Origin of the sequence: Haliscomenobacter sp., assembly GCF_041740695.1 — a bacterium.
Classification (GTDB): domain Bacteria; phylum Bacteroidota; class Bacteroidia; order Chitinophagales; family Saprospiraceae; genus Haliscomenobacter.
Genome location: NZ_JBGSLK010000057.1, coordinates 1 through 57,671, shown reverse-complemented (window position 1 = coordinate 57,671; position 57,671 = coordinate 1). Strand labels below are relative to the sequence as shown.

The window sequence follows — 57,671 nt, the reverse complement described above, 5'->3', positions numbered from 1 at the left end:
AGAAATAAAATGTGCGGGCAATTCGGAGATGTCTTTGATGTGGCTTACACTTGGGTCACCTGCCGCTACCGCAATGATTTTATCGTCGGCCTCACCGTTGTCGAGCATGCGCATGACCCCGATTATTTTGGCAGGAACAATACACATGGGCACCACATCAATTTGGGATAGGATCAATATATCCAAGGGATCCTTGTCGTCACAGTAACTCTGAGGAATGAACCCGTAATTTGCCGGATAATACACCGAAGAATAAAGTACCCGATCCAATATCAAAAGGCCACTTTCTTTGTCGAGTTCGTATTTGGCGCGGGTGCCTTTGGGTATTTCAATGATGCCGTTGACAATGTCTGGCAAATTGTCGCCAGGTGAAACATGATGCCAGGGGTTGAAGGTATTTTTCATTTGATATTGGTTTTATTGTTGATCAAAGTTACTCAAAAGAAAAACCTCGGGTTCTCATAAATCACATCCCCCGAATTCCTTCCATTGATGAAGTAGCGCAGCACCACCTCCAAGCTACCATTGTTGTACCGCCGCAATTCCGATAAGGTCGCATCGTAGGACATGCCAATGAGCAAGTTTTTGCCCATTTGTACACTAAATAGGCCTGATACCGATTCACCCACCCCCGATGCACTGGAACCACCCAAACGGTAGGATGCCCCAAAAGTGTAACGTTCGTTAAAAATCAGGCTGAGGTTGGCATCGGCATCAAAAGGTGCACCTTTGACATATTTGAGTAAGGTTTGTGGTTGCAATTTGATCTTCTCACCCAGCGGAATCATCACCCCGGTCATCAGGAAAAAATGCGGCGTTTCGCGCGAAATGGTGCCACTGCCGTCGGCCAGATCGATGCTCACGTTCAACAAGCGTGGGGAAGATACACCAATGTAAAAATTCTGCGCATCGTAATAAATGCCCGCGCCAAAATTGGGCACGTATTTGCTTTGTAAACCCGCCGGAATCGCCCCATCAATCGAGGTCGGCTGCGAGCCTTCTAACTCCGAAAAATTCATTTGAAAATTGCGGATCGAGGTCATCAAACCCAGATTGAGGTGCCCCCGAGGCACAGGTATGCGGTAGGCATAAGCCAACTCCGCTGTGTATTGCTTGGTTACCCCAATGGAGGCCAGCGCAAAATTGGCCCCAATGCCCACCCGGTTGTTGAGCACTGGCATGTTTAGGGACAAGAGTTGTACCATCGGCGCACCTTTGATGCCCAGCCATTGCTGTCGTACCAAGGCCGCGATGGAGATGCCTTCGGCGTTGCCCGCGTAGGCTGGATTAAAGCCCAGTTTGTAATGCTGAAATTGGGTGAACTGGTTTTCTTGTTGAGCCTGCACCCCGCAGCCCAAGCCCAGAATGATGAATAGGAGGTAGATTTTTCTCATAGCCTGTGTTTATCGCTGGATGACTAAAAATCCGTTTTTAGGCTTTTGTCCTTTGCCAAAATCAAGGATGTAGAAATAGGTGTCCGCTGGTAAATCTTCGCCATTGTAGGTGCCCGACCAGGTGTTTTTGTAGGGTTTGCCCGATCGGAATACTTCATCGCCCCAGCGATTGAAGATGATGACCTGGCTTTCAGGGTACTCGGTATCGTCCAACAAACAAGGGATCGTAAAGACATCGTTGATCAAGTCATTGTTGGGCGTGATCACCGAAGGGATCTTGCAATCCGCATCCGAACCGATCTCAATGGTCACTTCCGCTTGGGAACAGTCGCAACCCGCGCTACAGATTTGATACAAAAACTTGTCTTCGCCCACAAAATTGGTGCGCGGTGTGTACGTAAAGATGCCATTTCCGGTGGCAAGCAAGCTCCCATTAAAAGGCTGCCTAATGATGCTCACCTGGGTATTGGCGGGTACCGTATCGTTGAGGAGTACGTTGATCGGGATGTCCAAACCAAAACCTCCACTCACGAGGTCGTTCAGGGCTTTGGGTGAACGTTTGTAGGTGATCACCACCGTATCGCGGGAATCTTTGCCACAAATACCATTGTCGACCTCCCAAACAAAGGTATTGTCCCCGATCCGCAAATTGCGCACCTGCGCTTTCGGGTCTTCGGGGTTGGGTATGTTTATGCCTTGCGTAATGGCGGTCCAACGCCCCCGGCTGCCATCCGTAGGATTATCGGCATCCAGCAGGATCACGGCTTCGTTGTTGCAGATGGATTGATCCCCTCCCGCATACGGCCCGGGGTCAGAAATCAATACCAAAACCTCGTCGATAATGTTCCCACAGCCACCCGCCTTAAGCGTCCAGGTGAAGGCATAAAGGTTGCCCGGTTGCATGCCCGTCACCCCGCTTTGAGGGTTAGTAGGATCTAGAATCAGTACTCCCAGCAATCCCTGAACTTCCGATTGACTCCAAACCCCTGGGGCACTGGTGGAAGGCCGCGCATTGAGTTTGATCTCACGGGAAAAACAAGCCAAAATATCCGTGCCGGCAAAGGCCGTATCGGGTTTGTTTACAGTGAGTTTTATCTCATCACTGGAATAATCACTACAAGCACCACTGGAAAGCGTCCAGCGGAAAGTATAATTTTGACCCCCTTTCAGGCCATCGACCAAGGTTCTAGCCAAACTGGGATCAACGATGCGCACACCCGTTGTATCCCCATTCACCAGGCTCCAGGTTCCCGTTCCAATCGCGGGTGCTTGTGCACTGAGGGTAATCGGAGATTTTTCACAACCCAAAAGGTCTGCGCCAGCAAAGGCTTGCCCAGCGGGGATTTTACTAAACGAAATAGGGAAAGGTTCCGATACCCTGGAATTACAAACCCCCAATTTGGCCTGCACCGTAAAATTGTTGATGCCTTCGGCAAAACTGCTCAAATCCAAAATGTCAAAATCAGTGGTGGTACTCGTACCCAGGGCCCCGTTTGGCCCACTCCAAGTGTATACCGCTCCTGCCGTGGCAGTGCCAGGCCTTAACGACAAGCGCAAGCGCGCATCAGCCCCACTGATGCACAAGGGACTATTGCCAACTAAAGATGGGCGGCGGGCACCCGCTAGCACCTCCACTTTGGTTGTTACGATGTCCGATTTACAACCATTGAGGGTAGCAAAAACGGAATAGGTACCCGCGTGCTGAGTAGAGTCTGCTTCGGCAATAATTGGACTGGCCAAAGAAGAACTAAAATTCGGCCCGCTCCAATTGTAGGTAGCACCAGGCACAAACGTAGATTTCAACTCGATGGGCAAACCCTGGCATACTGGACCACTCGCAGAGGCCGTGAGAATGGGTTTGGGTGTAACCTGTAATATGACTTCGCCAGACTCACGCGAATTACATCCATCAATGCTCACAAATACTGAATAGATACCCGAATCATCAGCTACTGATTGAGGGATACTGAAGCAAGGAGTCGTAGTCAAGAATACCCCCTTGTTGGGCGTAATCCAATTGTATGTCACAGTAGTTCCTTGATACGAATTGGTACAAAGGGTAATCGCACCACCTACACAAAGGGGTTGTATGGTTGTTTCTGAAAGTTTTGGTACCGTGGGTATCGCGGGTGGGTCGCTCATGTTGACGAGAGTGCTCACTGCTTCCGAGGTGCAGCCCCCCGCTGTAGTGATGACCACCGAATAATTGCCATTGTTGGCCTGGGTGGCATTGGGAATGGTTGCCTGGGCGGTATTGGCCGCAAACCCATTCGGGCCGGCCCAACTGTAGCGGAAATTGCCATCGTCGGCTGGGAAAAAATTGGCCGATAAAATGATGTCCGTCGGGCCCGTCAAACATTTGGGCGCGTTGTTGGTCACGTTAAAAATACGAATGCTGGTGATGACTTCAACCGTTACAGAGTCCATTCCCACGCAGCCTTCTGCGCTGGTCACCTTTATCACATACCGCCCGGAGTTGATCTGGCGAACATTGTCGATGGCCACAGTACTACCTACGGAGTTAAAATTGTTTGGGCCAGTCCACTGGAAAGCCGCATTGGGCGTGGCCGGGGTAACCTTTAGTTCCAGGCGACTGCTTTCACAAATGGTAGCTGAGCTGGCCGAGGCTTTGGGTTTGGGTTTGTCATTGACGACGACTTCCAATGCTTGTGAGAGGATTGAACTACATTCCTGATTGGTCAGGTACAAACGCCATGGGCCCTCCTGGGCATTGGTAACGTTGTTGAGGTCAAAACTACTTACGCTGGTGCGGAACTCTTCCAAAGCTGGGCTTACCCAGGTATAAAATGAAGCGCTGGCATTGGTGCGCAGGGTGATTTTTCCTCCTTCACAGGCCGCGCCTGAAGAGGTCAACTGTGGTTGCGCCGGACGCATCAATACGCTGACTGGGATAAAGGTTTGATCCGAAGCGCAACCAAAGCGTGAAACCACCAGGGTGTACACTCCCGCACTTGCCATGGTAGCGGCGGTGATGGCAGGGGGAGATTGACTGGTGGAACTGTAGCCGTTAGGCCCCATCCATTGATAGGTGATGCCGGGGCCTGCCACCTCGGTGCCAAATACGATGGGTTCCCCTTCACAAACTGAAAAACTGGCTTTTTTAGGAATGGCCTGGGGCTTTTGGTAAATGCGGATCACTTTAGGCGCAGAAGGCAGTGATTCACAACCGCCCGATTCGATGGTCAGGTAGTAGTTGTCCTGGCTTTCCGCATGGGGTGCCCGGATCGTCAGGCTGGGTACAATGGTTTGACCGATTACCGTACCATTGGGGGCTTCTCCTTTGTACCAGCGGAAAAACACATTGGAGCCCGATGGCGCAATCGATGAAGTCAAAACGATGTCTTCAGCGGAGCAGTAGTTTTCTTTGGTCAACAATAAAGTGGGCGTCACTGGCAAGTCCTCAATCGAAACCTCCACCACACCCGTCGACTTGCAGCCCGTGATCCCGGTGATTTCTACTGAATAAGACCCCGCGTTGCGCGAACTCACTTTGGGGATTTTGGGATTTTGCAAGTTGGACGCGAAACCATTAGGGCCCGTCCAGCGGAAGGTGAAAACCGTGCCACCATTGGCCAAGGGTGGATTGGCAAACAAAGACAAGGTGTCGTTGCCACACAAACCAGAGTTGGCAGCAGGAGCTGGGCGCTCGTTTTCGATGCGCACGATGGTCGAGCAACGGGCAATATTCCCGGCGCGGTCGGTAACAGTTAATGTCACATTTTGTACCGTTCCAGCCTGAGCACAGGTGAAGGTATTGGGGCTGAGGCTCAGGGTGGGTGCACCGCAGTTGTCCGAACTTCCGGCATCAATCTCGGTAGCATTGATTTGTTCCGTTTCCAGTCCCGAAGGATTGACGAACAAAGTGGTGGCCTGACATTTGGCCACCGGCAATTCATTGTCCTTAACCGTCACTTTAAAAGTACAGGTATCGGCATTGCCCCCGGCATCCTGAATGACGTAGGATACCCGGGTTTCACCCAATGCAAACTGCACCCTCACACTATCTGGCGGTACGGGCATCCGAGCAGCAGTTATAGGTGTAGCACCTTGCGCAAAATACAAGGGCAATACACTTGGGTAAGCCAGGTTGGCAAAAATGTAACCTTGCCGATCGGTATCCCCGTCGTTCACAATCGCGGATGGGATACAAGGATTGACCCCCTCTCCGGGTTGCCCGGAAGGTGTACTGATGCGGCGTGGCGCTACCCGCAGTACAATCACGCCATCGGCTGCCCAACGGTTAAAGGTATCACGGGGAATGCTGAGGTTCAACTGCCCAGCCTGATTACAGGTGGCATCGCCCAGGTTGGAATTGCCTAAAAAGCGACCGTTTTCTCCAAAAACTTCCAAAATGGCATTGGGGGAATTGAAGTCACCTTTGTAATTGACTACAATGCTGGCATCGCCCGTTGCATTGGGTGCCACGTTGGTAAAATTCAGCACTTTTCCTCCGGCGATGTAGCTGTTCAAAGCCGCATTGAAGGAGTAGGTCAAAAATGCGCTGCTGCTATCCAGGGGTAAAGTTCGGTTGTAACTACCGGCCAGGCTACAATTGTCGGTTGCTATAGGGCGCGGCAAAGTCAGAGCAGCTGTACAAGCTCCGGTAGCCAGAATCAGTTCAATATCCGGCGGGCAAATAATTTCGGGGCGCTCCCGATCCCGCACGGTGATGGTATAACTACAGGAGTCGGTATTGCCCGCACAGTCTTGTACGTAATAAGTGATGCGGTTGGCACCAATGTTTAAACTCACTTGAACAGGTACAAACCCTGGTATGGTTTTTACAGCTCCATTGTTGATGCGGTAGCGATACAGAATGTCTTCGTTATTGGGTGCCGCAAAAGTACAGATCTCGTTTACCGTTGGAGGCAGTAAGTTATAATTGGCGGTACATTGGCCCTGGTCAGCATTGATTTCGGCATCACTGGGGCAATTGCTCAGTTCCGGGGCCTGATCATCAATGACTTGAAAAACGGCGATGGCCGTATCCCGATTGCCACATTCATCTTCCACAATAAAACGCACCCGCCGCTCCAGAATAATACTGTCTCCGGTAGAACAACGCAGGGTAGGGAAACTCACCGCCCCGCCGCTTTGGGCGTCCTGCAAAATCCATCGCAGGGCAGAAGCTGGGGTGGTACAATTGTCTACTGCGAGTGCGTTGCCCAGGCTGCCGATCCAGGCATTGAATCGTGCTTCGGCATCCAAATTGGCATCACAATTCAAAATCAGGTTGATGGGTGCACGGGTGATCTCTGGTGCCGTGCGGTCGATCACCTCAATGCGCTGTTGGGCCGTAATGAAATTGCCACAACTATCCGTCAGCCGCCAGGTGCGCAGCACGATGTAATTGTTGTCGCAACTTCCACCTTGTAGTACGTCATTGAAGCTCAAATTGGCTTCCGTAAGGGCGCTACAGTTGTCGCTCAGGTTTTTAGGTTTGCCCGAAAAGGCTGGGTCATCCCCAAAGCGGCAATCGATGATGGTATCGCGGGCTGGTGTAAAACTGGGCTTGACATTGTCAATTACGGTGATGATTTGGCGTTGTACGGCGCTGTTGCCACACACGTCTTCACTTTTCCAGAGACGCCGCAGCTCGTAGGTGTTTTTGCAATTGGGGTCAGTACCATAAACAATTTCATCCGTAAAACTGAGGATTGGATCGGGGTCACAATTGTCTCTTAAAATGGGGATTCCTAAAATTTCAGGAATTGTGGCCACATTACAGGTGATGCTGGTATCAAGGGGGAATTGTCCAAAGGAAGGTGCATCAACATCCGTGATCACAATCACCTGTCTGTAATCGCTGCGGTTGCCACATTTGTCGAAGGCCCGCCAGGTACGCACAATTTTGCGGCGGTAAATACAGTTGCCACTGCCCACATCACTTTGGTTGTACACGACATTGGCCAGGGCACAGTTGTCCGTGATTTTTACCGTAGAAGTGTCTGGGATGGGATCTTTACAACCCAAAATCAGCGAGTCGGCAATGGAAGAAATGATCTTGGGCGCTTCATTGTCGCCGACGATGAATACATAGGTATCGTTGGAGACGGGTTGACCGCCCTGGTTCGTCACGGTAAAAGTCAGCCGCAAGGTGTCAACGCATGGCCCTTTAAAAACAAAGGCCTCCGGCGGAGTGGGGGTAATGGTTACGGTATGGCCGCTTTGCTGCGCGGGCAGCGTCACCTGTAGTTGTAAGGTATTGAACCAGGTGCTGTAGGCAGTATCGGCGTCTTCACAGGCCACAAGTGTCGTATCTTCCACCAAGCGGGTCAAAGGGAAAAAACGATCGGGCTGCTTGGCCTTTCCCGACAAAGCAGTGTCAAAAAGCAGGCATGTGGCCAGTATGGCGAGGGAGTAAACCAAATGCTTCATACCAAAACGGAAGTTTTGCGTTTTACGGATACATTTAGCATCTTAAACACAGTGACTACAATATCGAAATAAATAAGGGATTCCTTCCGGATCAGGGTAGAACAAATAGCATACTGTTGGACAATGTACAATTGGTCCATGGGATGTGATCGGTTTTTGGTCAATGCCCTTTAGGCTGCTCTAAAGTAGCAAAATATTTTGAAAGTTAAGGAGTGATGAGTGATAAGTAATGAATGATGAGTGATATAGCAGTTGCCTTTCACTGCTTAGCTTAGGAGCAACACACTAAATAATTCATCATTCATCACTTTTCACTCATCACTTTTTAACTTACTTGATCGAACAAATCAAAGGCTCTTTCCATCCGCCGCCGACACTCAGCTTTGCCCAACAAAGCCATCATGTCGAATACTGCTGGACCTTTCATGGTGCCCGTAAGTCCTACCCGTAAAATGGGCAAAACGTCGCCAAATTTTAGTCCTGCAGCGTTGGTAAACCCTTCTACACAAGCCTGCACAGCGGCGGCATTGTAATCACTCAGGGCGTCAAGCTGCTCAAGTAGCGGCGTAAAAACCGCCCGGCTACCATCAGCTTTCCACTTCTTACGAATGGTTGCTTCATCAAAAACGGCAAAATCTTCAAAGAAGTACGCGCCATTTGTCCAGAAATCTGGAAACAATACTACGCGCTCTTTCATCATCCCGACAAAACTACGCAAATAGGCCTCTGTAGGCTGATGCCCTTGAGCTTCAACGATGGGGCGAACGGTTTTGGCCAGTTCTTCTTCGCTGCTGGCCATGATGTATTGTTGGTTGAACCACCTGGCTTTTTCAATGTCAAAACGTGCGCCAGATTTGCCGATTTTTTCCACCGAAAAAGCTTCGGCCAGTTCGTCCATGCTGAAAATTTCTTGCTCGGTGCCGGGGTTCCAACCCATGAAGGCCATAAAATTGACCATGGCCCGGGGATCAAAACCTGCTTCGCGGAAACCCACAAAAGAATCTTCGGGGTTTTCCCCTATCCAGGACAATGGAAACACGGGAATACCCAGACGGGTGCCATCACGTTTGCTGAGTTTACCCTTGCCGTCTGGTTTGAGGATTAGGGGCAAGTGGGCAAAACGAGGCATTTCGGCTTCCCAACCAAACGCGCGGTACAACAAGACGTGGTGCGCAGTACTCGGCAACCACTCTTCGCCCCGAATCACGTGGGTGATTTTCATCAAACGATCGTCCACCACGTTGGCAAGGTGGTAAGTGGGCATGCCATCGCCTTTGAGCATCACTTTGTCGTCGAGCTCATTGCTTTGGAAATTCACATCGCCCCGAACCAAATCCTGAATATGGACGGTTTCACCTTCGGGTACTTTGAGGCGGATAACGTAGGGCGCACCAGAGTCCAGGCGTTGTTGCACTTCAGCGGCACTTAGGGTCAGGCTATTGTTGAGGCGCGCACGGCTTTTGTAGTCGTATTTAAAGGTATCATCGGCCTGGCGGGCGGCGTCCAGCTCTTCGGGCGTGTCGAAAGCGTAATAGCCGTGGCCATTTTCAACCAGCTTTTTGGCGTAGTCGTGGTAGATGGCTTTGCGGTCGGATTGCCGGTAGGGGCCGTATTCGCCGCCAAAACTCTGGCCTTCCGTTGGAACGATCCCCGCCCAATGCAAGGCTTCGATGATGTAATCTTCGGCGCCAGGTACAAAGCGGGTTTGATCCGTATCCTCGATGCGCAGGATAAAGGTTCCGCCGTATTTTTTGGCCAAAAGGTAGTTGTACAATGCCGTACGGATGCCGCCAATGTGCAGGGCGCCGGTAGGACTTGGGGCAAATCGAACACGAATATTTTCCATGAAAAAAGAGCGATAGAATTATTTTTCAAAAAATTCTGAAAAAAAATGCGCTATAGAGCAGCCCATTTTTAATTTTTTGCGTTATAGCATAAACAGCACTTGCGCAATTTTGATCCACAAAAGTAAAAATTTAAGTGGCTCTATGCTGTAAAACCAGTGGAATTCCTTTTCTGACTGGACTTAAGTACTTTTAATGATTTGTTTTTTTATCCCGTGAACATTGGTATTGTTGCTTTTTAATGCAGCGATCCTAAAAAATTATGCTTATGTATTTGATCAAGACACCCCACTTTATTCAAAATCTATTCCCCCATTTCACCTGGAGGATTCCTACTGAGGAAAAACAAATTTTCCTCACTTTTGATGATGGCCCCGTGCCCGAAGTTACGCCGTGGGTATTGGAACAACTGAAACAATACAATGCCAAGGCCACTTTCTTTTGTGTGGGCGACAACATCAGCAAACACCCCGAAGTATTCCAACAAGTAGTGGATGCGGGCCACGTTGTCGGCAACCATACGATGAATCACCTCAATGGTTGGGTGACTGAAAACATCACTTATTTTCACAACATCCGCCAAGGTGCCAGCCAATCCAAATCCGTGCTGTTTCGCCCACCTTATGGTCGGGTGACCCCCAAACAAACCCAGTTTTTGCTGCGGCATTACCGGATTGTGATGTGGGATGTGTTGAGTGGTGATTTTGATACCAACATCACGCCGGAACAAGTACTCAAAAATGTGGTTCAAAATGCTGGCCCAGGCTCCATTGTGGTATTCCACGACAGCATCAAATCGAAAGAGCGCCTGGAGTACGCCTTACCACGGGTCTTGGAGCATTTTGCAGCCGAAGGTTATTCTTTTGATGCCCTACATCCGCAGGAAATGTTTGAAACGGAATTGGTGCACCAACGTGCTTAGAGCATGTCTAAATCCCTAGTTAAAATCGATTTACTTTGGCAATGCTTGATTTATTACTATAGAAAAGCCGCGGGGTTAGCTCTGCGGCTTTATGTTTTTAGGGCTTTCTAAACAAAATGACTTTAGTGGAATTTCTTGCTACTAAGATTGAATTCAATACCATTTTTTCCACCCGGGGTTGCTTTCCTTTTTTTTCCACCAAATCAAACAGGATAGCTGCCGCTTCGCGACCCATTTCATATGCAGGCTGGGTGATGGTGCTTAAGGAAGGATTCAAAAAGGCGGCGGTTTGCATGTTCGAAAAACAGATCACCTTCAGATCTTCGGGAATATTCAAATTCAATTCCGCACAAATGGCATAGGTCGAAATCGCCAACTTTTCTACTGAAGCAAATACGCCGTCGGGTCGTTTGGAGTTACCCAACAATTGTAGGATCAGCTCGTTGTTTTTGGCATCGTCGCCAGTACAAGACAAGATCAGACGCTCGTCTGGCTCAATATTGTGCTTTTTTAAGGCATCCAGGTAACCATTCATCCGTTTGTTGCTGATCGACAAGTTGGGGGCTATGGTCAAAAAGGCGATGCGTTTGCAGCCATTTTCAAGCAGGTGCTCGGTAGCCTTGATGCCGCAGTTGTAATCATCCGTGGTTACTTTAGGCGCATTGATGTCTTCTGCAATGCGGTCAAAAAAAACCAGGGGTATCCCCTTTTCTTGTAAGGCTTTCAGATGAGTTGTAGTAGAAGTTTGTTCCGATAAGGACATCATGATCCCGTCCACCCGTCCGTTTTGCAACAGTTTCGTGATCGCCACTTCCTTTTGCATGTCCTCGTGGGTCAGGTAAATCAACACATGGTACTCTTTTTCCTGGGCAATGGACTCAATGCCATTGATCACTGGGCCAAAAAAATCATTGACTACCTCCGGAATGACCACGGCAATGGTTTTGCTTTTTTGTTTGCGCAAACTGCTGGCGAGCGGATTCACCTGGTAGTTCAATGCTTTGGCTTTGGCCAGCACCCTGTTTTTGGTCTCAATGCTGATTTCATGGCTATCCCGCAGTGCTTTTGACACCGTTGAAAAAGACAAGTTCAGCTCTTTGGCAAGTTGTTTGAGGGTCATGATGTAGGATTGATGCACTATTCCAAAGATAGGCAAGATTTGGGGTAATTTGTTGGATAGTTCCTACAACGTTGTCGCAAATAAATCCCAGCCAAAATGCGGGGAGCAGGCCTTTTTTCTTGAATTTTACAGCAGCAGAAATGCCAAACTTAAACAAGCGCTCAATCGCAAGTCATGGATAAAATCATCAATCAATTGTTTACGGCAATCGAAACACTGATTCCCCAATACATGGAAATCCCCGAAGATGAATGTATTTCCCACGGGAATTTGGCGGTCTGCATCATTGATGACCAAGGACTCGTACACGGAAAAATGATCGGAACCAATCGCCCCAGGCTCCGGCAATCCTACAAAGTGGCCTGGACCAAAGCCAGCCAAGTTTGGCTCACTGGGGTAAAAACTGGTGCATACGAAAAGATGGTCTTCAACAAAGAAGTTGATGAAAATGCCAATGGCATTGAAGCACCCGACCTGATTGGTTGGGAAGGCGGCCAACCCTTGAGCTTGCAAGATGGAACCATCCTCGCGGTTGGTTTCAGTGGTTTCAGAGGCGTGACCGACCTGGAAATAATGGTAAAAGCGCTGGCGATGGTTGAACAAGTTTAGCCAATTTTAAAGCGCTTTTTGAATTCTAAAATTTTAAAAACGATTTAACTATGCAATATTTGCCAAGTGCCCAACGGTATCAATCCATGGAATACCGCCGCTGTGGCAACAGTGGATTAAAATTGCCAGCCATTTCCCTTGGCTTATGGCACAACTTTGGCCACATCGATGTATTGGACAATGCCCGCAATATTTTAAAGGTTGCTTTTGACAATGGCATTACCCATTTTGATTTGGCCAACAACTACGGTCCTCCTGCGGGCTCGGCAGAAGAGAATTTTGGCAAAATTTTCAAAGATAATTTTGTTCCATACCGGGATGAATTGATCATTTCCAGCAAGGCTGGCTGGGGCATGTGGCCGGGGCCTTATGGCGATTGGGGCTCCAAAAAATACCTGGTGGCCAGTCTGGATCAGAGTTTAAAAAGAATGGGCCTGGATTATGTCGATATTTTTTATCACCACCGTCCCGACCCAGAAACGCCGCTGGAAGAAACCATGGCTACCCTTGACTTGATGGTTCGCCAGGGCAAAGCTTTGTATGTGGGCATCTCGAGTTATCAGCCAGCGGAAGCGGCCCAAGCCTTTAAAATTTTGAAAGAGCTGGGTACCCCTTGTTTGATTCATCAGCCCAAATATTCCATGTTCGATCGCTGGGTGGAAGGTGGCTTGTTGGATGTGCTGGAGGAAAATGGCGTAGGCTGCATCCCCTTTTCACCACTGGCACAAGGGATCTTGACCAATAAATATTTGAAAGGTATCCCCGCCGATTCCAGAGCGTCCAGCCACCGGGGCAATGGGGCCATTGAAGAAGACTACGTTTCTGAGGACAAAATCAATAAGGTTCGCGAGCTCAATGTGCTGGCCGAAGCACGTGGGCAAAATTTGGCTCAAATGGCCCTGGCCTGGATCATGAAAGACCCCCGCATCACTTCGGTGCTGATTGGGGCCAGCAAACCTGCACAGGTACTGGATTCTATTGGCTGTCTCGCCAATTATTCCTTTAGCGAAGAAGAGCTGAACCGGATCAATACCATTTTGCAATAACCTTTTTCATCAGATCAATCCAGCGCAACCATGCACCACTACAAAAAAACAAGTCGCGTCAAATTCCTACGGGTATTTGTTTTTGCTACTGCTTTAATCACCTTATGGGGTAGCCATGCAGCGCTTGCGCAAAATGTAAAAGGAGTAAGCACAAAGTCGCCAGTAATCTTGGCGCTGAATGCTTACTCTTTTAATGACCTGCTTTTGGCTAAAGACCCCAGGGACAAACAGACCTTGTACAGCCTGTTCAATTTAATGGATTGGTGTGCCGTGCAAAAAATTGCGGCAGTAGACCTTACCGGCTATTATTTTCCCAATTTTCCCGCAGTTCCCTCCGATGAATACATTGCTAGGGTGCGCGACAAGTCAAAACAACTGGGCATAGTCATCAGTGGAACGGGTATCCGCAACAATTTTGCCTCGCCTGATCCGGCAGTTAGGGCTGCTGATGTGGCCTTGGCAAAAAAATGGATTGAAGTGGCTGCCAAGTTGGGCGCACCAGTTTTGAGGTTGTTTGCGGGTGAAATTCCCAAAGGCTATGAAAACAAATGGGACGAAGTAGCGGCTTGGATGATTGAGTGTTACAAGGAGTGTGCAGCGCATGGGGAGAAGTACGGGGTTAAAATCGGCATTCAAAACCACGGCGACATGCTACAAACCGCCGAGCAATGTATCAAAGTGCTAAAAGCGGTAGATAGCAAATGGGCCGGTCTAATCGTGGACACCGGTAATTTTAAAACCCCGGACCCTTATGTGGACATTGAAGCGGTAGTTCCGTATGCGGTCAACTGGCAGGTGAAAGAGAGTGCTTTTGGCATCGGCAATGCCCTCCGGACAGATTTTGTCCGCCTCATGAGTATTTTAAAAAAGACCGGATACCGCGGCTATTTACCCGTTGAAACCCTTTTGGTGAGGGGTAAACCTTATGATCCTTTTGCCTTGGTGCCGGAAATATTGAACGATTTGACCTTGGCAATGCAGGAGGTATATCAGGGATCGAAAGCATATCAAGGCAAACCCTGGAACCAGCAGGCCCAACAAATTCCTGGTAAAATTCAATGTGAATGGTACGACCTAGGCGGTGAAGGTATTGCTTACCACGACCAGGACAGCATCAACAATGGCAGTGGAAAACTGAACCCGGCCAACGGCACGGCGCTCAATGAATTCAGGATGTCTGAAGGGGTAGATATTTCGTACACCAAAGCGCGGGACATCGACAACTCTCCTTTTAACCTGGTTGAACCCACAATGGGAGAATTGTACACCGGGTGGACCAGCCCAGGAGAATGGATCAACTACACCGTCAACGTGAACCAATCTGGAAAGTACACCCTGGGATTGATGTATACCGCCAGTGGGGATGGGAAAATAGCATTGCTGTTGGACGGAAAACCATTGACCGCCGATCTCTTGGTCCCTTCAACCAAAAATGACCAGGAAACCATCGCCTGGCGACAGTGGCACCACTGGAACCGTCTGAGCGCCATGACTACATTTAAACTCAAAAAAGGTGTACATGTTTTGACCTTGAAGACGGTTGCAAATGGCAATATGAATTACGATTATTTGGAGTTTACTTTGAATGCGCGTTGATCGCTAGGCTATTTTATTTGGCTATGCCTTTTGCCGTTTTTGCACCAACAAATGTTCACATACCTTGCGAGACAAGGTTTCTTCCCGGTTATTTTCCAGGCGGACCTTCATCGACTCATCGTACTCGTGCAAATCCAGTACCTCTAGTTCTGCGCCCAATCCCAAATGCAAGCGATCCAGGTATTGCAAAAAAGCCGGGGCATGATCTTGGACACCTACCACGATCACGTTATCGCCCATTTTTGATTCCGACAGTGGTGCTTGTTTGCGAAAAGTAAAATTGCCCTCTGCATCGGGGATAGGATCGCCGTGGGGGTCAAATTTTGGGTATGCCAGGTAGGTATCCAATCGTTTGATCAATTCATCCGATTTGATGTGTTCCAGTTGCTCGGCAATATCGTGTACCTCATCCCAGGAAAATCGTAACTTATCTACCAAAAAAACCTCCCAGAGCCGGTGTTTGCGGATCAGCTCGGTGGCAATTCGGGCACCTTCATCGGTAAGGCTTACGCCACGGCGACTTTCGTAGAGAACCAGCCCTTTTTCATTCAGGCGTTTGATCATATCGGTAACCGAGGCGGCGCTGGTGTTCATATCTGCAGCGATAGCATTCGTGCTGGCTTTGGCACCACTGTTTTCCGAAACTTTATAAATGGCTTTCAGGTAGTTCTCTTCGGTTTGCGAGATATTGTCCATGATCATAAAAAGTTGAGCCGATTGAGTAGGGCCTGTTTGTGGCTGCGGCTAATGGGAATAACGGTTTCGGCGATGACCAAAGTGTTTTCCTCAATGTCTTTGATTTTGTCCAGGTTGATGATGTACGAACGGTGAACCTTGACAAAGCGTGGATCCTTCATTTTGGAATCGATTCCCTTCATCGTGCCGTGAATGATGTGTCGTTTGCCGTTGGCAATTCGGATGGTCACGTAATCGCCCAAGTTTTCGAAAAAAAGGATATCGTCCAAGCTGATGCGTACCAATTTCCCTTCTTCCCGAATGTACAAGTCTTTGGCTTCTTCTTTGTACTTCTGAATGCGGCGCTCAGCATCCAGCACTTTTTCCAAAGCCCGTTGAAAACGCAAAAAAGTAATTGGCTTTTTTAAATAATCAATCACTTGATATTCAAAAGCTTCAAAGGCATATTCCGTTTTAGATGAAGTAATGATGATGTGGGGAAAACTAGAGAGGCGGTCCATAAATTCGATACCACTCAGGCCGGGCATCTCGATGTCTAAAAAAATAAGGTTGACTTGCTCTGTATTCAAAAACAGTAAGGCTTCTTCGGCAGATGTAAAGCTGGCTGCAATTTCAAGGTTCTCGGCGCGTTTGCACAAGTTTTCCATTGCAGTACGGGACATCAGATCATCATCTACGATTATACATTTGAGCATGGGAACAAACTTAGGTGTAATGTAGGAATACAATCAACCGCAGAATATCAAAGGTAGCATTAAAGGCTGGAAGATGTTAGTGGAAAGAACAATAATGCAAAAAGGAATGCCCTAAAAAAAAGTTGCCCACTTTAGAACCGTCTCACCGGCCTGAAGTGGGGCAACCAAACTTCCTATTCCCAAAACCCTTGACAATACACACCTAAGTGTGTAAGTTGCCAAGAATGTCTTATAAAAATCAACTGCTATTTGAGCAGGTTGATGATCAGTGTCTATTGTCAACGTCACAACTTCATTGCGATAGGACAAATATAGTGGTAGACTCTGAAACTGCGCTATTTTTTTAGGTTTTTGGTTGTTTTTTCACGGCTTTTGGCGGGAATTTTTATTTTTTTGGAATTGTAAAAGTAATACTTTAATTGTTAATAGCAAAATTATCAGGCTTCCTGATAAGTTTTCAGGGCTTGTTCAAGTAATATCCCAGAAAGAACGAGGTCTTCGCAACACCACCATCGCCATGTAAATGGTGTGGGAAAAATAAGCGATGGCCAGCACAATTAAACACAGCCAAGCCAGGGGATTGAAAAAATGTAAACCAATGGGCAGTACCACTCCCATTCCCAAAAAGAACCACAAATAAGTTTTGGCGGGCCGATATCGGTGCCACCACCACAACTGTGCAGCACTGGTAATTTGGATACAGGCCAGGATCAGGAGCGCAACAATGACAACTGTTCGCCAGGGTTCCAAGGAAGTAGCTAAAGCAAGTATTGCCAATAAAATGCCCTGTAACAACAGGTCAAGCTTTATGCGTAAGCGGGACACCATAGTTTTAGCAGAATTGATTGGGACAAAAATAGCCCAAATAAATGATACTTTCAATATTTTTTGAAAATACTGAAAATTTATTTTTCAACTAAGGAATGAAATATTGCGTTAATTTAGTTGAGCGCTTAGTAAATTGTTATTAATTCGTTAAATGTTTGGATCAAAGCCCATGGAGCAGCACCAATTCGTTAAAAAAACATACTTTCAATCGTTTAAAACGATGATTATGAAGTTTAGAGGACCAATATTTTTGTCGGTAGTAGTAGCCGGTTTTTTACTGGTAGCATTTTACCCACGCAAGGCAGCAGAGAGTGCCGAAAAAGACGCGGTATTGATGAAGTTGCTCGTATCATTTTTGAACGAGTTGCATTTCGATCCCAAGACCATGGACGATAACTTCTCTGAAAAATTTTACACGCTGTATTTGGAATCGTTAGACCCCAGCAAACGCTTCTTGACTCAGGAAGATACCAAAAAGCTGGAAGCTTATCGCCTGAAATTGGATGACGCCATCAATAGCGGCAGCTCTGAGTTTTTTGATCTTTCAGTGAGTATGACGGAAGCCGCATTGCAAAAAACGCAGGGTTATTACCGCGACATCTTGGCTCAGTCTTTTGATTTCAACGTCAATGATGTTTATGAGACTGATCCAGAAAAGCGGCCATTCGCCAAAAACGATGCTGAATTGAAAGAAATGTGGCGCAAGATGCTCAAATACGAGACCTTGGCCCGCATTATGGATAAGGAAGAAGGGCTAAAATCGGCAAAATCGGGTGAAGAAGCAGCTCCAAGTACGCCTGAAGCCATCGAAGCAGAAGCTCGTAAGGCACTCTTAAAAAGTTATGATGACTGGTTCAATCGTTTGATCAAAACCAAACGTTCGGATCGTTTGAGCCTTTACCTCAATAGTTTTACCCATCTTTACGACCCACATACCGATTTCCTGGAGCCTGCCGACAAGCAGGATTTTGACCTGAACATCTCCGGTCGACTGGAAGGGATTGGTGCCCGGCTCCAAACAGTAGGCGATTATACCAAAGTATCTGAAGTAGTAGTAGGTGGCCCGGCCTGGAAAGGAAAAGAACTACAGGAAAATGACCTCATCCTCAAAGCCGCCCAAGGCGACAATGGCGAATGGTTGGATTTCACTGGGATGCTGAGCAACGAGGTCGTATCCCATATCCGGGGTAAAAAAGGTACCAAAGTACGCCTGCTGGTCAAAAAAGTAGATGGTAGTACCAAAGAAATCACCATCATCCGCGATGTGGTAGAATTTGAGGAAAGTTATGTGAAGTCTTTGATTTTGGAAGGAACAAATCCGGAAGAAAAAATCGGCTACGTGTACTTGCCCAAGTTTTACGCCGACTTCCAACGCGCCGATGGTCGCTTTAGTGCCCCCGACGTAGCCAAGGAGTTGGAAAAACTCAAAACAGAAAATGTCAGCGGAGTAATCATCGACCTGCGCAACAATGGAGGTGGTTCTTTGAACGATGTGGTAAAAATGTCGGGCTTTTTTATCGAGAGTGGCCCGATTGTACAAGTCAAAAGCCGCACTGCCCAACCCGAAGTCAACTATGACCGCAATCCTTCCGTGCAATACGGTGGCCCACTGGTCATCATGGTGAATTCCTTCTCAGCTTCGGCTTCCGAAATCCTGGCTGCTGCCCTGCAAGATTATGGCCGCGCGGTGATTGTAGGGAGTAAATCAACCTACGGCAAAGGCACCGTACAACGGGTATTCAGCCTGGATCAAGCCATCAGTGGCTATGAAGAATTCAAACCATTGGGCGACATCAAAATCACCCTCCAGAAGTTTTACCGCATCAATGGCGGCTCCACCCAATTGCGTGGGGTAACTCCGGATATTGTCCTGCCAGATTCTTACCATTACCTGCCCGTAGGGGAGCGGGAGGAAGATTATCCGCTCAACTGGACCGAAATTCCAGCGGTTTCTTATAGCCAGAATGCCTATAAAATCAAAAACCTGGAAGAAATCAAACGCCGCAGTAAGACGCGGATTGAACAAGACCCAGGTTTCCAAAAGGTGTTGAGCCAGGCCAAATACATCGAGGTCGAGCGCAAAAACTCTGCGGTAATGCTCAATATTGATCAGTTCCGCAAAGATGAAGCCGCCGAGGAAAAAATGGCCAACGACTTCCGCAGTGCTTTCAAAGATGTAGTGAACAAGGGCGTGCGCAACATCAGTTTGGACGACCAAAAAATGAAAGCCAGCCCAGACAATGAAAAAGCCCTGGCCCGCAATAAAGACTTCATGGAAGGGGTTTCCAAAGATATCTATATTCGGGAAACGCTGCGCATTATGCATGATATGATTGCGCAGAAGTAGATGGTTTGATTAAGTTGAGGAGGTTGAGAAGGTTTAGGCTGCCGCAGGCGACTCAGTGAAGTATGCGGTACCCTAAACCTTCTTAACCTCCTAAACCTTCTCAACTTTTTCCCTACCTTTGCCTTGTCGACAACCCGAAAACGCATGCAGCACCTGCTCCTATGCCTCTTTAGCTGTTTAAGCTGGCATTTTATTCAAGCCCAAATTTTTGTTCCTACATCTTTGATGCCCAGGGCGGGTGATACCTTATTGACCGCAGTAGACAATCTTCCCTCTTACATCAAAAGCATTGGCTCCGGCCGCAACCAGCGTTGGGATTTTGCCATGCTGGAAGCACCCTACACCCGTAGCTCGGTGTGGAAACCTGCCGCCAAGGGAAGTGCTCCATCCCTCTTCAAAAACGCTGAATATACTGCTCCGGTAGACGAACAAACCGAAGGCTATTACCGTACCCAGGGGAACGACCTGCTCTTGTTGGGAGCCGTTGGGCCAGATCCGCTGAATTTGAGCCGCAAATCCGTATTGCGCTACAGTCCAGGTCTGGTCGAGCGCCGGTATGGCTTGCGGTATGGAGATGCATTCCAGGCGGATGCCAATCTGGTGCTGACCTTGGGGGAGGATGAAATCCCGAGTTGGTTTCGCAAAAAACTACCCGTTAGCCCCGATTCTTTGCGCCTACGGGTGAGTTATGACCGCCAATACGATGTGGATAGCTACGGACGAATGATTGTGCCCGGCGGAATTTTTGAAGTGATCCGGGAACGCCGCATCGAAATCATCGAAATGCGCCTTGAAGTAAAAGTAGGCCGCAGACGTTGGCAGGAGGTAACCAAATCGATCAAAGACAAGGAACTCCTGCGCACCCAAAAGAAAATTTCCTACCACTTTTATGCCAGCAGTTCCAAAGAACCCGTAGCGCGGGTCTGGATGAGCAGCAATGAAAAAAAGGTGCTGAAAATTGAGTTCAAACCCCGAGAACGAGAAAATACCGTACAAAACATCGCCAGCGTACGCTCCGACATTTATGTGTCCCCGAATCCAGCCATCTCCAGCGTGCGCTTTGAGTTTTATAACCTCCCTCCCGGCACCTATAAATTATCGATCTTCAACATCATTGGCCAGGAGGAGTGGAGTAAAATGTACACCATCACCGGGAATTATGCAGAATTGGTCGACATTTCGCAACTCAAAAAAGGGGCTTATTTGTATAGTTTGAAGGACGAGCGAGGGCGGACTTTGAGTACAAAAAGGTTGATGGTGATTCGGCCTTAGGAAGCGGATATTCGTACACAGCCAACTAGTGCATTAACTCCAATATCCGCACCTCAAAATCATCCACCCAGCCCTCCTTTTTATCCTCATTCCACAAATAAACCTTCAAGCGAGAGTTGGGCTTCAGCGCCGTTTGTGCTAATTCCACCTCATAATTCACCGGCCACCAATTGTCATACACTTTGATGAATTTAACCACATCCAGCGCCTGCCAGAAGTAGGCCCCTTCTGGATTTTCAATCGAAATAACCAGTTTGCTTTGGGCGGCACTTGGTATATTGAGAAGGGCTTTGGCGGTAATGCGGATACCTGTTGCTTGTACTTGGCCTAAGGAATCCAGTGGATAATTAAAGGTAGCTGAGAATTCAGTAAACCGATAGGCTTGTTTTCCCCCATGTTTTAAGTTCCCTGCGCTCTGCTCCCAATAGGTAGCACTTCCTTCAAAATTATTTAAACTTTGCAACAAAGTCGCACCCACCTTGTAGGTCTTGGGCTTTGCTTTTAGTTCATAAATCGCCAGGTTCAAGGCCTTGTTTTGGTAAATTGCTGGATTGGCTAGCGTATCCAGGTTGCGCACATAATCCGGCAAATCTGGGCTGTTTAGACCACTCAAATACTGCGTGTGCCAGTTTAAGTACAAGTACTGTTTACGCCCATCCAGGGTGTCAAAATTAACCTGATCGAAACTCAAGAATTGATCCTTGCGATTCGGACTAAACCCACTGTAATACTCCCCCAATCTTTGCTGCACGGGATCGGTGATGATGTAGCAAGGTTCATTTTTATCAATAAACTGCTGATAAGTAATGGCCCGTTGGGTGCGGTATTGCACTTTGCGGGCGTACTGCATTTGTTGAATCGGGCCAATCAACAAGACGCCTAAAAACAACAGCGTGAAGAGCAATTTGAAAACTGGCGCTTTTGCGGGTAACCCATAAAAAACTGCGACCAAAATCAAACAAGGCAAATAGGGTTTGTCGAAAAGCTGCCCATTGATACGGTACAAAAATAGTGCCGCCAGAGCAAGGGTTATCAATATTTGCAATCCGTATTTTTTTCCTTCCAAAAATTCACCCATGATCCTAGCCGCAGGTATCGCCGCCACCGGAATCAAAAACAAATAATGCCGGGGGTCCAAACACATCGGCACATAAGCCTTGAGCGAAATGCTCATAAAGTTGGAGGCTAAAAAAAGCAAAAGCGCCGAACTCGCATAAAAACGCAGGGAGTCGGCTTGTCTAAACAGTTTTAGGCCCTGTTTGCGAAACAGGTAAGCCATTATAAATACAAAGCTGAACAAAATTCCTTCCGTACTCGTGAGGGCGAAAAAATCGTAGTACAAACGTTTGAGCAATACCTGGGTGGATTGTTGATCGTAGCTACAAGCATTCAAATAACTGTTGCGGGCAATGGCATCCAGGCGTTCTAAGAAGTTGCCGGTCAATGCCCATATCAGGGTAAAATATGCCCCTAGAAAAAGAAATCCATAAAGAGTAGTATACACCCAAAATCTGAGGTGCCGCCGTTGGATCACATCCACCAGCACCCAGGCCAGGAGCATTGGTAAGGTCAATACAATGGTCTCTTTGGCCAGCCACCCGAACCCCAAAGCTGCGACCAAACCCAGGGCATAGCGTCGAGGTTTGGAGTGATCACTTTGGTATTTGTACCGATCTACGATGAATACCGCCAGCATTACCGCCAAGGCCACATAGATGTCAGGCATCAGTTTGTCCGAATAGTACAAGAGCCAATTGGAACAGGCCGTAAGTCCCAGCCCAAGCGCAAGGGTATAATTGGATTGTTGCTGCAGTGCTGCAAAGACCGGGTACAAAATCAAAAAAGTGCAAAGCAGCGGCGGCAAGGCCGAGGCAAAATCGTTCACTCCAAAAAAAGCGTAAGCGATGGCGGTCGGTATCAAAATCGCAAAGCGATAGCTGTAATGATCACTATAATCTACTTCTCCCTGTAAAAATGCATTGGCCAAACGTGCATAATGCACATCGTCAAAACCATAATGGCCAAAAAAAGCATACCCGTGGTGGGCAATTGTGAAAAGAGTAAAAGCAGCAAGGATAAAATACGGGGTGAGTATATTCTTTCTCATTCTCTATTTTTTCTCATTTACTTTTGCAGCTAATTGGGTTAAATTTAGAACGTTTGCCGCTGGTTTTGTATACATTTAGCCAAGGAATTACTTTTTATGAAACGATACTTCATAGAACTGGCCTACAAAGGCACCCATTACTTCGGCTGGCAACGCCAACCCGGCAAGATTTCGGTGCAACAAAGCCTGGAAGAATCTATGGGCACCATTTTGGGTGCCGAACTGGAAATTACTGGCTGTGGCCGTACCGATACCGGGGTGCACGCCAAGCAATACTTTGCGCATTTTGATTATGAGGGGGAATTCCCTGCCGAGTTCCTGCGGCGACTCAATAAGTTTTTACCCAAAGACATTGCCGTATTTCGCATTTTTGAGGTGCAGCTTGATGTACACGCCCGTTTCAACGCCTACCAGCGCAGTTATGAGTACCACCTGAGTTTTCGCAAAGATCCTTTTGTCGAGCATTTGGCCTATTTCTACCCTTATACCCAACAGCCTGATCCGGTCTTGATGCAAGCCGCTGCTGAGCTTTTGCTGCAATACCAGGAATTCGCCCCCTTCTGCAAAAGCAACCACGATGCCAAAACGATGATCTGTAATCTGACCCGTTCGGAATGGGTGTTTTATCCCGAGGAGCAGCGTGCAGTATTCCACATTACTTCCAACCGCTTTTTGCGCGGCATGGTGCGCCTGATTGTTGGCATGTGCCTGGGCGTTGGAACGGGGCAAATTTCGATGGAGGAGGTCAAAGCAGCGATGGAGGAACAATCCCGTTTGCGAAAGGCCACCAGTGCGCCCCCTGAAGGGCTTTACCTTGGGGGGATTTTGTACAAAACCGGGGATGAGAATTAGAAAACTCCAGGAATTTTTTTGAACCACCTAAAACATCAGATTGCCATGAAATCAAGCATTACTATCTTGTTGTTAGCCCTATCGGTATTTGTGGAAAGTTGGCATAAACCTGCGGCCAAGGAAAAACTCCCCAATATCGTGATCATTTTTATGGATGACTTGGGTTATGGCGACCTGAGTTGTTATGGCGCACTGGATTATAAAACGCCCAACCTGGATCAATTGGCCGCGCAAGGGATACGTTTCACCAATTTCCTCTCGGCCCAACCCGTGTGCTCCGCTTCCCGGGCAGGGCTGCTGACTGGCTGTTACCCAAACCGCTTGAACATCTCTGGCGCTTTGTTCCCCAATGCCAAGGTGGGCATCAGTGCCGAAGAAACCACCCTGGCTGAGTTGCTCAAGCAAAAAAATTATGTTACAGGTATTTTCGGCAAATGGCACCTGGGCGATCACCAACAATTTTTACCACTCCAGCACGGCTTCGATGAGTACTTCGGCATTCCCTTTTCCAACGACATGTGGCCAGTGTGGTACGATGGCAAACCAGCTACACCAGAACAGAAAGGCAAATTTCAGTTTCCCACCCTAGCACTAATCGAAGGCAACAACAAAGTGGGTGAGCTCAAAACCCTGGAAGATCAGGGCTTGCTGACCAAACGACTGACCGAACGCGCAGTTTCTTTTATCCAAAAAAACAAAAGTAGGCCCTTCTTCTTGTACTTACCCCATCCCATGCCGCACGTACCGATTGCAGCGTCTCCCGCTTTTAAGGGCAAAAGTAAGCAGGGTGAGTACGGTGATGTGCTAATGGAAATAGACTGGTCGGTCGGGCAAATTTTACAGACCCTGGCCGCGAATGGACTGGATAAAAACACCCTGGTCATTTTTACGAGCGACAATGGTCCCTGGTACAATTTTGGCAGCCATGCTGGTTCAAATGGTGGTTTGCGCGAAGGCAAAGGCACTTCATTCGAGGGCGGTCTACGCGTACCCTGTATCATGCGTTGGAAAGGGCGACTGCCTGAAGGAGTGGTGTGCAATCAGTTGAGTTCGACCATTGATGTATTGCCAACCATTGCAGATTTGTGCAAAATTCCTCAACCTGCGAAAAGGATCGATGGGCGAAGCATGTTGCCAATATTGGAAGGCAATCTGGAATACGAGGTCCGCAAAAACTTTTACTACTATTACCGACGCAATGACTTGCATGCGGTACGCAGCGGGCATTGGAAATTGGTTTTGCCACACAAGGGCCGCTCTTACCTTAATCAAATGCCCGGCGAAAATGGTTTTCCTGGCCCCTCACCTGAAGATGTTACTTTTCCCATGGCACTTTACGATTTGCGGCGCGATCCGGGCGAGGCTTACGATGTGCAAAACAAATACCCTGAAGTGCTGAAGGCACTGCTGCAAGTCGCTGAAGAAGCAAGAGCTGATCTGGGGGACGACATCACTCAACGCCCACGGACGAATGCACGGCCTAGTGGGACTGTTGAGTAAGCTTACTTTTATAAATTCTACCCCTTAGAGCGCAGTCCCAGCCGATTCCCTTCCGTATCCAACAACACCGCCATGTACCCTTGTTCAGGCGAAATTTGCCGTTTTTCAATTAAAATTTCACCCCCAGCAGGGGTAACTTTTTCCAAAATACTGCTCAAGTCTGGATTGGCATTCAGGTAGACCAAAACGCCATCCGTACTGGGTTTGTACACGCCTGGATACTGACAAAGGGCAAAACCACCAGTGGTGAAAATGGCCATTTTGAACTCGCCCATGTCGAGCAATTGCGTTTTTTCCTCAAATACCGTTTCATAGAAAGTTTGCGCCCGCTGGATATCGGTAGCCGGAATTTCAATCCAGGTTGGTTTCATGGTTGTTGGTTTTTTATGCTACGGTGAAAATAAAAAAAAAGCCCAAGTTGCGCTAGGATCGGCAACTTGGGCTTTAAGAGCATGTCTAAATATAATGAGTGGTTATTTACACAAAATCTTCACCTTCTTTTTCCTCATCCGAGTCTTGAGAAGCAGGTGCACCTGGATCAATCTTTTTGCGAATGATCATGTAGATATAACCGAATGCAATGGCCGAAGCGACAAAACCTATTATCAAACCCACAACTGGTAAGTGAGATACCAAACGCAAGCCGAGGAACAAGCCAACTGCAACCATGGTAATGCCCCCACGGGTCCAGTTTTGATCTTTCAGTTTACGCCATTCGTATGCGGCAATGACGGCTGGCAGCGCTACCGAAGTACTCATCATGGCACCATATACCCCCATCCCGATTACCCCAATCGGGATACCAATAACGGTGATAAAAGCTACACTGGCCAAAAACGGAATCCCAATCAGCAACATCGTACCCAGTCCCAAAGCTGGCCCCACATTGCGGGAAGCTTGTCCGGCATAACGGCTGAACATTTTATCCCCAAAAGCAATCAGCAGCAGGGTCATCAGCAAACCGCTGAACACCTGGAAGAAACCAATGCCACGTTTTACTTTGTGGGATACGTCGCCCAGTTTGTACTCCCAATCGGCCCAGTCGGGCTTTAGGGAAGTATTATACGATGCTTTGACCCCGTCGGCGAGTTTGCCACTAAAACTTGGGCTGTGGCGTCCGGTCCAATATTTTACATTCCCACCAAAAAAGGCAGAAGAACCTAAGATTAGTTTTTTTGCAGCGATTTCACTTTCGCCATTGATGTGGCCATTGATTTCAATGAACTCGGCTTTGGCTTCGATTCCGCCTTCCACATTGCCATTAAGGTACAATTTACCACCAGCGATGTGAACTTTGCCGAGCACATTACCATTGAGTCTGACTTCGCCGCCAGCAACGATCAAATCGCCGCCAATAGTCACTCCCTCGTCAATGGTGATTTCACCGCCCGTTACGGTAAGGTCGCCTTTTACGTTTTCGGTCACCCGTACCTCGCCACCCAGGATGCGTACATCGCCTTCACTTTGGGCGTTCAGTCGAATTTCGCCACCCACCAGCAATACATCCTGCTGGGTAGCACCATTGACGCGGATTTTTCCACCCGCGCTGACCAAATCGCCATTGATCTTGGCATTGATATTCACATCGCCTGCGGCGACGTATACGTTATTGGGTGCATCTTTGGAAATGGTAACTGTTTTACCCGTTTTTACATCTGATGCTCCGGCGATTCCTACATTGAGCAGCAGGAAGCTAATGAGTAAGGTGCCCGTTTTTTTCATTCTTCAAAAATTGTGTCGGTGATGACTTACAAGTCGGTTATATGCCGGGCAAGTTGTTACCAAATCGTTAAGAAGTCCAGTTTTTTCTCTGAAGGTGGGGATTTTATCGACGGTGGGATCATTCGTCCACCTGTGGCAAAGGAAATCTATCCTTAATGAGTTCCAAATCTTTGGCGATCATGAAGATTAGTTGCTCAGCTAGCTTCCAGACTTGAGTGCTCCCAGCATTAGGCAAATACCCAACTTCTCCATAATTGTTTTTTGCATTTACAGTTGCAGTCGTGATTTCTACGGGATGAAAATCAGGGTTGAATCCTCCCTTAATCAGTTCATGAACCTTTGGCTTCCAACTTTTGCACTTGTCCAACTGATCAAAACTCGGCATTGAGGCTTTGACATGATAATAAAGCCAAACTTCAAAACAAGGATTACTTTGGGCTACTTGCCAATTTGGATGTTGCTGGCACTCCATACGCAATTCATGAATTTGCTCTTTCCACTTGTCGGTATCTATTACAAACCAGACTTGATCTTTATCTGACCGGTCATCCAATTCGGCTTCTTTGGCATTGGCATTGGTAATCAGCTGAATAGGTGAGCTTTGACCTTCAATACTTTCTATGGGCACTACTTTTACTCGAGAAGAAATGCCATCAAAAAATCGAAAGTAATCTGGTTCTCGGTTTTGCCCTTCACATACAATTATGAAATAAAATGCATCGCGAAAAGCCTCCTTTTTTTCGTAACTGAATTTATTGGGCTTCGGCATACTTGTCCCATTTTAAATCTTGAAGATTGCTCAAAAACGGTATTGCTCCATATCTGCCATTTAGGTAGCCTTTGCGAATATCTTTAGTATGGTGTTCTTTGAATTCACTCAACACGTAAAGCTCGGTCGATCCATTAGGTTTTTTCTCTGCAAACCAAATTTCATCTGGACGGAAAATATCCTGATCGAGCAAGTTTGATTCATGAGTAGTAAAAATTAATTGCCCTTTAGTTATCTCATCCTGTGAAAATTTTCGAATCAATTCCTTAATGAGCAAAGGATGAATGCTGCGCTCGATTTCATCAATAATGTATACTTTTCTGCTATTGACAATGGAATACATGGCAGGGATATAATCTAGAAGTCTTCTTGTTCCATCTGACTCTTCTTTGGCCGAAAAATGCGTAATACCACCATCTTCATCATGTAAAAAATACAAACGTTTTGCTACGACTTGTCTGTCTTTTAATGCAACTAATACAATTTCTTTATCATTGCCAATAATTTTTATCGTCTCTGGGTTTGCTTTTAATTCAGCGCTTATCCGGTCTATTTCCTCTTTGTCATCCTCTCCAAAAAAATCTTCTATAGGTAAGGTTTCCACTTTGATTTCCTTCACACCAGTTTTAAAAGATTTCATAATATCCAAAGCAAACTTGCAAAAGTTTTCATCCGTTTCTATCAAAAGAATAAGGTTTTTCAGTCTTGTGGAAGGGGAAAGTATAACTAAGTCTCGATCGAACCAGTCAAAGACCTTCATAAAGGGATCAAAAACTGGATTATTCCGATTTCGGAGATAATATAGAACAGGTTTATCTCGCTCTAAGACTTCATTTTGTAAAAATTGAGGAAAAAGAGCAGCCTCTTTATCTTGCATTACTTGCTCACTAAATGAAATTGACAACTGCTTATTGTCTACATTGTCGGTGCGCAAAAATAAAGTTTTGTCTTCCTTTTTTCCTAAACCGGATATTTGAAGTTCCTCCTCAACAACAATGCCTTGATTGATTGTGATGCCATAATAATAAGGGACATCATCTTTTATAAACTCTACACCCAAATAGATGTCTTTTTTTCGACCATCACTATCAAATTTAAATGTTTCCGTAATGAGTTCAATTGGGAGCTTTCCTTCAGTCAGAAATTTTTTTAACACCCATAATAATTTAATAAAGTTGCTTTTTCCAGCTCCATTTGCACCATACATGGCATTTAACTTAAGCACGGATAATCCTGCGGTATTGTACAAATGATGTGGCATTCGAATGCTTCGTCCTGGAAGCATATTAAATTCTGTGTAATCCTTGAAGGAGAATAAGTTTTTGACAATGACCCGGATCAGCATCTCGTGAAATTTTCACGTAAAATAAACTAAATCGCTATATAATACAATCTTTTACTAATTTTTTCTGGTTGTATCGTGAAAAAATAACGATACATGCTTTTTTACCCCCCCGTCTCCACAATCGACGTCTTCACCCCCAAATGAATGATCCGGCTCCCCGTCGGATTTATCGGATCTACACTTTTGCCGATGATGATGCCGTCTTCGGGCGCATGGTATTCCCGGTTGAGTTTGCCAAAAATGCTGCGGACTTCGGCGACCAGTTGTCCTTTTTTGACTTCTTCACATACGCGAGGGATCACCTGCAAAATTCCACCCTCATCGGTGTGCATCCAGTAGGAACGTTGGCAGAGCACAATCGGGGCGCTAGACACTATGATTTCCCCTTTCAGCATGTTGAGGTAATAGATGACGTTGTTGATGCCTTGCAGCGCATCTTCGATGACTTCGAATTGGAAAACGTGGGGATCTCGCAATTCCAGGGTGATGGCCTGAATACCTAGTGAACTGGCGGCGCCACGAAAGGTGCCATCGTTGGGTTTGTTGTGTAGAATGATCTCCGGGTTTTGCAGCCGTGCCATCCAGGCGGTGATCTCCGAATTCATATCGGCGCGAATGTACCAGGAGTTGACCCGCCCGAAACTGGCAGTGTGTAAATCGATCAGGTAGTCAAAATTTTTGAGGATACGCTCTACGATGCGGTTAATATATACCTCACTTACATTGCCATCGGGTTTGCCTGGAGCAATGCGGTTCAGGTCAGTGCCGTCGTTAAAGCGCCGTTGCTCTTTCAACAAGCCAGGAACGTTTACCACCAACACCCCAACGATTGTTCCATGCAATTTTTTGACATCGATGGTGCGAAACAAACGTTGAATCACCGGAATCCCATTGAGCTCATTGCCGTGAATGGCGGCAGTAAGTCCCAGTACTGGCCCATCGTGTTGACCCCGTGCTACCACAATGGGCAGCAACACGGGTTCACCAATGCCGTTGTCGCTGAGGTGCAGCCAATATTCGCCGATGGTACCTGGAGCGGTGGTGCCCAAATCCAATTGGGTGATGCCTTGACCAGCCAAACCCTTCAATTGCAGCATAGGGTAAATCGTTGTAAAAAATAAAAATGTTCTAAAGTGAATGGTAAGTATAACAAAAAAAAATGACCTCCCAAATGGAAGGTCACGAATTACACTCACTAGTTTATGAAACTTAAGCCGACTAAAATCATATTGTATGAAAGAATAACATCCGAAGTCTGGAAAAATTGCCTGTATAATACTTAAATTTTTCCTAAAATTCTAGCACAAGTGCTAAGAAAATGCAAAATCGGCAGTATTTCTCTCAAAAAATTAAAAACTTACAACTTATTAGACTCCATTTAGGTCAATTTGGTTGTTTGGATTTGAAAATTTAGCTTTTTTTTAACCACATCTTAATCCAAAACCAGGGTTTGACCAATTTTTCGCGCAAATCGAAGTCGGTGTACATCGCCGAAAAATACTCCAGGAGCTTTCGGTTGCCATCGATGATATTTGATACGAAATTTAGTAGCAAAGGGTTTCCACCGATCTGCTGCATTTTGTAACTGAGTTTCATCTCTGAGCCCAAAACTCGTTGAATACGAACGTCATATGCGATCAAAAATTTTTCAGAAAAATTTTTCTCCTGCAAACAAAGTACCGCCTGTTCCGCCGCAATGATGCCACTGTAAAAGGCATTGCCAATGCCTTCCCCCGTAAGTGGGTCAATCAGGTGCCCGGCATCACCCACCAACATAAAATGATCGCCAGAAATGTGGCGGGTTTTCGACCCCAGTGGCAGGCCATAACCTTCAAATTTGCCAATCAGTTCAGCGTTTTTGAAGCGTGGGCTGATGGCAGGATCTTCGGCAATGATGCGGGTGAGTTCTTCCCTAAGGTTTACCCCCCGCCGTTTGACGATATCGCTGCGCATGCCGATGCCTACATTGGCTTCACCGTTGGGTAAGGCGAAAATCCAGAAGTACCCGGGTGTGACACTTTTGATGAAATGCAGCTCGATAAAATTGTCGATGGGAATCTCACTCACGTTGCGGTAATAGGCGCGTACCGCAGCAGCATGGTGCTTGGGGTCTTTTTCCAGGCCCGCGTATTGTCGACTAAAGGAAGAATGGGCCCCTGAGGCATCGATCAAGAGCTGGCAATCGATGTGGATGTCTTTGAGTTTGCTGTGCAGGCGAAATCCATCCGTGGTTCGCTCGTAGGCATCAATAGGTGTTTCCAGCAAAAGTTGGATGTTATCCCGGCGTTGTACTTCCTCGATCAAAAAATTGTCGAATTCCAAGCGTTTACTCACGTAACCAGGTGCCATTTTTTCATCGCGGACATACCCAGCTTTAAATGGAATGTCCAGTTTTTTATGATTGGGTGCCACAAAACGCACCCCCCACACATCGGTTTGAATGGGTTGGGCATGAAAGCGCTGCATGATCTCGGGATCAAGGCGATTGAGTAAGGTGGTTACTTTGCCACTAATGGCATCGCCACAGATTTTATCGCGGGGAAAAGCGGCTTTGTCGACCAATATACAAGGAATACCCAGGTAGCTTAATTTCAGGGCGGTTGCCACCCCTCCGGGGCCAGCGCCCATAATGCAGACATCGGTTTTGAGATTCAAGGCGGTAGAATTTGCGGTAATATCGGGAAAAGGTTCCAAAGCACCATCTTCAATAACCCATGACTTTAGTCGTGGGAGTCACACCGTGATCTAGACCACGACTTCAGTCGTGGTAAAAACAGTTACGGCGCTTGGAGGACAAGCCTCCCGCGCCGATAACTTACCAACCATTATGAATCAATAGCTACTATAAAACTTTCAAAAAGCAGGATTAAGCTGCTTTTTCAGTATTTTTTCTAGCCGTCTTAAAAGCCTTTTTCGAGGTTTTACGCTCGGCCTTTGCTGTTTTTAAGTTGGCATCCATACTCGCTTTCGCTTTGTCTTTGCCTTCTTTTTTCTTCAGCTTTTTAAAGGCTTTTTTCAACTCTTCCACTTGTTCGATCGCTGTAATCCATTGCTTTTTTAGTGCTTTGATCTTCAGCTTGATGGCCTCCAGTTTTGCTTTTGAACTAGCTTTGGCTTTAGCCTTCTCTTTTTTTGCCTTCTCTTTTGCGTTTACCGCATCTGGAGTTGGCGAAATTGGTGTAGTCAAATTGGCTTTTGCTTTTGCCTTAGTTGAAGCTCCAGCTTTAGGGCTACTCACTTTTGCAACAGGTTTTTTAGCTTCCTTCGGTTTGGCAGATGCTCCTTTTTTGTGTTCAGGAGCAACTTCTTTGGCTTGTGTTTCTGGAATGGGCTCCATAACTTTTTTCTTTCCCATTAAAAATAGACTTTTACAAAAAATTAAACAATAGTTTACATTAAGTTAACACAAAGGTAAATGGAAAAACCCGAAAAGTAAATAGCCCATGAAAAACTTAACATTGGAATTCAAGGCTTTACTGCACCAAAAGCTTATTGTGCCAAATTCCTTGTGCAGAAAGCAGTTGTACAAAATAAGCACCTTTGCTCAAACCTTGTAGCGGAATATCCATATAGGGGTTATTGATGCTGCTGCGGAAAATAATTTGTCCCTGTAAATTGGATACCATTACCTGCCCCGACTTGGGTAAACCCTCCAGACGGGTAAACTCCCGGGCTGGATTGGGGTACATGCGCACTGGCAAGGTTGGTAAATCCCGCGTACCTGTTGCTATTTGTGCTTGCACCGTGGCAAAGAAAAACACGGTTTGTAATACAGCGGGTTGAACACATTGTCCGTGGTTAGCATTGCTTTGCACATCGGCGGATTTGACATCTTTAGCCCCTCTTACTTGCATGATAGAATCGGCCAATACACTATTCCGGTAAGTGACCTGATCATCTGCTTTGCAATAAAAAATCCGGGTAGGTGCCTTTGGCGTCCAATCGTATACATCGTTGTCACGCATGGCCAACAAGAAGGGGTGATTCGGGTTTTTGGAAACATTCTCCAACAAACTATCTTGAAACATCAAGCGAGAAATTGGTTTGCCATGGCGTTTAGTCAGCGTATCAATTAACATTTGATTGAGAGCAGACAGGTCAATTTCATGGCGATAGAACTGCATAGCCATACCAGCATAGGGCTGTTTGAGCAGTTTTTCAACGTTGTCGTGTATCTTGTACATCTGGTTGTACGAGAGCGCGACCCAGGCAGTATAGCCTACATAATTGTAAGGCTCATCACTGATCAACCGTTTGAAGGTTTCACCAGAAATGCTATAGGGGCCCGACAAGTGGGCAGCAGCGCTTACCGGGAAAATTTGGCTGTAGTTGCGTTCCAGTTCTCGATGCAAGGCCATTGAGGCATGCCCCCCTTGGGAATACCCCGTCAAAAAGAGTTGCCCGTTGAGCGGGAATTTTAGTTTTTCGGCAAACTCTTGGGTTGCATACAGCAAGTCGATGGCGGCGCTGGCTTCTGTGGCCGCGTGCACGTAGGGATGGAAGCCGCGCGATTCTCCAAGTCCCAAATAATCCGGTGCAAGGGCCACATAGCCCAAAGCTGCACCAACACCAGCCAATTCCCAGCCACCTCTACGCTCGGAAGGTACATCGCTGGGGCCGTTTACGGTACCATGTTGATAACAGAGCAGAGGCAGTGCTTTGTTTTCCACCACCGGAAACACCACCAATCCCGTAGCGGTATCAGGCTTACCGTCGATCCCGGTAGTGAGGTACCAAACTTTGTAAGTGGTGATGCTGTACTGTACAAAAGGGCCGTAGGTCAGTGCTAATTCATTTTTGGTGACGGTACCCATTGGGCGGGTTTTAATCAAGCGGTTTTGGGCTCGAACCCCGCTGGCCAAGAGCAGCACAGCGAAGACCAGGTTCAAAATGAGTAATGCTTTCTTCATGGGCTTTATGCCTTTATTTGTTGGTGAAAAATGGATTTTTCAGCAGAAAAGTCCATTGTGGGATACTTACTTTCCAAACATGTAATGTACTCAAGTTGTTGATGTAAAAATGTTTGATGAGTGACAGTATCTGGATGTAGGGGGCGATGTTGAACCGCCCGATGTAGTTTTTCCAGTTCCTGGATCTGTATTTGGGTTGCTGCATCGAAAAATGCGTTTTTGAAATAGCCCCAAATGTAATCAGTAGCTTGAGCATTCGGATGGGCTAGGTCTTCAGCATAAAAACGGTAATCACGCAAGTCGTCCATTAGGAGTTCATAAGCTGGGAAATAATGAACTTGGGCAAAAGAACGACACAATTGCTCCGTAGCCAATAATAAGGTGGCCTTACTACGGGCATTTTCCACGATGCCTTCGCGCAGGTAGCGCACAGGGCTCACGGTAATTATCACTTTTAAACCAGAATGCACTTCTAAACACGCTTCAAGAGCCCTGCCAAGTACCTCAACCGTTTCGGCCAAGTCCATACGGCGGCGCCGAAAAAGATGCCCAGGCAGTTTGTGGCAATTGGAGACGATGCGTTTTTCTGCCACATGATCCCACACATTTGCCGTACCCAAGGTCAACATCAATACACTCGATTTTTGGAATTGAGCATGCGCAGTTTGTTGAGCCAATTTAATTCCAGCGAGAGTTTGAACTGGGGAAGGGGCCGAAAAACTGCCATGGTGATCAAAACTATGCCAAAGCCCCTGGTATTCAAATAAATCAGCAACTTGGTAAACTTTAGGTTGGCTGGCTCTGTCCAAACTCAGCGCAACGGAGTAAGGATTAAAAGCAATCCCCAGAGGATTGTAAAAACTCGAAAATTTACGTGCCGCTAAGCGTTGCCCAATTTGTTCCACAAAACAAGAGCCAATGCCCAAAAATTGATCGGCATGGCTTAATTGAAAAGGATAAACAGGAGGAGGCAAAACGCTCCGAAAATGCTCCATTTTACTGCATTTGGTGGCTTCCACGAATGAATTCGTAGGTTTTTTGCCATTTGAATCAACAATTTTATTCAATTTATCGTAAATTTCCTCGCCAAAATCATTGATTTATCGCTAATGAGCCTATTTGATCGACTGTTCAGAGCTTCCAATACAGGTGTTTCCACAACTCAATTGGACATAAAGTTTGGCCGGTATACGGATTCTTACAAAACTCCCCTGAATTATCAGGCATGGGAGCAGTCACTGGCGTTGTTTGAAGAAGACAAATACCTGGATGCCTACCGCACATTTTTTCAGTACCTGCGCGATGAGCGTGAAGACAATGTCCGTTGGTGGACCGAAGATGGAATACTGCGTTTTGAATTGTATCAAGGTTCAAAAAAAATAACAGGTTATGCCAACGACGCAAAATTTCAGGCTGAATCCAGAATCGCTTACTCGGAAGCGCTGAATGTTGGGTTTATGCGTCGGCTCATTGAGCGCAATTTTATCTTACAGTTCAGCCGTTTTGCCCTCGACCCGGACAACAACCTAACGATTCTTTTTGACACACCTAAAGTAGATGCTTCCCCCCACAAGTTGTACATCGCGCTGCGTGAGCTGGCGATCAATGCCGACAAGCAGGATGATTTGCTACTCGATGAATTTAAAATGCTGCAAGCAGTGGAGGCAGATCACTTGCAGGAAATCCCACTCTTGGAAAAAGAAGCCAAGTGTAAATTTATCCGGGAAGCCGTCAGCAGTACCCTGCGCGAAGTGCTGGAAGGCCCCCTCAACCGCGAACAGTACCCCGGTGCCATTGCTTATCTGTTGTTGAACCTCGTGTTTAAACTCGACTACCTGGTCAAACCCGAAGGGTACATGATGGAGGAGTTGGAACGCATTCAGAGGCAATATTTTACCAAAGACAACAAGTCGAACATCGATAAGAACCTTCTTTTGGCCAAAGACCTGCAAAAATTGTCGGAACGCCCTAAGGAAGAGTTATTCAAAGAAATGTACCGGGTGCGCAGCACTTTTGGCATCACAACTCCAGTTACGCATGACAAACTCATAGCGCTTATCGATACCGAACTGCCCCAAATGGATTGGTACTGTGAAAATGGTTACCTCTCGGTTGCTTTGTCCATCACGGGGTATATTGTCAGTTCAGGTTTGTTCAATTATGCCCTGCCTAAGCCAGATCGCGATTTGCTCCACCTCTATATGCAGATCACCGAAGGGGAGTACTTTCGCTCATTGGGTTTCAAAAACGATTTTATTGATGCCAGCAGTGGAAGCATCAACCGGCGTGCCATTAAAAGGGCGATTGAAGACATTGTAGAAGAAAACAAAGGGCAGTTTCCGCGTTTTAACCCTCGTCTCGGTGAAGTGGATTTCAGTACCTTGGCTAAATTTTGCCGGACTTATTTACTTATGATCAAAGCGTTGGAGTTGAATTAGTTCCCCATGGCCTTTTCCCAACGCAACTTCGCCACCAGGTAATTGTACCAGGCACTCAGCGCATTGTTCTCAGCCTCGCGCAAGGAAAATTCGGTATTCAACAAATCTGCAAAAAGTAAATTTCCGCCTTCGTAGCGCTCCTTTTCCAGTTCCATAATTTTGCGCGCAGTCGCCAGGTTTTGCTGGGCGCTTTGCCATTGTACCACACTATTTTGTAGTGCGGTTTGGTTGGAAGCCACTTCGTAGCCAATGTCCTGCCGAATGCGCTCCAGATTGTGTTGGCTGAGCTGATTTTGCAACTTTAACACTTCTAGGTTTTTTTGTTTGAGGTTGCCATCGAACAAAGTGAAGTTGGTTTGTAAGCCAATGTATACTGCGGGGAACCACTTTTCCCATATCGCAAAATTATTGCTCAAATGTTGCACCGATCCATTGGCAATCGCACTCAGGTTGGGGCGATACTGTTCCTTGATGCGTTGCTGATCGAGTAGGTTGATGGCCAGGCGTTGTTCTTCTTCTTTTAGTTCCCAACGTTGACCTGTGTTGGTAGCCAGGTTCGCCGTCAGGTCATTGGTAGGTGGTGCAATGCTGCCCACTTCCAAATGGATATCCAAGGGGAGGCCTACGCGGTAGGCGAGATTTTGACGACTGAGGCTGAGGTTGTTTTTAGCCTGATCCCGCGAAGCTCGACTATTGTCTCTTTCCAATTGACTCCGCTGCACTTCAATGGGCAATAAGGCCCCCGCATTCAGGCGGTTTTGACTGATTTGTAAAAGGGACTCCGCTCGTTTGAGCTTTTCCTCGGCGATGGCCAGTTGTTCCTGCTTCAAAAATACATCATACCAGGCTTCAGCAATGGTGAGCCGAAAGTTAGCCTTTTGTTTCTCCAAAGTAGCTTCCTGCAAAACTCTTTGCCCATCTGCACGCAACTGATCGCTGCGCAAGGTGGGGTCGATGAGTGAATAACTGACATTGAGGCCCCCAGTAATGTTAAAGACAGTACCAAAGCGCAGTTTTTGATCTTCGCCAGTACCACCACCGCCAAATGCCCCGGCGGGGATGATGGTGGTGGGCAAAACGAGGTTGCTGCGCAGCTCACCATTGGCACTTACGATTGGGCTTCGGCGGGCCTCAATCTTGTTGCGCTCCCCCTGGGCAATTTGGACTTGCAAATTTTGATTTTTCAAATCCAAACTATTGCTTTGCCCCAAAGTAATGGCTTCTTCCAGGCTAATTTCGCGCTTGCCAAGCGGAGCGGAAGTGCTTGGTGTTTGTCCAAAAATGGATAAAGCACACAAAAAGGATATGGTAAAAAATAGTGGTTTCATGAGTTGAGAGGTTCTATGGGGCGAAAAAAAAATAAGTGATTCATTTTGTCAAAGGATTAGATGAGTAAACGGTTCATTTTAAGTGTCTTATCTAATCCTTTGACTCGGAAAAAATGAACACTTATTTTTGCCCCACTACTAGGTTCTAAATATTGCCGATGGTTCCAATCCCGTAATCCTGCGAATGGCAAACAGGCTGCCAAACAGCGCAATGAATAAGGTGAGGATTAAAAAACCAAAACGCATCCACAAGGGGAATTCAAAAATGGTACCGGCTTGAGCGACTCCGACTTTAAATCCATTGACAAAGAAGTAGCCGACCAAAAAACCGAGCACGGCCAAAATCATGGCCTGCATCAAGATGAGGCGAATGATGTAGCCGTTGGTAGCCCCAATCGCCTTGAGCGTACCATAATCTCGAATGCGGTCGATGGCCGCAGAGTACAGCGTCAAGCCAATGATGACAAAACCAACGATCAGTGCAAATACGATCAAGGTGCCAAAAGAAAGTGCAATGCCACTGGAACTCAGTACGGTCAAGATGGTCTCTCTGGTGAAATCTTCACTGGCCCAGGCCCTTACCCCTTTCAGGTTTTGGTTGATGTAAAAAATAACCTGCTCGCGGGAAACCTTGGGATCCCAGCTCAACAAAAAAGCACTGGCCTGATTGTTGGGGATATTGCCCAGGTAGCGGGCTCTTTCAATGGAGGTAAAAGTGTAAGTACCGCCAAATGACCGCACCCCTTTGGTGTTTCCGGCAATGAAGACCTTTTTGCCATTGATTTCGAAGTAGTCGCCAATTTTGGCACTCCCCAATGCTTCACGATCGAATACATCGGTAATGACCGCTCCATCTTTGAGCAGATCCGCGGTGGTTCCTTCGCTGAGTAACCATGGCCCACCTGCACATTCTGGGTATTGTACACCAATGAGCACGACCCCGGCATTTTTGCCATTGGCAAAACGGGCACCACCGGCTGCAAGGACCAGCGGGCTAACCAGAGTAACTCCAGGCACACTCGCCAACTCACGTGCTTTGCGCATGTCCAAAGTGGCTAAGGAGTTGACATCATTCGTGGTGTCGTCGACCACCCAGATGTATTGTTGATTGTTGCGCACCAGTGCTGACATGGCGTTGGTCAAAAAGATAAAAATGCCACACTGCTGCCCAATCAGAAACACCGAAAGGATCACGCCAAAGAGCGCACCAAAAGACTTGGCTTTGTCATAAAGCAAAAAACGAAGCGCAGTTTTGAACATGATGCTTTAATTTTCTAATTCAATGACACATTCTACCCGGCTACCGATGAGCACTTTACTATTGTCGTCGAGGCGTACGTGAACTTCGCGCACCCGGCGGTCTTCCAGGTTGTCGGCTCGATCAGAAAACAAGGATTTTTGCTTGAGGTATGCTCCGGTAAAGACCACGGTCCCGCGTGCCAGGATGTTGCTTTCTCCCTGTGGGCGGATGTAGGCTTTGTTGCCATTTTTGACCCGTAGCGCAAACAATTCGTCAATTTCACCAACGGCCAAATAGGCGCCATCTCTGGCAAATTCGCCCAAGACTGTTTCCGTGCCAATGTAATTTCCTGGTTTCACATCACAAGAGAGGAAGGTTCCCGACAGGGGGGCTCGCAGGCTTTTTTTGCCCAATTGAGTCTGGCTCAGACCGATGTCGGCCCGCAGTTCTTCCAATCTTGCTTCTTGTTGTTGGATGTTTGCTTGTTGTGCGACGAGTTGTTTTTGAAAATCTTCTACACTAAAGCGGCTATCATCTACACTTTGCTGAGTAGCTGCATTGCCTTGGAGTAGTTTGAGGTTGCGTTCGTAGGTATTCTGGGCATTGGCTAGTTTTACTTTGAGGGATTCCAGATTGGCTTTGGTCGCAGTGATGGAGGCCTGCTGGGTTTTGATGCGACTTTGGGTCTGGTGCAATTGGGCGTTTTCAATTGACGATTCGAGGACCACCAATACATCACCCTTTTTAACCCGGGCATTTTCAGCAAACAAGACCTCCTTGACAAAACCTGCTGTTTCTACATTGATGCTGATAATTTTGCCTTCGGGTTCGATGCGGGCAACGCCCACCACCTCTTTGACCTTCATGGTGGAATCTAGGGGCACTTCGGTAGAGGTAAGCGGCTCATTTTCCGCAGCAGCGGAGTTCGCTTCTTTTTTACCCCCACAACTGCTGAATACTCCGACTAGGGAGACGAATAGTAGATACTTGGTTTTCATGTTATCAAAACTAGGCTAGTGATCAAATTTTTGTACCTGGGTCACGATTCCATTATTGACCGCTACAATCCGGTGCGCGTATTGCTCCAGGCGGGGGTCGTGCGTAACCACGCATACCGCTTTGCCTTCATTAGCGAGATGGCGCAATTCCTGCATGACTACATCCAGTGAATCTTTGTCCAGCGAGGCGGTGGGTTCATCACAAAGGATCAATTTGGGATTGGTCACGAGGGCCCGCGCAATGGCTACCCGCTGTTGTTGCCCACCCGAGAGTTGTTTTGGCAATTGTTTGCGCCGATCCATCATGTCGACCATCTCCAGGGCGGCATACGCACGCTTGCGGCCTTCAGTGTTGCTGACGCCTTGTAAGCGCATGGGCATCATTACGTTGTCTTCGGCAGAAAGTGGGGCTAGTAGGTTGAAACTTTGAAAAACAAATCCAATGGTGTTGAGCCGCAGGCGGGCCAGTTGGTTCTCATTCAGGCGGTTGATTTCCTGCCCGTCTACCCAGAGCCGTCCCTCAGTGGGATAGAGTACACACCCCAAGAGCGAGAGTAAAGTAGTTTTGCCGGATCCTGAGGGGCCGATGATTAGCAACAATTCCCCTTCATTCACTTGCATCGTGGTCGGCTGTAACGCTACTATTTCCTGATCCCCGACTCGGTATACTTTATTGACATTTTCCAGTTTGGCAATCATCAGGCACGATTTACAATTTTTTCACAATGAAAAATTGTGTTTTCATTGTATTTTAATGTAAAACTGGAAAAAAGGGAAAAGGTTGAGGGAATTGGGAAAAAAATTATCTAAAAAGAAAAAGGGCAAGACACGAACCTTTCGCCTCTCGCCCCCTAGCGCAGAAAAAAATGGTAAAGCTCTTGATATTGGCTCAATCGTACTGATACAACTCTAAATCTTCAATCAAATGGATTAATTTTTGGGCATATTTTTTGTCGGTAGCATAACCTGCTTTGGACAAACCATGTGCCCAATCGGTATAATTGCCAGCTCCAAATTTTTTCAAGCCCCGATACCGCGCTCCTTGCAGCAACATACTGTGCGAACGAAAACTTTCCCAGGCTGAGGGAAAAACCCTGAAAAAATCCTTGTGCGAATCATCAGTAAAATTGCGGCAGTGCCCCCGGCCACATGTTCGAGAGAAGCACTTGATCCCAAAGTGGTTGTTGGCTTGAGCAGACAGTGGGCTTTCTCCCGCGTCACTTTCCAATAAGCCCTGAGCCAGGGTAATGCTGGTTGGAATGCCGTATTTTGCTTGTTCACTCTTCGCAATGTCAGCAAAACGTTGCACGTAGGCCAATTGCTTTTGGCGTTTGGCCTGGCGCTTGGTAGCGGGTTCAAACACCTCGTCTTGATCTGGAAAACTTACATTTTGAAAGGTGTTGGCCAATTCTCCCAGGGAATTGGTACGCGTGATGGTCGCAGCCCCTCGCCCGGGTGGGCGGCTCTCGACGGTTTTAGAAGCAGCCGAGGAGCGAGGCACAGCTGCCTCACCCTCGCTGCTAAAAGAGAGCATAGAAACGTTCATAGGATGTAATGGCTCTTTAGTGTTGGTGGTATTTTGGGTACTGGGTGTTGAACCTGGGCTCAGGCTTTGAATCTGTACCATGGGCTCTGCACTGTTCAATTGTAGGTTCACGCTGAGTTCACGTGAACTGAAGCCATATACCGCAATTGAGCAAAGGGCAGTTTGAAACCAATAACGATTCACTGCTCGGCGCAAATCGCGATGGGTTTGTTGTAATTTGGATTTTACCACAGTCAGGTGATCAAGTTTAAAAGCTTTCATAGTTTTATGTTTTGGCAACTGTATAATCAGGTCTTGTTTCAAAAACAACAATGCAAATAAAATAAAAACTTTTTGTTTTGTCAAACAAAAAATACTTTTTGTTTTTTATTTTTCATTAACCCCTGATACAACCTCCCGAGGCCACGATTGCTCTTTAAGTGTTGTGACCTTGTCACAGAATCTGCGTTTAATAATTGGGAGAGTTGCGTACTCCGTCTAACTTTGCACCTTAAATTTTGAAATCTGCTAAGGAAATGAAAAAAATCACATTGGCTCTTGTAGCATTGCTTGCCGTATTCGGTTCAGTTTCAGCTCAAAAGTATGGACACCTCAACTATGGCAATTTGCTGAATGCCATGCCTGCGGTTAAAGACGCAGATAAACAATTGGAAGATTTCCAAAAAGCCTTGGTTGGGAAAGGAGAAGAAATGAGCACCAAGCTCAAGGACGGGTATTTGGCCTATTTGAAGGACCAACAATCCGGCACCGTTTCTCCGGTCAAACTCCAGGAAAAACAAGCCCAATTGGAAGCTGAGCAAACTGCCATTCAATCGTATGAAGAGGCGGTGCGCAAACAGATTTCGGACAAGCGGGAGTTGTTGTTAAAACCAATTCTGGATCGGGTCAACAAAGCAATTGAAGACACAGCCAAAGAAAAAGGCTACACCTTCGTTTTTGACACCAGCTCCTTCAATGCCGTTTTGTTTGCCAAGGACTCGGAGGATTTATTCCCGGTGATCAAAACCAAACTGGGCATCCAATAAGAACGACAACATGCTAAAGGTCACCCCAAGGAAAATTTGGAATGCGGCGAAGGTGCTGAGCTCTTACTACCTCAGTCGCCTGCTCCAAAAGCCAATTCAATGGGGTGTCCCTTTCAGCATTTCTATTGAGCCAACCACGGCTTGTAATTTGCGTTGTCCCGAGTGCCCGAGTGGATTAAGGGCTTTTTCCCGACCCACAGGGAATTTGCGCTCCGATTTTTTTCGAAAAACCATCGATGACCTCCATCGTGACCTGTCTTTTCTCATCTTTTATTTCCAGGGTGAGCCCTACATCAATCCCGATTTTTTGGACATGGTACAGTATGCCTCCCAACGCGGCATCTATACCATCACTTCCACCAACGGTCATTTCCTGAATGAAGAAAACGCCCGCAAGACCATTGAGTCTGGCTTGGATCGGCTGATCATCTCGGTGGACGGCAGCACGCAGGAAGTGTACGAACAATACCGGAAAAGTGGAAAGCTGGAGGTGGTACTCCAGGGTGCCCGCAATGTGGTCAAATGGAAAAAAGAACTGAAGTCCAAAACGCCACACCTGATTTTTCAATTTTTGGTGGTTCGGCCCAACGAGCACCAAATTCCGGAAATTTACAAACTGGCCGAAGAAATCGGGATAGATGAGGTCAAGTTAAAAACGGCCCAGATTTACGATTATGCACAAGGCAACTCGCTTATCCCCATTCAGGATCAATACTCGCGTTATCGGAGGCAAGCCGATGGCAGCTATCGTATCAAAAATCAGTTGCTTAATCACTGTTGGAAATTGTGGCATGCCTGCGTGATCACCTGGGATGGCGTGGTAGTGCCCTGTTGTTTCGACAAAGACGCCAAATACCGCATGGGCAATCTACAGGAGCAATCGCTCCGCGAGGTTTGGCAACAAGAACCCTATCGGGAATTTCGCCAACAACTCCTTAAAGGCCGAGATAAAATTGATATTTGTACCAATTGTACCGAAGGTTGTAAAATTTGGGCATGATGTTGTATTGTTTTTTTCTCCGAATTATATTTGGTGGATTGCAACAATACGGACTAAGAATAGTCGCATCCATTTTTCTGCCCTTTCTAACAACATTTTTCAGCGTTTTTCCCAAAATTTCACTCCGTCATATTTCTGTCATTGTTAAGTAAAGTTTAAAAAAATAAAAAGAAAAAGATTGTATTGTTAGTTGAAAGTCGCGACCTTTATCCTCACGGCGCTGAAATTTCTAGCGTCTTTTCCACTTTGTGCAGTTGAAGTGTAGCATCCTAAGGCTACTAGCGGGATTTTTTCTTGAGAACCACTAGATTAATTATTGCTTTTGGTTTTTTTGATCTGTGTGAACCCTATCGCTTGTTGAAGCACTGCGATCGAGTAATGACGTACATTTGGAATTTTTAAGAGAACACCTTTAACGCATTTTGAGCTTGTGCAGTTGGTGTAGTGCATTACCTGTTGTGAATGTACAGCGTGATTTTTTAAGGGAAGCAATCGAACAGTAAGCAACCATATTTTAAAGAGGCTTTCAAAACTCAGCAAAATGTTATTCAAGATCATCCTGTCTGGTCATCTGGAGTTCGGATCCGACAGAACATTTGAGCTCGCATTAAATATGTTTTTGCAGCGTGCAGAAACGTACTATAAAAACGACATCCTGCTGAAACCCGACGAGGTTTTTATCTCGGAAAAGAGTATGCTCGACATTCCTCGTACCATCATCAATACTGCTGCCGAAAAATCCTGGCGCAATACTGTACATCTCTTGGACACCATGGCCCAATATGCCATCGCTGGCAATATCGGTGCATGGAAACTGGACAATGGGTCGATGGTAGAACATGCCTTCATTGAACCCAAAGGTGACAAATCCGCTGTACAAACCTTTCTGCGTGGTCGTGAACTCCTGACCCAAGGGCAACAAAGTGAAGCCAAAGATGCACTGAGCAGTGCCATTGAAAAATACACCCGCAACGCTTTAGCTTACGAGCGCAGAGGGTACGTCAATTACAAACTGGGCAACGTTGGTGATGCCATGTACGATTTCACCAAGAGTATTGATATTTATCCACATAGCCCCGACGCATACATGGGGCGTGCCATTGTGAATGTGCACCAGAAGAATTACGCTGCCGCTGCTGCTGATTTGGACATGGCCATCAGAACTTCGATTCCACACCAACCGATCCACTGGCGTGCCCGTCGGATGAAGGGGGAGTGCCACGTTGAACTCAATGAGTTTGCCAAGGCGGAATTTGAGCTCAAACTGGTGACCAACAAAACCTTCAAAGCGGAGGACTCCAATGCGGCTTGGCAACCAAGGGCGTATTACAACTACGGTCGGGCCTTGTTTGGCATTGGCAAATACAAAGAGGCTTTCCAGGCTGCCAGCAAAGCGCGCACACTTACTCAGGAACCTTCTGCCGATTTGTTGCAATTCGTGAGTGCAGCTGCCGAAAAAGCAGGTGTCCCTAACTAATTGCAGTACCAGAACCAATGGTGAATCTAGCGGGGAACTGCTACCTCAAGCCCAAGATTTTTGCTTCCATTTCTGACCTAATTGCTGCGGAAAGCACCCGACACGGAGGGCTTAGCCAAGGGGCTTATGCTGCCCTTAATGTGGGCATTTCTACCGAAGACGATCCCGCCATAGTGGCTGAAAACCGCCGTATTTTTTTTCATAGTTTGGGACTTCAGCCAGAACAGGTAGCCAGCTCTTACCAGGTGCATGGCGATGCTGTGCTCAAAGTGGAAGCTCCAGGCCGTACGGATGGCTACGACGCCTTGATCACCCAAGTTCCCAACGTATTTTTAACGGTGACCATCGCCGATTGTACGCCGATTCTCATAGCCGACCCATGCACGCGGGCAGTAGCGGCCATTCATGCAGGGTGGCGGGGTACTGCTGCGGAAATTGTGCACAAAACCCTCTCCCGGATGCAAGAAGAATACGGCAGCAATCCAGCGGATTGTTACGCCTACATTGGCACCTGCATCGATGAATGTTCCTTTGAGGTGAATGCAGATGTAGCCGATCATTTTGCCGCCGAACACAAACGTTGGGATGAAACCTTACAGAAGTATTTTGTGGATTTGAAAGTAGCCAACCGGGCGCAATTACTGGCTGCGGGTGTTCCCGTTGATCAAATTGAAGTGTCGCCGTACTCGACGGTGCTGCACAATGCGCATTTTTATTCGTATCGGAAGGAGATGGGGGTGACGGGGCGGATGGTGAATTTGATTGGGTTTAAAGCAGGAACTCCTTAATCCCTCCCCAATGAAACCGCTCCAAATCATTTTTTTCATCCTCTTGCATCAATCCTTTGCCTTTTCCCAATCCTTCGAAGGTAAACTGACCTATCTGTTTAAAAATATAGAACAGATGATTGACACCAACGTAGTTTTTATTCGAGGAGACTCCATCAGAATTGATCTACCCAGGCGACTCAATGTTTCAACCTACCTCTATTTCGTTAAGCAGAATGTATACCATGCTTACAGCAAACGAGATCAAGCCTATTCGTCCTACCCCATTATCCGACCTGATGCGCCTAAAGAAGTGCTTGCTTATGATTTAAGGGAGAACAAGGACTCAATTACCTTATTCTATCACGAGAAATCTCTAAACCTGACTCTAAATATTGAAACCACCACCAAAGCTTTGTTGAAACTGCATCCCAAGTTGCGCGTTCCCTTCTTTAAAGGCAGAATACTTCGCAAGGGCGCTTAGAATATGGAGAAAAAAAGCGAAAGTACTTTATGAACAATATCGAGACCTTTCCGAATTCGCTTAGAATTTTGCAAAATAACAATGTTTGGGACATGAATACTTTAAAAGCCAACCACGATAGAGTAATAAAAGACTTAAAAACCCACTACAACATCCGCTAAATTTGTAAAACAATAAGGTATCAAGAATGAAAGCGAAACAGCAGGAACTGCTGATCAAAATAATGAATGCAGACGAAGAATCAGGACTCTATGATTCATAGCTTTCGATGCTGAAACTCGAACCTTAAAACGAATACCACAAGTTTAACCACATCCCTTGCTTTTGTCGCAAATATCTACTAAATTTGCGACAAAACAATGAAATAAAAATGCAAAAAAGCATTGAAAAACAAGTGTTTAATAAGATAAAGCATACCCAAATGGGTACACCTTTCTTTGTGGATAGCTTTGCCATGATAGGCAACGCCAAGGCTGTAAACAAAGGTTTGGAACGTTTAGTAAAATCAGGCGAATTGCACCGTGTAGCTACAGGAATTTATGTTCGCCCGGTTATTGACGACTTTATCGGTAAGGTGTTGCCCAGCATTGAAGAAATTGCCACAGCTATTGCCAAACGAGATAAAGCCCGCATTGTTCCCACCGGAGCTTATGCAATGTACAAATTGGGTTTAACGACCCAAGTCCCTTTGAACGTTGTGTATTATACCGACACTTCGGCACGAAAAATAAAAATCGGCAAGCAAACCATTACCTTCAAAAAGGCAAGTTCAAAAAATCTTTCTTTCATTGGCGAAATCAGCAAGTTGTCAATTCAGGCATTGCGGACAATCGGCAAAGACCAAGTAACAGATGAAGAAATAAAACAGATAAGAACCATATTGAAAGATGAAAATCCCAAACATCTGCAACACGATTTACAGTTAGCACCTGTATGGATTAGAAAATTGATCACACCCACAAAAACCGATGCGCCCAGTGAATAAGTTTATACATTTAAAAGAATGGTTTTAGTTGCCCGACGAAACCAAAATCAGGTTGTATGGCGAAACGAGCAGGCAAATTGGTTTACCTTCTTCGTCAGCCGCAGAAAAAGATTGGTGGGTGGTACAAACCTTGGCTACAATTTTTTCAATGGAGTGTGCATCGGCTTTGATTTTCAAAGGCGGAACTTCGTTGAGCAAAGGTTGGAATTTGATACAACGCTTTTCGGAAGACATTGACTTGGCTTTGGACAGAGAATATTTGGGATTCACAGGCGAATTAACCAAAGGCGACATTCGCAGGTTGAGAAGAAAACCGTATCAATTCATCACGGAAACATTTACCGAAGAACTGAAATCCAAGTTTGCTGAATTGGGGTTTAAAGACGTAATGGTAAAGTACCGTGAAGTAGAAAACCACGATCAAGACCCCTTGATTATTGAGATTTACTACAACAAGTTGACGGAAACAGATGCTTATCTGAAACCTGGTGTTTTGGTGGAAGTAGGTAGCCGTTCGTTGAAAGATCCTTTTACACAAAGAACTTTCGGCACATTCGTTTCCGAAATTTATACAGAAAATCTTTTTACGGACAAACCAATAACTATTCCTGTAGTAAATCCTGAACGGACATTTTTAGAGAAGATATTCTTGCTGCACGAAGAATTTCAGAGAGACCCCGAAAAGATAAGGGTAGGACGCCTTAGCCGACATCTGTACGATATTGAAAAACTAAGCCACACGGAATATGCAGAAATAGCACTACAAAATGCTGACCTGTACAAGACCATAGTCGCACACCGTAGCAAGTTCACACCCGTTTCAGGAATTGACTATGCAAAGCATACCCCTGGAAACATTAATTTCATTCCACCAGACACGATTATAAAACAATGGGAGGTAGACTATCAGGAAATGAAAGAGAACATGATTTACGGTCAACCCCTAGACTTTAATGAACTGATAAGCCGACTTACAGCATTACAAAAGAGGATAAACACCATAAGCCAACACTAAAGCAAGCACATTTGCATTTTTCAACCGCACAAAACCGAACAGAAAAATGCAAATGTGCTTGCTTGCCAACAGGTAGACAACAATGAAAAAGAACGAGGTAGAATAAGGGCCTGACTAACCAAGCATCACTTCCCCCCAATCCGATACAACCTCCCCTGATCCGTCACCGCATACAGCGCTCCATCTTTCCCCTGCGTCACATCCCGAAAACGTTGATTTTCTTCCTTCAGCAGGCGCTCTTCGCCCACTACTTTATTGTTCTCAATCACCAAACGTGCAATGTGCATGCCGCTCAAGCAGCCCACAAAAAGGTTGTTTTTCCATTCAGGAATTTGATTGCCGCTGTAAAAAGTCATGCCACTGGGCGATACGACGGGATCCCAATAATACACGGGTTGTTCCATGCCTTCTTTTTGCTGGATTGCATCGCCGATTTTTTTACCACCATACTCGATACCGTAAGTGATGGTAGGCCAGCCGTAGTTTTTCCCTGCACGAACGTGGTTGATTTCATCGCCACCTCTGGGGCCAAACTCGTTGGAGAACAATTCACCAGTAGCTGGCTGAAAGGCCAAACCTTGCACATTTCGGTGGCCATAAGAATACAACTCAGGTCTTGCGTCAGCTTGTCCTGCAAAAGGGTTACCCGCTACTGCTTTGCCATCCTTGGTGATGCGTACAATTTTGCCCAAACCTGAATTCAGTTGCTGTGCCTGCGGACGCGTCACCATGTCGGAACGCTCGCCTGTGCTGACAAAAAGGTTGCCACTTTTGTCAAAAAGAATCCGGCCACCATAATGCAAACTTCCCTTGTGGGCCGGAGTTGCACGGTAGATCACCGTGGCATTCTCGATTTTGCTTTCATCTGCCGAAAGTTTGCCCTTGGCTACCGAAGTATGGGTACCGCCGTCTACACTTTCCGCGAAAACCCAGTACAACATCCGGTTTTGAGCAAAATCAGGGTCAGTGGTAATGCCCAGCAAACCACCTTGGCCGCTGGAGTTCACGGCGGGTAAACCCGTAATCGGCGAGCTCAGTTCACCAGTGGTTTTGGCGATGCGCAAGGTGCCATTTCCTTTTTCGGTGATGATCAACCTGCCATCCGGGAGGCTCGTGATGCCCCAAGGGGAGGATAACGATTCACTGAGTTTTTTGACTTCATATGGCGTTTTGGTTTTTACCCCACCAATTCTCGTTTGACCAGCGAAAGCGGGTTTGTAATCCGAATTCGGGGCGTTGGTCTCCACCGAAGTGGAGGCTTTGTCACTTGCTGTTGTGGCTGGGGTTTGCCCGCATGAAGTAAATGCGATGCTGCCTAGGACCAATAAGAATACTGCAGTTGTTTTCATAAAAGACTTGAATTTATCTAAGGTAACAATAAAAGCGTACACCTTTGTTCGAAGATGAACAATAGTGGCTTGGTAAAGTTGTCATAAACCATTGATAAACAAAATTATAAACCCTTGGCAAGAATTCCCCGGAATATTTATTTTTTCTAAATCCATTTGAAAGTTTTCCTCGTATTTAATGTGGGTAAACCCTAAATCTCCCTGGCACTTTCATTAGATTAAAAATTTTCATATAACTCAAAAACTCTTTTCATGAGAATTAAGTTACCATTGCGCTATTCTGCCCTGCAGAAAGCCTTAGTTACTATTGTCTTGGCTAGTGGTTTGAGCGCACTTTCCGCCTCCAGCCACCGCGAAGCCCCCCTTATTGCCAATGACCCATTGGCGGACAATACCGATCTGTACGTGTTTCGTAGCCCTGATGCCCCCAACACCATTACGGTCATCGCGAACTACATCCCCGCAGAACTACCATTTGGTGGTCCGAACTACTACAATTTTGGCGAAAACATTCGCTATGAAATCCACATCGACAACAACCCAGCAACGCCTGGCGATGACATCATCTATCGCCTTACTTTCCGCCAAACAAATGAAGATCCTACCACATTTTTCAATATCCGCCTGGGTAAACAAAACCTGAAGACGGTTTATACCCTGGAGCGCAGTCTCAACGGTGGGATGAGCTTTCAGACCCTGGAAGCCAATGGTGTAGTTCCTCCCAACAACATTGGACCTCGTTCCATTGAAGGTTCACCAGTGGGTTTAGGGGCGGCCAATTATCAGGCTCTTTTCCAGGCTGCCATTAAGACCGTTTCTACTGGTGAAAAGGTATTCTGTGGCCCGGTAGACGATCCTTTCTATGTCGATTTAGGTGGAGTATTTGATTTGGGCGACGCCCCGAGGCGTGGCAGTAAAGCGCGCGACGGCCTTGCCAAGTACAATGTACATACAATCGCTTTACAAATCCCCATCAATATCTTGCAAAAGGATGGCAAAAATGTAAACCAGGCTGCCAATATTTTGGACGGTGATTTTGTGATCGGGGTTTGGGCATCAGCCAGCCGTCGGGCAATTCGCACCCTTTCTACGGATGGTAGCGTTCCACGGGATTCTGGTGCATGGGTACAGGTATCCCGCCTGGGTATGCCTTTAACCAATGAAGTAGTTGTTCCGGTTGGGTTCAAAGACCGCTGGAATTTCCTGACGCCTTATCAGGATTTGGATCCAGCCAACCTGGCTATTTATGCTCCATTTTTTTACAATCCGGAGTTGGCTTTGTATATGGACGATTCCCAATTTGGCTCAGCGGTGCCTGCTTTCAGAGCTTTGCGCATCCAGTCCAATTCTTTGGGATCATTTGACTTCCGCAATGGAAAAGATGGCTTGTTCGGATTAAAAGGCCTTGCTGCCCTGGATGGTACAGCCTTGGCCGAAAACGCTTTTGGTGCCTTATTGTTGCCCGCAGCGAAGTCTCCCAGAGCTGTGGATTTGTGGCCAATTTTCTATGTTGGTGTTCCCAATATGCGCCCCTATCAATTGGCAACGGGTAAAAATGGAAATCCTCTGGCGGCAGGCAAACCCTTTATTAACAATTTCTTGCCCAGTGGCGATATGTTGCGCCTGAACATGGCAGTACCACCAACGCCTCGCAATGACCCGAACTTCAGCTCCCTGGGTTTGGTGCAGGCAGCAGTGCTGGGTTTGACCGATACGACTTACAACAAAACTACCGCTATTCAATTCATTCCCAATATGGATGGCTTCCCGAATGGCCGTCGCTTGGAGGATAATGTTACCCGGATTGAATTGCAGGCAGTGGGTGGAGTGGTTCTTGCGGCTGTTGGCTTGTGGTATGATGATTACCTTCCCGGTAAAACCCCTTCACCAGTAACCAACTTATTGCTCAATGTTTTGCAATACTCTACTGGTGTGGAAGCCAACGATGCGCCATTCAGCAACAGTTTTCCATACCTGGCAACGCCTTGGCGGGGAACTGAAGTTGGCCAATAAACCTCAATCCTTTTCCAATTTCATCATGTGAGCAGGCTCACTTTTTCAATTCGTTTAAAATGAAAAAAATAAACATAATTTTAACAATTTGCTTATTAGCGATGCACCTGGCCTTTGCCTCTAGCCACCGCGAAGCGCCTTTGATTGCCCAGGATCCGCTGACGGACAATACGGATTTGTACGCGTTCCGCAGCCCTGATGATCCCAACAGCATCACCATCATTGCTTGTTATGTACCCTTGCAATTGCCCCACGGTGGCCCCAATTATTATGGGTTTGGTGAAAATATTCGCTACGAAATTCACATTGACAACAATACTAATACGGTAGGAGATGACATCATTTATCGCTTTACGTTTAAAAAAGGATTTCAGGATCCCAGTACTTTTTTCGCAATTCGTTTGGGAAAGGAAAACCATAAAACCACCTACACATTGGAAAAAAGTACCAATGGAGGTGCATCTTTCCAAACCATCATCCAAAACGGTATTGTACCGCCTTACAATGTAGGGCCGCGCTCGATTGCTGGTGGGGCTGGCTTAAACAAGTCATACGAATCCTTGTTCAGCGCTGGTGTCCAAAATGCTAGCGGATCGGGTGGAGAGAAGATTTTTTGTGGCCCTACGGATGATCCTTTTTTTGTAGATCTAGGCGGGGTTTTTGATTTGGGGGATTTACCTCGTCAAACCAGTAAAGCACGAGATGGTGTAGCGTGTCTCAATGTTTCAACCATTGCACTGCAGATTCCAATTGCAACTTTGCAAAAAACAGGCAAAGACGTCAGTCAGGCTGCCAATATTCTCGATTCTGACTTTGTGATCGGCGTATGGGCCTCTGCCAGCCGCCAACAGATCAGGACCCTGAATACCAACGCAATGGAGGCTTATTCAGGCAACTGGGTACAGGTATCACGCTTAGGTATGCCTTTGACCAATGAAGCCGTCATTCCAATTGGTCAAAAGGATCGCTGGAATGCAGTATCTCCTTACAGTAGTGCTGAGGCATCCTTCGGGCCTTATTTTTTCAATCCAGAGCTCGCATTGTACATGGATGATAGCCAATTTGGAGGTGCTGTGCCTGCTTTTGCACCTTTGCGAATTCAGAGTAAAGCGTTAGGCACCTATGATTTCCGCAACGGTAAATCCGGTTTATTCGGCCTGAAAGGGAATGCAGCATTGAATGGTACGGCCCTGGATACGGCTATTTTTGGCAAATTATTGCTACCTGCGGATGGTTCACCGCGTGCTGTGGATTTGTGGCCCATTTTCCATACAGGTGTTCCCAATTTGAGGCCTTATCAATTGGCAACTGGCAAAAATGGCAATCCATTAGCAGCAGGTAAACCCTTTATCAACAACTTTTTGCCGAATGGTGGCGACATGCTTCGCCTGAACATGGCGGTGCCAGCTACTCCCCGCAATAGTGCTGACTTCAGCACACTAGGCTTGGTGCAGGCAGCTGTTTTAGGCTTGATCGACCCAAGATTTAATGGCAATTCCAATATCGAACTCATCCCGAATATGGATGGTTTCCCGAATGGTCGTCGCTTGGAGGATGATGTAACCCGAATTGAGTTGCAAGCCGTGGGCGGTATTGTGTTGGCTGCAATCGGTTTGTGGTACGACGATTTTATCCCGGGTACTACCGCGTCGCCAGTAACCCCTAATTTGCTGGGTGTACTCACTTATGATACCAAAATCAATAAAAATGATACCACTTTCAGATCTGGCTTCCCATATGTGCAATTGCCCTGGTCAGGAACTGGCAAATGTTCAGGAGAAGAACGGAACTATACTGCTCCGGCTTTATTGTCACCTACAACCGGGATTTCCGGTTTGAGAACCCAGGATATTTCCATTACCAATTATCCCAACCCATTCGTGGAAAATACCACCTTCAAATACCATTTGCGTACAAAAGCCCAAGTGGCTATTCGCATTTATGACCTGGAGGGTAAACTTCTGCAAACGGTAATGACTAAAAATATGCAGTCTGGTGACTACCAAACCGATTGGAATGGAGCTTCACTTCCGGCGGGCGTGTACATTGCCGAAATCAGCTTAGACGGCCAGACCGCCAGATCGCTGAAAATAATCAAGTCAAAATAAAATAGACATTTGATTATAATTGGAAGGCCTTTTTCAATCCTCAGCTTCTGGTTGAAGAAGGTCTTCCACTTTTATGCCAAATGCTTGGCCATTTTAAGCGCCAAAAGAGTAGAGGGAATTTAGGATAAAATTTCTTGATAATGGATAGCCTGTATAATCTATCAGCTTGATGAAGCTCGCAAATATATTTTCTCCAAAAACTAGGAAAGGTTTTCAACATCATCTAAAGCCCAAACAATTAGTTATACGGACATCACTGTTCAAAATCGAACATTTTTCAATCCTTAGGAAATCCATAAAAATTTAAAAACCAACAACTTACAGACTTGGTATAAAAATTGAGCTAGTACTTTAATGCTCTAAAGAAAACCAACATGTTTCAAAACTATTTCAAACTGATCACCCGCAAGCTCGCCAAACACCGCGACTACGCCCTGCTCAACATTCTCGGGCTGAGCCTGAGTATTGGCTGCAGCATCCTCATTTTTGCACTCATCCAGCACCATACCAATTTTGATACCTACCATCAAAAAGCCGAGCGCACCATGCGGGTGGTGATGGATGTCAAAACGGATGGGTTTTTCCCATTTCCGGGTGCACCAAGCCCCATGGCCAATGCGCTTCGGGAGGAATGTGCCTTTGTAGAAAAAGCGGCCATGGTTTCGGGCGAGGATGAAGTGCTCATTAGCATCGAGAATGCCAAAGGTGGCAAGGATAAATACAAAGAGCAGGCAAAATTTGCCTGGGTTGAACCCACATATTTTGACATCCTTGATCTGCCCCTCTTGCATGGTGACCTAAGGGGACTCGAGCAACCCAACACGGTACTGATCACCGAAAAACTGGCGCTCAAATACTTTGGCAACAGCAATGCCCTTGGCAAAATGCTCCGCAAAGACAATCGCACCGACCTGCGGGTTGCGGGTGTAGTCCAGGATTTGCCCCACAACACCGACTACAAGCACGAAATCCTGGCCTCCTGGGCAACCTTAAAACATGATTCCATTACTGGGATTGGCTTTGATTCCTGGGCTGGCGCACGCGGAGGCACCCATTGTTTTGTCTTGTTGAAGGAAGGACATGCTTTTGCAGAGATGAATCCGGTGATGGCGCGTTTCAGCAAAGACCATCCGCACCCGGAAGTCAAAGACCTATTTAACTACAAGGCTATGCCCATGCTCGGGCTGCACTTCGACAAAAACTACGGCTTTGGCATCGACAAAAAATTCCTTTGGGCCCTGGGCATGATTGGCTTATTTTTGATTTTTACTGCTTGTTTCAATTTTGTCAATATGGCCACCGCACAAGCGCTTACCCGTGGGCGCGAGGTGGGCGTACGCAAGGCGCTGGGCAGTACCAGTGGGCAATTGTTTTGGCAGTTTATTGCCGAGACTGGCCTGATTGTAGCTGTTTCTATCCTGGTCGGCGTAGTGTTGGCCGCCCTGGTGCAACCTTACCTCAATACCTGGCTCAAACAAGACATCATTTTTGATTCCCGTTTGTATTTGTTGTTGGCCGGTTTTACGCTGGTGCTGGGGATTCTGCTCACTTTTCTGGCTGGTTTTTACCCAGGGCTCATGCAGGCAAGATTCAATCCCATTATCTCAATGAAAGGCATGGGGGAAATGCCCAAAAGCGGCACATATTCCTTGCGGCGCATCCTGGTGACCACCCAATTTGGCATTTCGCAGGTGCTGATCATCAGCGCAGCGGTGATCACCGGCCAAATCCACTACGCTCAAAATGCCGATTGGGGATTCCGACCCGGGGCGATCGTGAACCTCCAAATTCCCGATCAAGCCAACATGAAAACCCTGCAAACGCAACTCTTGCAGATTGCCGGGGTGAAAAATGTATCCCTCTGCTACCAGGCACCTGCTGCCAGCGCCAACAGTCAAACTGGAATTGTCTACAACAACCGACCCGAACCCGAGCAGTGGGTGGTCAATGACAAACCCATCGATGCCCGATACCTCGAAACCTTCGACCTGAAACTAGCCGCTGGCCGCAATCTGCAAGCCAGCGATACCGTGCGCGAATTTTTGGTCAATGAAACCTTTGTCAAAAAACTCAATCTGGCCTCGCCGGAGGAAATTTTGAACAAAAACATCCAGGTGGGTGATTTCAAAGCGCCCGTAGTGGGCGTTGTGCGCGATTTTCACAACTGGTCATTCGAGCAGGAAATTTCGGCGATCGCTTTCAGTACTTATGCTCCCGGTTATTACACTTGCGCGGTACAACTCAGTCCAGGCAACCCCGCACCAACCCTAGCCCAAATTCAACAAACCTGGGAAAAACTATACCCGGACCACTACTACGAGCAACGCTTCATGGATGAGGAACTGGGCGAATTCCTGGAAACCGAAACCATGCTCCTGCGCCTGATCCGCATTTTTGCCAGTATCGCCATCTTGATTGGTTGCCTGGGCTTGTATGGTTTAGCTGCATTTATGGTCGCCCAAAAACGCAAGGAAGTGGGCATTCGCAAAACGCTGGGGGCGAGCATCGCTGGCATATTGTGGCTTTTTGGCAAAGAATACTTGCGCCTGATCCTAATTGCTTTTGTAGTGGCGGCCCCACTGGCCTGGTGGGCCATGAATGCCTGGCTGGAGGATTATGTGTACCGCATCAGCATTGGGCTGGGCGTATTTGCGCTATCGCTGTTGAGCACGTTTGCGATTGCGGCGTTGACGGTGGGTTTTCAAAGTGTGAAGGCAGCGTTGGCGAATCCGGTGAAGTCGTTGCGGAGTGAATAAAGTTTTTTAAGGCTAACCGAAAAGTTTAAATACTGTTAGTGCAATACCCAAAATGCTCCTGTAACCCCAGTTTCCTTTCTTTAGGTAAGTTGAAAAAATCTCGTCAATCGCGTTATTGAGGGTTAGATGGATTTGGCTTATATTTATGGGGGGGTGGGAAAAAAGTGCGCATATTTCTGTGTTATCCACAACCAAACCAAAAACCATGAAAAACCTCTTCAATCAAATCAAGAATCACATTGACGATACCGGAAAACTGATTTCAAGCAGTGAAGAAATCAAGAGTTCAATTTTAGCAGCGGAGCAATTAGCCGAGTCGCTGTTAGGATGTACTTTGAATGTTCGAGGAAAGGAATTTATAATTCGAATGTTGGAAATATACTATGGTGGTGTTGGTGACGATGCTCATGATTGGTATAGGACAAGATTTTCGTACAAAACATCGAAGTATAAAGAGCAAACAAGCATTCAAAGCCAAGATGGGTTTAGCGTTTATTTGAGCTCCTTAGATGTCTCGGACACTTACACGAGAATGGACATTGTTGTGGGCCATACCGGAGTTCCAATTAGCTTTTTATTGAGAAGTGCTTGGGACTCGTCATTTAATCTTATTGGCGCTAAGAATGGCAATCCAAACATCGTTTTGAATGCAATTGGATTTAGACCCGAAGACCACGGACAAGCAATAGACATTGAAAATAAAAATGCTGAGCTGTATCTTGAAAATACTCATGAGCAAATTATCAATGACAGAGGCTTTCAAATAAAGAGGCAACGAAGGATAAATCTAAAGTCTGAGTTTGAAGAAAAAAATCAAGTTCAGTGGAATTTAAGTTTGGAATAATTGCCTGTGCAAACAGCACTATCAACACGTCTCTGACGTGTGTTTGCTCAAAATTTCCGCATTGCTCGTGCGGCAGAGAACCGAAAATATGGGTTCAAGTCTCGAGACTTGAACCAGCGTTGATTTAGAGCAGTTGTGAAAAAATCCTGCTATCCACCAGGGGCCGCAGGCAAAATCACTAATAATGCGAATAATGGGTTAAAAGAACGAAAAGAGGAGAGCTGCTGCGATAGCACCAAAGACATGAGCGATCAAACCTTTAGTTGCTCTTACTTTAGCGGCTCTCAGAATATTGGATTTTTCAATTAGCCAATTAAAAAAGCTT

At 46.6% G+C, this 57,671-nt stretch carries 44 protein-coding genes (1 of these 44 running past the window's edge); 20 read left to right on the top strand and 24 right to left on the bottom strand.

All coding sequences use genetic code 11. The features are described from left to right. From ACEW9O_RS12430 to gltX, 4 genes are all read right to left on the bottom strand, one after another. Positions 1-405 carry the 5' portion of an inorganic diphosphatase gene (locus tag ACEW9O_RS12430; RefSeq protein WP_373550488.1) on the bottom strand. The gene continues 135 nt to the left of window position 1, outside the view, so 405 of the gene's 540 nt are visible here — the first part of the coding sequence; the start codon lies at positions 403-405; its stop codon lies off the left edge, out of view. A 32-nt stretch (positions 406-437) separates the two neighbouring features. Beyond that, positions 438-1,394: a type IX secretion system membrane protein PorP/SprF gene (locus ACEW9O_RS12425; protein WP_373550487.1), complete on the bottom strand. Its 957-nt coding sequence runs from the start codon at positions 1,392-1,394 to the stop codon at positions 438-440. Positions 1,395-1,403: 9 nt separating this feature from the next. Further along, on the bottom strand, positions 1,404-7,793 hold the full coding sequence (locus ACEW9O_RS12420) for a gliding motility-associated C-terminal domain-containing protein (protein WP_373550486.1): 6,390 nt from the start codon (positions 7,791-7,793) through the stop codon (positions 1,404-1,406). A 325-nt stretch (positions 7,794-8,118) separates the two neighbouring features. Beyond that, complete coding sequence (gene gltX / locus ACEW9O_RS12415) at positions 8,119-9,639, bottom strand: glutamate--tRNA ligase (protein ID WP_373550485.1); 1,521 nt, start codon at positions 9,637-9,639, stop codon at positions 8,119-8,121. A 266-nt stretch (positions 9,640-9,905) separates the two neighbouring features. Between gltX and ACEW9O_RS12410 the strand changes: the two genes are divergently transcribed. Next, a complete protein-coding gene (locus ACEW9O_RS12410; RefSeq protein ID WP_373550484.1) occupies positions 9,906-10,559 on the top strand; it encodes a polysaccharide deacetylase family protein in 654 nt (217 codons plus the stop codon). Between the two features lie 97 nt (positions 10,560-10,656). Here ACEW9O_RS12410 and ACEW9O_RS12405 read toward each other — a convergent pair whose 3' ends face one another. Further along, positions 10,657-11,679: a LacI family DNA-binding transcriptional regulator gene (locus tag ACEW9O_RS12405; RefSeq protein ID WP_373550483.1), complete on the bottom strand. Its 1,023-nt coding sequence runs from the start codon at positions 11,677-11,679 to the stop codon at positions 10,657-10,659. 174 nt (positions 11,680-11,853) lie between these two features. Here ACEW9O_RS12405 and ACEW9O_RS12400 point away from each other — a divergent pair, with 174 nt between their 5' ends. The 3 genes from ACEW9O_RS12400 to ACEW9O_RS12390 are packed head-to-tail and all read left to right on the top strand — an operon-like array spanning position 11,854 to position 14,930. Next, a complete protein-coding gene (locus ACEW9O_RS12400; protein WP_373550482.1) occupies positions 11,854-12,288 on the top strand; it encodes a heme-binding protein in 435 nt (144 codons plus the stop codon). Between the two features lie 50 nt (positions 12,289-12,338). Further along, positions 12,339-13,334 carry an L-glyceraldehyde 3-phosphate reductase gene (mgrA, locus tag ACEW9O_RS12395; RefSeq protein WP_373550481.1) on the top strand — a complete coding sequence of 332 codons (996 nt, stop codon included), beginning with the start codon at positions 12,339-12,341 and terminating at the stop codon, positions 13,332-13,334. Between the two features lie 30 nt (positions 13,335-13,364). Further along, positions 13,365-14,930, top strand: coding sequence for a TIM barrel protein (locus ACEW9O_RS12390; RefSeq protein WP_373550480.1), 1,566 nt, complete (start codon positions 13,365-13,367; stop codon positions 14,928-14,930). A gap of 21 nt (positions 14,931-14,951) precedes the next feature. On the opposite strand, the gene ACEW9O_RS12385 is transcribed toward ACEW9O_RS12390, so the two are convergent. The 3 genes from ACEW9O_RS12385 to ACEW9O_RS12375 all read right to left on the bottom strand — a co-directional run bounded on the left by ACEW9O_RS12385 (position 14,952) and on the right by ACEW9O_RS12375 (position 17,149). After that, positions 14,952-15,626, bottom strand: a complete 675-nt coding sequence (locus ACEW9O_RS12385) for a metal-dependent transcriptional regulator (protein ID WP_373550479.1) — start codon at positions 15,624-15,626, stop codon at positions 14,952-14,954. Between the two features lie 2 nt (positions 15,627-15,628). Then, entirely contained in the window at positions 15,629-16,321 is a 693-nt protein-coding gene (locus tag ACEW9O_RS12380; RefSeq protein ID WP_373550478.1) for a LytR/AlgR family response regulator transcription factor, read from the bottom strand. A gap of 468 nt (positions 16,322-16,789) precedes the next feature. After that, positions 16,790-17,149: a hypothetical protein gene (locus tag ACEW9O_RS12375; protein ID WP_373550477.1), complete on the bottom strand. Its 360-nt coding sequence runs from the start codon at positions 17,147-17,149 to the stop codon at positions 16,790-16,792. A gap of 226 nt (positions 17,150-17,375) precedes the next feature. Here ACEW9O_RS12375 and ACEW9O_RS12370 point away from each other — a divergent pair, with 226 nt between their 5' ends. After that, on the top strand, positions 17,376-19,496 hold the full coding sequence (locus tag ACEW9O_RS12370) for a carboxy terminal-processing peptidase (RefSeq protein ID WP_373550476.1): 2,121 nt from the start codon (positions 17,376-17,378) through the stop codon (positions 19,494-19,496). Positions 19,497-19,640: 144 nt separating this feature from the next. After that, the gene (locus ACEW9O_RS12365; RefSeq protein WP_373550475.1) at positions 19,641-20,768 is read left to right on the top strand and encodes a T9SS type A sorting domain-containing protein; all 1,128 of its coding nucleotides are present in this window, start codon (positions 19,641-19,643) and stop codon (positions 20,766-20,768) included. Between the two features lie 25 nt (positions 20,769-20,793). On the opposite strand, the gene ACEW9O_RS12360 is transcribed toward ACEW9O_RS12365, so the two are convergent. Then, positions 20,794-22,875: an ArnT family glycosyltransferase gene (locus ACEW9O_RS12360; protein WP_373550474.1), complete on the bottom strand. Its 2,082-nt coding sequence runs from the start codon at positions 22,873-22,875 to the stop codon at positions 20,794-20,796. 96 nt (positions 22,876-22,971) lie between these two features. Here ACEW9O_RS12360 and truA point away from each other — a divergent pair, with 96 nt between their 5' ends. Together truA and ACEW9O_RS12350 are read left to right on the top strand one after the other, a co-directional pair. Next, positions 22,972-23,727 carry a tRNA pseudouridine(38-40) synthase TruA gene (gene truA / locus ACEW9O_RS12355; protein WP_373550473.1) on the top strand — a complete coding sequence of 252 codons (756 nt, stop codon included), beginning with the start codon at positions 22,972-22,974 and terminating at the stop codon, positions 23,725-23,727. Positions 23,728-23,772: 45 nt separating this feature from the next. Then, positions 23,773-25,227 carry a sulfatase gene (locus tag ACEW9O_RS12350; protein ID WP_373550472.1) on the top strand — a complete coding sequence of 485 codons (1,455 nt, stop codon included), beginning with the start codon at positions 23,773-23,775 and terminating at the stop codon, positions 25,225-25,227. 17 nt (positions 25,228-25,244) lie between these two features. Here the strand turns inward: ACEW9O_RS12350 and ACEW9O_RS12345 are convergent, their stop codons facing one another. The 9 genes from ACEW9O_RS12345 to ACEW9O_RS12305 form a co-directional block, all read right to left on the bottom strand. Further along, positions 25,245-25,598 carry a VOC family protein gene (locus ACEW9O_RS12345; RefSeq protein ID WP_373550471.1) on the bottom strand — a complete coding sequence of 118 codons (354 nt, stop codon included), beginning with the start codon at positions 25,596-25,598 and terminating at the stop codon, positions 25,245-25,247. Positions 25,599-25,704: 106 nt separating this feature from the next. After that, positions 25,705-26,949 (bottom strand): polymer-forming cytoskeletal protein, encoded by a 1,245-nt coding sequence (locus tag ACEW9O_RS12340; protein ID WP_373550470.1) that lies wholly within the window; start codon positions 26,947-26,949, stop codon positions 25,705-25,707. A 118-nt stretch (positions 26,950-27,067) separates the two neighbouring features. Next, a complete protein-coding gene (locus ACEW9O_RS12335) occupies positions 27,068-27,718 on the bottom strand; it encodes an RloB family protein (RefSeq protein ID WP_373550469.1) in 651 nt (216 codons plus the stop codon). After that, positions 27,702-29,063: an ATP/GTP-binding protein gene (locus ACEW9O_RS12330; protein ID WP_373550468.1), complete on the bottom strand. Its 1,362-nt coding sequence runs from the start codon at positions 29,061-29,063 to the stop codon at positions 27,702-27,704. The genes ACEW9O_RS12335 and ACEW9O_RS12330 overlap by 17 nt, the downstream gene beginning before the upstream one ends. Before the next feature lie 101 nt (positions 29,064-29,164). Then, positions 29,165-30,160, bottom strand: coding sequence for a succinylglutamate desuccinylase/aspartoacylase family protein (locus ACEW9O_RS12325; protein WP_373550467.1), 996 nt, complete (start codon positions 30,158-30,160; stop codon positions 29,165-29,167). A 313-nt stretch (positions 30,161-30,473) separates the two neighbouring features. Then, positions 30,474-31,718, bottom strand: a complete 1,245-nt coding sequence (locus ACEW9O_RS12320; RefSeq protein WP_373550466.1) for an NAD(P)/FAD-dependent oxidoreductase — start codon at positions 31,716-31,718, stop codon at positions 30,474-30,476. A 211-nt stretch (positions 31,719-31,929) separates the two neighbouring features. Further along, complete coding sequence (locus tag ACEW9O_RS12315) at positions 31,930-32,418, bottom strand: hypothetical protein (protein ID WP_373550465.1); 489 nt, start codon at positions 32,416-32,418, stop codon at positions 31,930-31,932. A 118-nt stretch (positions 32,419-32,536) separates the two neighbouring features. Continuing rightward, positions 32,537-33,973 carry a T9SS type A sorting domain-containing protein gene (locus tag ACEW9O_RS12310; RefSeq protein ID WP_373550464.1) on the bottom strand — a complete coding sequence of 479 codons (1,437 nt, stop codon included), beginning with the start codon at positions 33,971-33,973 and terminating at the stop codon, positions 32,537-32,539. A gap of 5 nt (positions 33,974-33,978) precedes the next feature. Beyond that, entirely contained in the window at positions 33,979-34,968 is a 990-nt protein-coding gene (locus ACEW9O_RS12305; protein ID WP_373550463.1) for a GSCFA domain-containing protein, read from the bottom strand. Between the two features lie 114 nt (positions 34,969-35,082). Between ACEW9O_RS12305 and ACEW9O_RS12300 the strand changes: the two genes are divergently transcribed. Beyond that, a complete protein-coding gene (locus tag ACEW9O_RS12300; protein WP_373550462.1) occupies positions 35,083-36,411 on the top strand; it encodes a hypothetical protein in 1,329 nt (442 codons plus the stop codon). Here the strand turns inward: ACEW9O_RS12300 and ACEW9O_RS12295 are convergent. The 5 genes from ACEW9O_RS12295 to ACEW9O_RS12275 all read right to left on the bottom strand — a co-directional run bounded on the left by ACEW9O_RS12295 (position 36,408) and on the right by ACEW9O_RS12275 (position 41,784). Beyond that, positions 36,408-37,739, bottom strand: coding sequence for a TolC family protein (locus ACEW9O_RS12295; protein ID WP_373550461.1), 1,332 nt, complete (start codon positions 37,737-37,739; stop codon positions 36,408-36,410). The two genes, ACEW9O_RS12300 and ACEW9O_RS12295, sit on opposite strands and share 4 nt — an antisense overlap. Before the next feature lie 138 nt (positions 37,740-37,877). Then, positions 37,878-38,999 carry an ABC transporter permease gene (locus tag ACEW9O_RS12290; RefSeq protein ID WP_373550460.1) on the bottom strand — a complete coding sequence of 374 codons (1,122 nt, stop codon included), beginning with the start codon at positions 38,997-38,999 and terminating at the stop codon, positions 37,878-37,880. Between the two features lie 6 nt (positions 39,000-39,005). Beyond that, positions 39,006-39,977, bottom strand: a complete 972-nt coding sequence (locus tag ACEW9O_RS12285; RefSeq protein ID WP_373550459.1) for an HlyD family secretion protein — start codon at positions 39,975-39,977, stop codon at positions 39,006-39,008. Positions 39,978-39,992: 15 nt separating this feature from the next. Continuing rightward, positions 39,993-40,676 (bottom strand): ABC transporter ATP-binding protein, encoded by a 684-nt coding sequence (locus ACEW9O_RS12280; RefSeq protein WP_373550458.1) that lies wholly within the window; start codon positions 40,674-40,676, stop codon positions 39,993-39,995. A gap of 190 nt (positions 40,677-40,866) precedes the next feature. Further along, the gene (locus ACEW9O_RS12275; RefSeq protein ID WP_373550457.1) at positions 40,867-41,784 is read right to left on the bottom strand and encodes a glycoside hydrolase family 73 protein; all 918 of its coding nucleotides are present in this window, start codon (positions 41,782-41,784) and stop codon (positions 40,867-40,869) included. Between the two features lie 254 nt (positions 41,785-42,038). On the opposite strand from ACEW9O_RS12275, the gene ACEW9O_RS12270 reads away from it, so the two are divergent. The 7 genes from ACEW9O_RS12270 to ACEW9O_RS12240 all read left to right on the top strand — a co-directional run bounded on the left by ACEW9O_RS12270 (position 42,039) and on the right by ACEW9O_RS12240 (position 48,276). Continuing rightward, positions 42,039-42,548, top strand: coding sequence for an OmpH family outer membrane protein (locus ACEW9O_RS12270; protein ID WP_373550456.1), 510 nt, complete (start codon positions 42,039-42,041; stop codon positions 42,546-42,548). A gap of 10 nt (positions 42,549-42,558) precedes the next feature. Then, positions 42,559-43,548 carry a radical SAM/SPASM domain-containing protein gene (locus ACEW9O_RS12265; RefSeq protein WP_373550455.1) on the top strand — a complete coding sequence of 330 codons (990 nt, stop codon included), beginning with the start codon at positions 42,559-42,561 and terminating at the stop codon, positions 43,546-43,548. A 541-nt stretch (positions 43,549-44,089) separates the two neighbouring features. After that, the gene (locus ACEW9O_RS12260) at positions 44,090-45,025 is read left to right on the top strand and encodes a tetratricopeptide repeat protein (RefSeq protein WP_373550454.1); all 936 of its coding nucleotides are present in this window, start codon (positions 44,090-44,092) and stop codon (positions 45,023-45,025) included. A 17-nt stretch (positions 45,026-45,042) separates the two neighbouring features. After that, positions 45,043-45,813 carry a peptidoglycan editing factor PgeF gene (pgeF, locus tag ACEW9O_RS12255; protein WP_373550453.1) on the top strand — a complete coding sequence of 257 codons (771 nt, stop codon included), beginning with the start codon at positions 45,043-45,045 and terminating at the stop codon, positions 45,811-45,813. Between the two features lie 10 nt (positions 45,814-45,823). After that, positions 45,824-46,276 (top strand): hypothetical protein, encoded by a 453-nt coding sequence (locus ACEW9O_RS12250; RefSeq protein ID WP_373550452.1) that lies wholly within the window; start codon positions 45,824-45,826, stop codon positions 46,274-46,276. 370 nt (positions 46,277-46,646) lie between these two features. Beyond that, positions 46,647-47,261, top strand: coding sequence for a DUF6088 family protein (locus tag ACEW9O_RS12245; RefSeq protein WP_373550451.1), 615 nt, complete (start codon positions 46,647-46,649; stop codon positions 47,259-47,261). Positions 47,262-47,289: 28 nt separating this feature from the next. After that, a complete protein-coding gene (locus tag ACEW9O_RS12240; RefSeq protein ID WP_373550450.1) occupies positions 47,290-48,276 on the top strand; it encodes a nucleotidyl transferase AbiEii/AbiGii toxin family protein in 987 nt (328 codons plus the stop codon). A 125-nt stretch (positions 48,277-48,401) separates the two neighbouring features. Here ACEW9O_RS12240 and ACEW9O_RS12235 read toward each other — a convergent pair whose 3' ends face one another. Then, positions 48,402-49,625 carry a PQQ-dependent sugar dehydrogenase gene (locus ACEW9O_RS12235; RefSeq protein ID WP_373550449.1) on the bottom strand — a complete coding sequence of 408 codons (1,224 nt, stop codon included), beginning with the start codon at positions 49,623-49,625 and terminating at the stop codon, positions 48,402-48,404. A 252-nt stretch (positions 49,626-49,877) separates the two neighbouring features. Between ACEW9O_RS12235 and ACEW9O_RS12230 the strand changes: the two genes are divergently transcribed. From ACEW9O_RS12230 to ACEW9O_RS12215, 4 genes are all read left to right on the top strand, one after another. Continuing rightward, on the top strand, positions 49,878-51,638 hold the full coding sequence (locus ACEW9O_RS12230) for a DUF4331 domain-containing protein (protein ID WP_373550448.1): 1,761 nt from the start codon (positions 49,878-49,880) through the stop codon (positions 51,636-51,638). A gap of 101 nt (positions 51,639-51,739) precedes the next feature. After that, complete coding sequence (locus ACEW9O_RS12225) at positions 51,740-53,746, top strand: DUF4331 family protein (protein WP_373550447.1); 2,007 nt, start codon at positions 51,740-51,742, stop codon at positions 53,744-53,746. A gap of 374 nt (positions 53,747-54,120) precedes the next feature. Continuing rightward, a complete protein-coding gene (locus ACEW9O_RS12220) occupies positions 54,121-56,502 on the top strand; it encodes an ABC transporter permease (protein WP_373550446.1) in 2,382 nt (793 codons plus the stop codon). 205 nt (positions 56,503-56,707) lie between these two features. Beyond that, positions 56,708-57,346 carry a hypothetical protein gene (locus ACEW9O_RS12215; protein WP_373550445.1) on the top strand — a complete coding sequence of 213 codons (639 nt, stop codon included), beginning with the start codon at positions 56,708-56,710 and terminating at the stop codon, positions 57,344-57,346. Positions 57,347-57,671 lie beyond the last annotated feature (325 nt).

Coding starts and splice junctions, on each gene's coding strand:
- ACEW9O_RS12325 (WP_373550467.1), bottom strand. CDS start 30,160: ATGCTGCAATTGAAGGGTTTGGCTGGTCAAGGCATCACCCAATTGGAT.
- ACEW9O_RS12420 (WP_373550486.1), bottom strand. CDS start 7,793: ATGAAGCATTTGGTTTACTCCCTCGCCATACTGGCCACATGCCTGCTT.
- ACEW9O_RS12225 (WP_373550447.1), top strand. CDS start 51,740: ATGCACCTGGCCTTTGCCTCTAGCCACCGCGAAGCGCCTTTGATTGCC.
- ACEW9O_RS12375 (WP_373550477.1), bottom strand. CDS start 17,149: ATGGTGTCCCGCTTACGCATAAAGCTTGACCTGTTGTTACAGGGCATT.
- ACEW9O_RS12250 (WP_373550452.1), top strand. CDS start 45,824: ATGAAACCGCTCCAAATCATTTTTTTCATCCTCTTGCATCAATCCTTT.
- ACEW9O_RS12330 (WP_373550468.1), bottom strand. CDS start 29,063: ATGCTGATCCGGGTCATTGTCAAAAACTTATTCTCCTTCAAGGATTAC.
- ACEW9O_RS12305 (WP_373550463.1), bottom strand. CDS start 34,968: ATGGAGCATTTTCGGAGCGTTTTGCCTCCTCCTGTTTATCCTTTTCAA.
- ACEW9O_RS12280 (WP_373550458.1), bottom strand. CDS start 40,676: ATGATTGCCAAACTGGAAAATGTCAATAAAGTATACCGAGTCGGGGAT.
- ACEW9O_RS12270 (WP_373550456.1), top strand. CDS start 42,039: ATGAAAAAAATCACATTGGCTCTTGTAGCATTGCTTGCCGTATTCGGT.
- mgrA (WP_373550481.1), top strand. CDS start 12,339: ATGCAATATTTGCCAAGTGCCCAACGGTATCAATCCATGGAATACCGC.
- ACEW9O_RS12405 (WP_373550483.1), bottom strand. CDS start 11,679: ATGACCCTCAAACAACTTGCCAAAGAGCTGAACTTGTCTTTTTCAACG.
- ACEW9O_RS12285 (WP_373550459.1), bottom strand. CDS start 39,977: ATGAAAACCAAGTATCTACTATTCGTCTCCCTAGTCGGAGTATTCAGC.
- gltX (WP_373550485.1), bottom strand. CDS start 9,639: ATGGAAAATATTCGTGTTCGATTTGCCCCAAGTCCTACCGGCGCCCTG.
- truA (WP_373550473.1), top strand. CDS start 22,972: ATGAAACGATACTTCATAGAACTGGCCTACAAAGGCACCCATTACTTC.
- ACEW9O_RS12220 (WP_373550446.1), top strand. CDS start 54,121: ATGTTTCAAAACTATTTCAAACTGATCACCCGCAAGCTCGCCAAACAC.
- ACEW9O_RS12385 (WP_373550479.1), bottom strand. CDS start 15,626: ATGGACAATATCTCGCAAACCGAAGAGAACTACCTGAAAGCCATTTAT.
- ACEW9O_RS12245 (WP_373550451.1), top strand. CDS start 46,647: ATGCAAAAAAGCATTGAAAAACAAGTGTTTAATAAGATAAAGCATACC.
- ACEW9O_RS12340 (WP_373550470.1), bottom strand. CDS start 26,949: ATGAAAAAAACGGGCACCTTACTCATTAGCTTCCTGCTGCTCAATGTA.
- ACEW9O_RS12425 (WP_373550487.1), bottom strand. CDS start 1,394: ATGAGAAAAATCTACCTCCTATTCATCATTCTGGGCTTGGGCTGCGGG.
- ACEW9O_RS12345 (WP_373550471.1), bottom strand. CDS start 25,598: ATGAAACCAACCTGGATTGAAATTCCGGCTACCGATATCCAGCGGGCG.
- ACEW9O_RS12260 (WP_373550454.1), top strand. CDS start 44,090: ATGTTATTCAAGATCATCCTGTCTGGTCATCTGGAGTTCGGATCCGAC.
- ACEW9O_RS12310 (WP_373550464.1), bottom strand. CDS start 33,973: ATGAAGAAAGCATTACTCATTTTGAACCTGGTCTTCGCTGTGCTGCTC.
- ACEW9O_RS12410 (WP_373550484.1), top strand. CDS start 9,906: ATGTATTTGATCAAGACACCCCACTTTATTCAAAATCTATTCCCCCAT.
- ACEW9O_RS12360 (WP_373550474.1), bottom strand. CDS start 22,875: ATGAGAAAGAATATACTCACCCCGTATTTTATCCTTGCTGCTTTTACT.
- ACEW9O_RS12275 (WP_373550457.1), bottom strand. CDS start 41,784: ATGAAAGCTTTTAAACTTGATCACCTGACTGTGGTAAAATCCAAATTA.
- ACEW9O_RS12235 (WP_373550449.1), bottom strand. CDS start 49,625: ATGAAAACAACTGCAGTATTCTTATTGGTCCTAGGCAGCATCGCATTT.
- ACEW9O_RS12300 (WP_373550462.1), top strand. CDS start 35,083: ATGAGCCTATTTGATCGACTGTTCAGAGCTTCCAATACAGGTGTTTCC.
- ACEW9O_RS12365 (WP_373550475.1), top strand. CDS start 19,641: ATGCAGCACCTGCTCCTATGCCTCTTTAGCTGTTTAAGCTGGCATTTT.
- ACEW9O_RS12370 (WP_373550476.1), top strand. CDS start 17,376: ATGAAGTTTAGAGGACCAATATTTTTGTCGGTAGTAGTAGCCGGTTTT.
- ACEW9O_RS12400 (WP_373550482.1), top strand. CDS start 11,854: ATGGATAAAATCATCAATCAATTGTTTACGGCAATCGAAACACTGATT.
- ACEW9O_RS12215 (WP_373550445.1), top strand. CDS start 56,708: ATGAAAAACCTCTTCAATCAAATCAAGAATCACATTGACGATACCGGA.
- ACEW9O_RS12380 (WP_373550478.1), bottom strand. CDS start 16,321: ATGCTCAAATGTATAATCGTAGATGATGATCTGATGTCCCGTACTGCA.
- ACEW9O_RS12230 (WP_373550448.1), top strand. CDS start 49,878: ATGAGAATTAAGTTACCATTGCGCTATTCTGCCCTGCAGAAAGCCTTA.
- ACEW9O_RS12265 (WP_373550455.1), top strand. CDS start 42,559: ATGCTAAAGGTCACCCCAAGGAAAATTTGGAATGCGGCGAAGGTGCTG.
- pgeF (WP_373550453.1), top strand. CDS start 45,043: ATGGTGAATCTAGCGGGGAACTGCTACCTCAAGCCCAAGATTTTTGCT.
- ACEW9O_RS12295 (WP_373550461.1), bottom strand. CDS start 37,739: ATGAAACCACTATTTTTTACCATATCCTTTTTGTGTGCTTTATCCATT.
- ACEW9O_RS12315 (WP_373550465.1), bottom strand. CDS start 32,418: ATGGGAAAGAAAAAAGTTATGGAGCCCATTCCAGAAACACAAGCCAAA.
- ACEW9O_RS12290 (WP_373550460.1), bottom strand. CDS start 38,999: ATGTTCAAAACTGCGCTTCGTTTTTTGCTTTATGACAAAGCCAAGTCT.
- ACEW9O_RS12335 (WP_373550469.1), bottom strand. CDS start 27,718: ATGCCGAAGCCCAATAAATTCAGTTACGAAAAAAAGGAGGCTTTTCGC.
- ACEW9O_RS12350 (WP_373550472.1), top strand. CDS start 23,773: ATGAAATCAAGCATTACTATCTTGTTGTTAGCCCTATCGGTATTTGTG.
- ACEW9O_RS12390 (WP_373550480.1), top strand. CDS start 13,365: ATGCACCACTACAAAAAAACAAGTCGCGTCAAATTCCTACGGGTATTT.